The organism is Rhodobacter maritimus (assembly GCF_058747975.1).
On record NZ_CM179095.1, the window covers coordinates 3225445 to 3282250 of the forward strand.

A 56806-nucleotide genomic window follows, 5' to 3' on the forward strand; every position below is an offset into this window, starting at 1 on the left:
TTGCAAAAATTGATGCAAAAACAGATGCTTGGGTTCGACCAATCGTCAAGGAGAACCTGAGCGACCAGGCCTATGCCGAATTACGCGCCGCCCTGATGCGCGGCCATTTGAAACCCGGGGATCAGCTTCCCCTTCGCCCGTTGTCAGAGCGATTCGGCATCAGCGCCACCCCGATGCGTGAGGCCCTGACCCGCCTTGTGGTCGAGCGTGCCCTGGTGCTGGATGCGCGCGGAACTGTTACCGTGCCCCGGCTGACCCGCGACCAGCTTCTTGAGATCCGCTCGATCCGGGTGGATCTGGAAGGGCGCTGCGCCGAAGAGGCCGCGCGCAGCGCGACGGCGGCGCAGATCGCGGAACTTTCCGGGATCCATGACGAAATCATCGCCGCGCAGCGAAACCAGGATTTCCGGGCCGCGGTCGACCTGAACACCCAGTTCCATCTGGAACTGTGCCGGATTTCCGGCCTTCCGATCACATGTGAACTGGTCGAAGGCCTGTGGGTGCGCTGCGGCCCGATCCTGACGCATCTTTACGATTCCGGCGTTCCGGAAGGGTGGGATCCGCATCCGCATGTCCGCATCATCCGGGCGCTCGGCGCACAAGACCCCGCCGAGGCACGGCGCGCCATTCAGTATGACATCGAGAACGGCGGGCAAGGCCTGCTTGATTACGTCTCAAGCTGACCCGCCGCGCCGAAGGCCGGGGACGGCACCACGGGAAAGGACCGCATTCGCAGGCCGCGCGATCACGGCCCTATGCGGGGAAAATGCGCGGCAGCGTGCGGCATGTCGGAGGTTGGTGACCCCGGCAGGATTTGAACCTGCAACCTGCCCCTTAGGAGGGGGCTGCTCTATCCAGTTGAGCCACGGGGCCGTGGCCCCCTTATCGCGGGCAATGCGGGATCGTGCAACTGCAATGAAAAGGAGGAGCGTTTTTGGCCCACGGCTCCTCCTCTCCGTTCCGCTGCGCCGCGTCACGGCGGTGGCGGGCGCAATGGACAGGTTCGGGCGACAATCTTTCATTGCGACAGCGTATTGCTGCCCGTTACCGCTAACATAAATCGGGCACGGCGCTTGCACAAGCGAAACCTTTGGCGCTAATCATTGGGAAAGCTCCACAGAAAGGTGCCCCGCGTGAGCCACTCTCCCGCAGATCCCCGCCGCGCTTTGACCCTGCGGGATGTTTCCGAAGCCTCCGGCGTGTCCGAGATGACGGTCAGCCGCGTGCTGCGCAATCGCGGCGATGTCTCGGACGCCACGCGCGAAAAGGTGCTCGAGGCCGCCCGCACGCTTGGCTATGTTCCCAACAAGATCGCGGGGGCGCTTGCGTCGCAGCGGGTGAACCTTGTGGGGGTGATCATCCCCTCGCTGTCGAACCTCGTCTTTCCCGAGGTTCTGTCGGGCATCTCGAAAGAGCTGGAGGATACCGGGCTGCAACCCGTCATCGGCGTCACCAGCTATTCGCCGGAAAAGGAGGAAAGTGTCCTTTACGAGATGCTGTCCTGGCGGCCCTCGGGGCTGATCATCGCGGGGCTGGACCATACCGCCGCCGCGCGCACCATGCTGGAGAATGCGGGCATCCCGATCGTCGAGATCATGGATGTGGACGGCAAGGGCGTCGACAGCGTCGTCGGCATCTCGCACCGCCGCGCCGGGCTGCACATGGCCGAGGCGATCGTCGCGGCCGGCTATCGCAAGATCGGCTTTCTGGGCACCAAGGTCACGCAGGACTATCGCGCGCAGAAGCGGCTTGACGGGTTCAAGGAGGGACTGGCTGCGGCCGGACTTTCGCTGTCCGACGAGGAATATTATTCCGGCGGCTCGGCGCTTCTGAAGGGGCGCGAGATGACGGAAGCCATCCTCAAACGCTCACCCGATCTCGATTTCCTATATTATTCCAACGACATGATCGGTGCTGGCGGGCTTTTGTGGTGCCTTGAGCACGGCTATGACGTGCCCGACCGGATCGGGCTTGCGGGCTTCAACGGTGTCGATCTGCTGGACGGCCTTCCGCGCCGCCTGGCCACGATGGACGCCTGCCGGCGCGAGATCGGCGCCCGCGCCGCACAGATCATCAGCGGGCGCGGCCAGTCCGGCCAGATCGGCGGCGAGGTGATCGAGCTGGAACCCGTGCTGCAACTGGGCGACACGATCCGCAAGGCGTAGATCAGCCCTTGGCACCCCAGCTGATCGAGGCATGCTGGCGGGTGTAGAACTCGCCCATGAGCCCGATCATCAGCAGCGCCAGCCCGACATAGACGGGATAGCTGACCGACGAGAAATGCGGGTTGTAGTTGATGAAGGTATAGCCGCGCGCCTGGTCGATGACATGGAAAAGCGGGTTCCAGTCGAACAGCACCAGCATGCTTTTGGGCAGCGTATTGGCTAGAAACATCTTGCCCGAGGCGATCATGTTGACCCGGCTGTAAAGCGTCTGGGCGATGCCCACGAAGCCCGGCGCCCAGGGCTTCGCGGCCAGGAAGACCATCCCCAGCGCCACCCCCGTGAACCAGGCCAGAAGGATCATCCCCAAGGCCCCCACCGGGTTGTAGATCTGGATCGGGTTGATCGCGGCGTGATAGATGAACAGCACCACGGCGATGGACAGAAGCTGGATGTAAAGCGCCCCCAGCGCGGCCGACCCGATGGAGATGGCAGTGGTCATCGGGGCGTGCTTCATCATCGCCGAGGTCGGCCCTTCGGAGCCGAAGACCGCGCCCATGGATTTCGTATGGGTCATGAACATGAAGATCCCGCTCATCAGGTAAAGCAGGAAATCGCCGCGCACCGAGCTTCCGCGCAGGCCGAGAACGTCGAACATGACGTAGAAGGTGACCACCAGCATCGCGGTCTGCGTCATGTTGATCAGAAGGCCGATGACGGCGTGGCCATGCGTCTTGCGGATCGAGCGGACGGTGGAATGAAAGATCAGCTCTGCCAGCGTGAAGGCGGAAACGATCGTGCTCTTGCTGCGCTCTGGCCTGAACATGCCGGTATGATTCCGCCGAAAGGGTGCCCGATGGGCGATTGTCGCCCGGAAACCTTGCCGTTCCCTTGATGGGCGATCATAAGGTGGGAATGTCGTTGTTGCAATCTGCCGCCCGCCGACCGGGCAGAGGAGGATAAGATGGATATGGACCGCCTCGTGATCGTGATGCGCCGGCTGGCGCTTCAGGCCGGCGCGCGGATCATGCAGATCTATCAGTCCGACGATTTCGACGTGCGCACCAAGGCCGATGCCAGCCCCGTGACCGAGGCGGACGAGGCGGCGGATGCGCTGATCTCGGAAGGGCTGGCCGAGGCTTTCCCGCAGGTCGACCTGGTGACCGAGGAACAGGCGGCAAGCCACGCGGTCGAAAGCCGGGCCTTCCTGATCGTCGATCCTCTGGACGGCACCAAGGAGTTCGTCCAGAGGCGGGGCGATTTCACCGTCAACATCGCCTATGTCGAGGACGGCGTGCCGCTGCGCGGCGTCGTCTATGCCCCGGCAAGGGGGCGGCTTTTCTATACGCTGGCCGATGGCCGCTCGGTCGAGGAGACCGGCCCCTTCCTGCCTGACGTCATCGGCGAACAGAAACCGATCACCGTCTCGGTGCCCGACAATCGCGGGCTGATGATCGTGGCGTCGAAATCGCATCGAGATGCGGCGACCGATGCCTATATCGCCCAATATGCCGCGCGGGACATGACCTCGGCGGGCTCGTCGCTGAAATTCTGCCTTGTCGCCACGGGCGAGGCCGATCTTTACCCGCGGCTGGGGCGCACGATGGAATGGGACACGGCGGCGGGCGATGCCGTCCTGCGGGGCGCCGGGGGGCAGATGGTGCGCTTTGACGACCATACGCCCTTCACCTATGGCAAACCGGGTTTCGAGAACCCCTTCTTCATCGCCTATGCCCCGGGCGTGCTTCTGGTGAAATAATGTCCGTTCTGATCGTCATTCCCGCCCGCTACGCCTCGACCCGCTATCCCGCGAAACCGCTGGTGGCCCTGACCGGGGCAAGCGGCCAGTCGAAAACCCTGATCCGCCGCAGCTGGGATGCGGCAATCGCGGTAAAGGGGGTCGACCGGGTCGTCGTCGCAACCGATGATGCGCGCATCCGCGACGAGGCCGAAAGTTTCGGCGCCGAGGTCGTGATGACCTCGGAAGCGTGTCAGAACGGCACCGAACGCTGCGCCGAGGCGCTGGAGAATCTGGGCAGCAAGGCCGAGATCGTGGTCAACCTGCAAGGCGATGCCCCGCTGACGCCCGCCTGGTTCATCGAGGATCTGGTGCAGGGCCTGCGCGACAACCCCTGGGCCGAACTTGCCACCCCGGTTCTGCGCTGCGAGGGCGAGACGCTGGCCTCGCTGCGCGAGGATCGCCACCACGGCCGTGTCGGGGGCACCACGGCGGTTTTCGGGGCGGGGAACCGCGCGCTCTATTTCTCCAAGGAAGTCATCCCCTACACCTCGTCCAGCTATCTTGCGCATGAGCCGACGCCGGTCTTCCATCACGTCGGGGTCTATGCCTACCGCCCCGGCACGCTCAGCGCCTATCCCTCCTGGCCCGTGGGCCCGCTGGAGCGGCTGGAAGGGCTGGAGCAGCTGCGGTTCCTGGAAAACGGCCGCGCGGTCCTTTGCGTCGAGGTCGAGGCCCGTGGGCGCCAGTTCTGGGAGCTGAATAACCCCTCCGACGTGGCCCGGATCGAGGGGATGATGGCCGAGATGGGGCTGGACTAGCCTGGCTGCGCCCGCTCGGCGGTGCACCGCCGATAAAATACGCGTCAGGTAGAAATTTTGCCGCAATTTCCCAATATACGGGGCGCGTGCCGGATGCCACAACTTGAGTCGGGGTCGTCTGGCGGCGTATTCTGCCCCGAATTTGCAGTGACCGGGACGCGGCTCCCGGGAATAGAAGGTGAATGATGAAACGCAAGGTCACGAAAGCGATCTTTCCGGTCGCGGGGCTTGGCACCCGCTTCCTGCCTGCCACGAAGTCGATTCCGAAAGAAATCATGACCCTCGTGGACCGTCCGCTTATCCAGTATGCGATCGACGAGGCGCGGGCCGCCGGCATTCAGGAGTTCATCTTCGTCACCTCGCGCGGCAAATCCGCGCTTGAGGATTACTTCGACAATGCGCCCGAGCTCGAAAGTTCGCTGCGCAAAAGCGGCAAGACCGCATTGCTCGAAACGCTGAAGGCCACCGATATGGATTCGGGGGCAATCGCCTATCTGCGGCAGAACCGCCCCCTGGGCCTGGGGCATGCGGTCTGGTGCGCGCGCCGCCTTGTGGGCGATGACCCCTTTGCCGTCATCCTGACCGATGACGTGATCGCGGCGGAAAAGCCCTGCCTGCAACAGATGATCGAGGCCTATGAGGAAACCGGCGGCAACATGGTGGCCACCATGGAAGTCCCGCCCGAGAAGGCCTCGGCCTACGGGATCCTCGACATCAAGGAAGACATGGGCGCGATCGTGTCCGCCAAGGGCATGGTCGAAAAGCCGAAGGCCGAGGACGCCCCCTCGAACCTTGCGGTGATCGGGCGCTATATCCTTTCGCCCAACATCATGGGCCATCTGAACCGCAAGAAAACCGGTGCCGGCGGCGAAATCCAGCTGACCGATGCCATCGCGCAAGAGATCGAAAACGGCGAACCCGTCTATGGCTATCGCTTCCGCGGGCAGCGCTTCGACTGCGGCTCGAAGGCGGGCTTCCTGCAGGCCACCGTGGCGTTCGGCCTTGCCCGCGAAGAGCTGCGCGACGAGTTCCGCGAATATCTGGGCGATATCGCTGCGATGCATAAGGCGGCCGAATAACTCACCGGTGACAGCCCCGTGCCGATCTTGGGCCGGACGCGCGTGTCAAAACGCCGTCCGGCCCTTTTCATGATGAACCCGGCCGCCTCGGCGCCTATGTACGGGCCAACGCAGGGAACTATCCGCGGATCGAAAACAGGGCCCATGACCGAACGCATATCGCCATGGCAGACATACCGGCTGCGACTGAAGCGCCGCAGGCTGCTGTGGCGCGCCATCCGGTCGCGCCACAGCCTGACGCCCTTGGCCATGCGCACCGGCCACATCCGTAAGGATGACATCCTGTGTTTCGCCACCATGCGCAACGAAATGGCGCGCCTGCCGTTCTTTCTGGCCCATCACCGCAGGCTGGGCGTCGCGCAGTTCCTGATCGTCGACAACGAAAGCACCGACGGCACGGCCGATTACCTTGCCGGGCAGGCCGATGTCTCGCTCTGGTCGACGCCGCGCAGCTATCGCGCCGCGCGCTTCGGGATGGACTGGGTGAACTGGCTTTTGCTGCGCCACGGGCATGGCCACTGGTGCCTGACCCTCGATGCGGACGAGCTGCTGATCTATCCCGGCCACGAAACCCGCCGCCTGCCCGAACTGACCCGCTGGCTTGAGGCGCGGGGGGCCGAAACGATGGCCGCGATGATGCTGGACATCTACCCCAAGGGGCCGCTTTCGGGGGCAATCTGCGCGCCGGGGCAGGATCCGCGCGAAGCGCTTGGCTGGTTCGATGCCACGGGCTACGGCTGGCAGCGGCAGCCGCGCCACGGCAACATCTCGATCCGCGGCGGTGTGCGCGAGCGCGTCTTTTTCGCCGATTGCCCCGAACATTCGCCCCATCTGCACAAGACCCCGCTGATCCGCTGGAGCCGCCGCTACGCCTATGCAAGCTCGACCCATCTGGCGCTGCCGCGGCGGCTTAATCGCGGGTTCGACGCCCGGCTGAACCTGCCCACCGGGCTTTTGCTGCATACGAAGTTCCTGGATGTCGTGATCGGAAAATCGCGCGAGGAAAAGCACCGGGCCGAGCATTTCACCCATCCGGGCCGCTACCACGGCTATTACGACGACATCATCGCCGACCCGGATCTGTGGTCGCCGGATTCGCTGCCGGTCGGGGATGCGCAAGACTTTGAAAGGCTTGGCCTGATGACGCGCGGCCACTGGCCCGCGACAGGGTGAAGCCCCTGGGTAAAGTTCTGTTTACGGAACCTCGTGAAAACTATATTTTGCCGGAAATTCGCCAGAAATACGGATCAAAGGCCAGATCTGGTGCGATGCTCTGGCCAGAGCCGAAACCACGCATGCGCAGGACGACCGGGGCAGGAACCACCGAAGAGGTCAGACAGGCTTGAGCTTGATGCAATCATATCGCCTGCGCTTGCGCCGCAAGCGGCTTTTGATCCGCGCCTTTCGCAAGCGGCGCGAATTGCGGGCGATTTCCGATCGCACCGGCCAGATCCGCCCATCGGATATCCTTGTCTTCTGCACCGCCCGGAACGAACGCATCCGCCTGCCCTATTTCCTGCGCTACTACCGCGATCTTGGGGTCCGGCACTTCCTTTTCGTCGATAACGGCTCGGATGACGGGTCCGCCGAATATCTTGCCGCGCAGTCCGACGTTTCGGTCTGGCGCACCACGGCAAGCTACCGGCGGGCGCGCTTCGGGATGGACTGGCTTAACCATCTTTTGCGCAAATACGGCACCGGGCACTGGACGCTGACCGTCGACCCCGACGAATTCCTTGTCTTCCCGTTTTGCGACACGCGCCCGATCAACGCGCTGACCGACTGGCTGGACACCTACGAATTGCGCGCCTTTCCAGCAATGCTTCTGGACATGTATCCCAAGGGGCCGATCGACCGGATACCCTATGCCGAGGGGCAGAACCCCTTCGAGATCGCCTGCTGGTTCGATGCGGGCAACTACACGATTACCAAGAACCAGCAGATGCGGAACCTGTGGATTCAAGGCGGCGTGCGCGCAAGGCTGTTCTTCGCACAGGACCCCGCGGCGGCGCCCTCGCTCAACAAGATCCCGCTGGTGCGGTGGGAACGTTCGTTCGCCTATGCCTCCTCGACGCATATGCTGCTGCCGCGCGGGCTCAACATCACCTATGACGAAATCGGCGGGGAAAAGATCTCGGGCTGCTTGCTGCACGCCAAGTTCCTCAGCACGCTTGGGTCGAAGGTCGCGGAAGAGCTGCACCGCAGCCAGCATTATGCGGGATCGCGCGAATACCACGCCTATGCTGAAAAATTGTCGGATGACGCCGATATGTGGTGCAAGTGGTCCGAGAAATACATCAACTGGAGGCAGTTGGAGATCCTTGGCCTCATGTCGAAAGGAAACTGGGCGTGAGCGTCGGTTTCATCATGATGTGCCACACGGCCCTGCACCGCGCCGAACAGGTCGCACGGTTCTGGGCCACGAATGGCGCGCCGGTTGTGATCCATGTCGACCGGCGGGTCGGGCGCAAGGCGTTCGGCGGGCTTTGCACGGCGCTTGCCGACCTGCCCAATGTCTCCTTCTGCCAGCGGTTCAAATGCGACTGGGGCACCTGGTCGCTTGTGCAGGCCGCGCAGGCGGGCGCCGAGCAGATGCTGGCCCGCCACCCCGGGGTGCGGCATGTGATGCTGGCCTCCGGGTCGTGCCTTCCGTTGCGTCCGGTGCAGGAGCTGGTCGAATATCTCGATGCCCGGCCACAGACCGATTTCATCGAAAGCGTGACCACCGCCGAAGTGGGCTGGACCGTGGGCGGCATCAACATGGAGCGTTTCACCCTGCGCTTCCCGTTTTCCTGGAAGCGCAGGCGGCGCCTGTTCGACAGCTGGACCAACCTGCAACGCCGCCTTGGCGTGCGCCGCCGCATTCCCGCCGGGATCGAGCCGCATCTGGGCAGCCAGTGGTGGTGCCTGACCCGCCAGACCCTGAGCGCGATCCTCCAGGACCCCCGGCGGGCCGAGTTCGACCGTTATTTCCGCAAGGTCTGGATCCCCGACGAAAGCTATTTCCAGACCCTCGCACGCCGCTTCAGCACCGCGATCGAAAGCCGCTCCCTGACGGTGGCGAAATTCGGCTATCAGGGCAAACCTCATGTCTTCTATGACGACCATCTTCAGCTTCTGCGCCGCTCAGATTGCTTCGTGGCGCGCAAGATCTGGCACAATGCCGATCGCCTCTATGACACGTTCCTCACGCCGCGCGAGCCGCAAAGACCGCTGGCCGAACCGAAACCGGTCAAGATCGACCGGCTGTTCGCGCAGGCCGCCGACCGCCGCATGAAGGGCCGCCCCGGGCTTTACATGCAAAGCCGCTACCCCTGGCAAGACCGCGAGAACGGCAAGACCTCGGCGCCCTATTCGGTCTTTCAGGGCTTTTCGGATCTGTTCGAGAATTTCGATGCCTGGTTGTCACGGCATGTCGGCGCGCGCGTCCATGGCCATCTGTTTGCACCCGCACGCGCAGAATTCGCAGCAGGTGAGACCTTGTTCAGCGGGTGCCTGACCGACAGCCCGGCACTGCGCGACTATAATCCGAAATCCTTCCTGACCAGCCTGATCTGGAACGCCCGCGGCGAACGGCAGTGCTTCATGTTCAGCCCGCGCGAGACGCAGGCGCTCAACTGGTTCACCGCCACCGATCCCAATGCGCAGATCTCGGTGATTTCGGGGGCCTGGGCGGTCACGCTGTTTCGCCAGAACCGCAATTTCGGCGACATCCGGCGCGATGCTGCGCAGTTGCAGCAGATCGAGACCGAGCATCTCAAGATCCTGCAGTCCATGTATGTGAAGGCGCGAGTCCGGATCTGGACCATGGCCGATTTCATCGAAAACCCGATGGAGCCATTGCAGAACATCATCGACGAGATTTCGCCGCGCGCCACACGGCGCCTGACCGAGGTGCCGCGCATGGTCGACCTGAGCGGCTTTGGCCAGTTCCTTCAGAACCTCAAGAACCAGGGCATGCAACCCCGCCTCATGGGCGAGTTTCCGGTGGATACCCCTGCTGCACCGCAGACTGCCACGCGTGGCCGTCCCTATATCGTGAAGTGAAGCCATGGCGCAGTTTGACCGTTTCGTCGTGTTCGCCGAAATGCGCACCGGCTCGAACCTTCTCGAATCCGCACTCAACCGGCTGGCCGGCGTGCAGTGCCATGGCGAAGCGTTCAACCCTGCACTGATCGGCTACCCCAAGCGCGAAACGCTTCTGGACATGACCCGCGCCGCGCGGGACGCGGACCCCCTTGCGCTGTGGCAGCGGATCGGGGCGGCGCCGGGCCTGAATGGCTGCCGCTATTTCCACGATCACGATCCGCGCGTCCTGTCCGCGATGCTGGACGATCCGTGCTGCGCCAAGGTGATCCTGACGCGTAATCCGCTGGACAGCTATGTCAGCCTGAAGATCGCGCGCGCCACCGGGCAGTGGAAGCTGGGCGACGGGCGCGACCGGCGCGAGGCGCGCGCAAGTTTCGACGCAGAGGAATTCGACCATCACCTTGCCACCCTTCAGGACTTCCAGCTGCGCCTGCTGCATGCGCTTCAGGCCTCGGGTCAGACGGCCTTCTACCTCGATTACGAGGATGTGCAGGATCTTGAGGTTCTGAATGGTCTGGCCGCGTGGCTGGGGGCCGAGGACCGGCTGAAGGCCCTTCCCGACGATCTGGTCCCGCAAAACCCCGAACCGCTGGAGCGGAAGGTGGCGAATTTCCCCGCGATGGAAACCGCGCTTGCCCGGATCGACCGCTTTAACCTGACCCGCACCCCGAATTTCGAACCCCGCCGCGGCCCCGGCGTTCCCGGCTTCATCGCCGCAAAGGACGCGGGCCTGCTTTACATGCCGATCCGTCCGGGCCCCGATGCCGCGTTGCGCGGCTGGCTGGCGCAGCTTGGCGCCGGCGGGATCGAAGAGGGCTTCACGCAAAAGACCCTGCGCCAGTGGAAGCGCCGCCATCCGGGCCATCGCAGCTTTACCGTGCTGCGCCACCCGCTGCTGCGCGCGCATCTGGCCTTTCGCGCGGTGCTTGAACGTCCCGGCATGGCCGATACCCGCGTCACCCTGCGCGCGGCCTATGGCCTGGCCCTGCCGCCCGAGGGCGAGGCTCTTGCGCCCGATGCCGAAGGCGATATCTTCCTGGCCTTCCTGCAATGGCTGAAGCCCAACCTGAACCTGCAGACGAACCTTCCCGTGCACCCGCTTTGGGCCAGCCAGTCGGCCGCGCTTCTGGGGCTGGCGCAATTCGCGGCCCCCGACCTCATCGCCCGCGAGGATCGGCTGGCTGCGGATCTGGCTGCGCTTGCCGCCATGGCCGCAACCCCGGCGCCGACCTTCGATCCGTCCGCGACCGCGCCCGATGCCTCCGCCCTTTCCGCGATCTGGCGCCCGGACATGGAAAAAGCCGCGCGTGAGGCTTACACGCGCGACTTCATGCAATTCGGTTTTTCAGACTGGAACGATCAGGCCGCCTGAACGTTCTGCGCCTCGGTCAGGACGGCATGCAACGCCGCAGGATCCGAATTTGCGCGCAGCTTGTTACAGGTTTCCGCGTTACGCATCGTGCGCGAGACCAGCGCCAGAGCCTTGAGATGCTCGACCCCCGAATCCTTGGGGGCGAAAAGCGCAAAGACCAGATCCACCGGCTGACGGTCGACCGCGTCGAACTCCAGCGGCTTTTCAAGCCGCAGGAATACGCCCACCACGTCCGAGAGCCCGTGCAGCCGCGCATGCGGCAGCGCCACACCGCGTCCCACGCCGGTCGGCCCAAGGCTTTCGCGTTCCTGCAACGCATCCACGGTCTGGGGCGCATCCAGTCCGTAGACCGAATGCGCGATTTCCGCGAGATCCTGGAAAAGACGCTTCTTGCTCGTGACATTTGCCAGCACCTTGACGGCGCTTGGCCTGAGCATTGTGGAGAGATCCATGTGTCCTGTCACTTCCGCGCCTTTTCAGGGGGCGCTCATTTGCTGTTTCGCGGGTCGATCCAGCCCACATTTCCGTCTTCGCGGCGGTGGACGACATTGACCCCGCCATGTTTCTCGTTGCGGAACACCAGCAGCGGAATTCCCGACAGCTCCATCTGCATCACCGCCTCGCCGACCGAAAGCGTGGGAACCTTGGTTTCCATCTCGGCCACGATGATCGGCGCCAGACTGCCGCCATCCGACTCTGCCTCTGCATCGTCCGCGGCGAGGACATACATGCCCGCAGGGCCGAATTCAACCGGCTCATGGCGATCACGGTGATGATCCTTCAGCCGGCGCTTGTGGCGGCGCAGCTGCTTGTCCATTTTTTCGCGGCAGGATTCGAAGGCGGCATAGATTTCGCCGGCGCGGCCATGGGCCGAGGCGGTCAGGCCAGTGGACAGGTGCACCGTCGCCTCACACAGGAACTCATGCGCGTTACGCGAAAACACCACGGTCGCATCGGTGGGGCGCTGCGAATATTTCTCGACTGTTTCACCCAGTTCCGCTTTCACATGGGTTTGCAGTGCATCGCCCACGTCAAGCTGTTTCCCGCTGATCTGGTAACGCATGGTTTCTCCTTCAGATTTGGGGCAGAAGGCCTGCAAGCTCTTGCAAGGGCCGCTGCCCGGTTAAACCGGGGGATGGCGTGAACCGCGCGGATGCAATGCCGGAGGATCGTCCGGAATCATCGGCTGCGGGCACTCTGTCGAAGGGGCGGTGTTCACGCATTTGTCTTATTTGGGAACGGATTGGCGGGGGTGTCAACGGCCATCCTTCGCCGCGATGCGGAACTTGGCCCGTCAGATGATGCGGAAATTCTGTCCAAGATAGACGCGGCGCACGTTCTCGTCGCGCACGACCTCTTCGGTGGTTCCCGACATCAGCACCTTGCCATCATGCAGGATATAGGCGCGGTCCACGATTTCCAGGGTTTCGCGCACGTTGTGATCGGTGATGAGAACCCCGATCCCGCGATCCTTGAGTTGTGCGACAAGATGCCGGATCTCGCCCACGGCGATCGGGTCGACCCCGGCGAAGGGCTCGTCCAGCAGCAGGTATTTCGGATCGGCGGCCAGGCAGCGCGCGATCTCGACCCGGCGCCGCTCGCCGCCCGACAGCGCAAGCGCGGGGGCCTGGCGCAGATGCCCGATCGAGAAATCGCCCAGCAACTCTTCCAGACGCTCGCGCCGCTTGTGCGGCTCGGGCACGGCAATCTCCAGCACCGCCATGATGTTGCCCTCGACCGTGAGGCCGCGGAAGATCGAGGCCTCTTGCGGAAGATAGCCGATTCCCATCTTGGCGCGGCGATACATCGGAAGGGCGGTCACGTCGCGCCCGTCGATCTGCACCTGCCCGGCATCCGGCCGGATCAGCCCGGCGATATTGTAAAAACAGGTGGTCTTGCCCGAGCCGTTCGGCCCCAGAAGCGCCACGACCTCGCCCCGGCGCAGCTCGACCGAGACATCGCGGATCACCGGGCGGCGGCGATAGCTTTTGCGCAGCCCCACGACAAGAAGCCCGCCATCGGCCGGCGCGAGCGAAAGTTCCGCCCCACCCTTGGCCATCAGTTGCCCCCCGGTTGCAGGATCGTGCGCACCCGGCCATCCATCTGGCCCGTGCCGCTGGACAGATCCACGGTCAGCTTCTGGCCCGACATCACATTCGCGCCCTGCGTCAGAAGCACGTTGCCCGACAGCACGATCGTGCCGCTGGTCACCTCGTAGACCGCTTCCTGCGCCTCGGCCGCCTCGGCCGCGGAGGCCAGCGTCACCCCGCCCGAGGCATGCAGCTTCTGGATTCGCGTCCGGTCGCCCTGCGCATATTCAACCCGGACATTCTGCGCCTGAAGCCGCATGTCGCCCTGCCCGATCACGACATTGCCCGAAAAGGTGGCCGACCCGTCGGCCTGATTGACCGAAAGCGTGTCCGAGGTGATCTCGACCGGGGCCGAGATATCGGCGCGGATGCCGCCAAACGCCACCTGCTGGGCCTGGGCCGCAAGACCGGAAAGAACAAGGGCAAGGACGGAAAGGCAGCTCTGGATACGCATCGGAACCTCAATTCTGCGGGTGATATACCAGCTTCACACCGCCGTTGAAAACAAGCTCGTGCGTCGCACCCGCATCGGTTGAACGCAGGGTCATTTGCCCTGCCTCAAGCTCTCCCATCGGGGCGGTGGCATGCACCGCGCCGGGCGCCGTCAGTTCGGAGCGATCGGTCCGCGCCTCGATCCGCGCGCTTTGCATCCGGTAGCCCGTGGAGGTCGACACCTGCACGCCGCCGAAAAAGCTGACCTGCCCGCTTGCCGGGTCGATCCGCCCTTCGGCTGCGGTCAGATCCGCACTCAGCCCGCCGGTGGTTTCAAGCCGCGCGGAAAGGCTGCTGGCACTGGCCCCCGCCCCGCCATCGGGATCGGGCCGCGCGGTCTTTGCCGTCACGGTCAGCGCGGCGCCATCCTCGGTCATGCCGGCGAATTCGGGCGCGGTCACGCGCGGCTCGCGCGCGAGTTCTTCCACATCGACCTGCGCATAGGGAATCGCGTTGGTGGGATCGACCTTCCGCGACAGCATGAACAGGGTCGACAACAGCACGAGCGCCGCCAGCGGCAGGACGATCTTCGCCCAGGCAACCAGCCGCGAATGTGCGTTGTCATAGGTCATCACGCGACCCCGGCCCGCAGGCAGTCATGGATGTGCAGGATGCCCTGCGGGGCGCCGTCGCCCTCGGGGGTGACGACGAACAGGCAGGTGATCTTGCGTGCGTTCATCGCGGCCACGGCCTTTTCGGCAAGCGCGCCGGGGTCGATGGTGCGGGGGCCCGCGGTCATCACCTCGGCCGCGCGCAGCGACAACAGCCCCTCCATGTGGCGGCGCAGGTCGCCATCGGTGATGATGCCGGTCAGGCGGCCCGCCGCATCGGTAACCCCGGCCACCCCGAATCCCTTCTGCGAGATCGTCAGAAGCACTTCGCCCATGGGCGTGTCTTCGCCCACGAGCGGCATGTCGGCATGCATCAGGTCCGCCACCCGCGCCAGCCGCGCGCCCAGCTTGCCGCCGGGATGGAAGGTGCGGAAATGTTCGGGCGTGAACTGGCGATGCTCCATCAGCGCCACGGCCAGCGCATCGCCCAGGGCCAGCGTCATCGTGGTCGAGGTGGTGGGCACCACGCCGGTGCCGCAGGCCTCGTCGGCGCGGGGCAGCACGATGGCCACGTCGGATTGGCGCAACAGGGTCGAATCGGCCCGGCTTGCCACCCCGATCAGCGGGATGGTGAAGCGCCGCGTATGGGCGATGATATCCGAAAGCTCGGGCGTCTCGCCCGAGTTCGACAGCACCAGCGCCACGTCATTTTCGGTGACCATGCCAAGATCGCCATGGCTTGCCTCGGCGGGGTGGACGAATTGCGCGGGCGTCCCGGTCGAGGCCAGCGTCGCCGCGATCTTGCGCCCGACATGGCCCGATTTGCCCATGCCCGACACGATGACCCGGCCCCGCGCGCGCAGGATCAGGTCCACCGCCGCGCCGAAGCTTGCGTCAAGGCTGTCGGACAGTTGCGCAAGGCCCGCGCGTTCGACCGCGATCACGCGGCGCGCGGTTTCCAGAAAATCAGTGGTGGAAGATGTCATTCGGCTCCTCCCAGCCCAGAAGGTCAAGCCGGGCCCGCGCGGGCAGGAAATCGAAACAGGCCTGCGCCAGCGCGCCGCGACCCTCGCGGAGCAGGCGGCGCTGCAATTCCTCCTTGAGGCGGTGCAGATAAAGCACGTCCGCGGCGGCATATTCCATCTGCGCCTGGCTCAGCTCCGGCGCGCCCCAGTCCGAGGTCTGCTGCTGCTTGGAAATATCAACGCCCACCAGCTCTTGCAGAAGGTATTTCAGCCCGTGCCGGTCGGTGAAGGTGCGCACCATCTTCGAGGCGATCTTGGTGCAGAACACCGGCTGCGTAAGCACGCCGAAGGCCGCGTAAAGCGCCGCGATGTCGAAGCGCGCGAAGTGAAACAGCTTCTCGGTGCCCGGATCGGCCATCAGCGCGCAAAGCCGCGGGGCCTCGGTCTGGCCAAGCGCGATCTTGACCAGATGCGCGTCGCCATCGCCCGAGGACAGCTGCACCAGGCACAGCCTGTCGCGGCGCGGATCAAGCCCCATGGTTTCGGTATCGACGGCCACGACCGGGCCAAGCTCGAGCCCTTCGGGCAGGTCGTTGTGATGCAGGTGGATCGTCACGGGAAATCGTCTTTCGCTGTTGTCCGGGCCATATAAGCGCGATGGGCGCGGATTGCCAATCTGCCGCGACGGCGGGGCCGGAACGCAAAACCCCGCGACCGGGGTCGCGGGGTTTTGAGATATGGTGCCCAGGAGAGGACTCGAACCTCCACGCCTTGCGGCACACGGACCTGAACCGTGCGCGTCTACCAATTCCGCCACCTGGGCAGGTGTCGTGAGGCGCGATGTATAGGGGGGCGCTGATACTGTCAACGGGCCGCGTGAAGAATTTCGCGCCACGGGTCGAAGCCTGACCCTTTGCCCTTGTTTGCAAAGGGGGTTGGCGGTAATCAGAGGTCGATTTTTCGGAAACGGAAGGCGGCGTCCATGTCGAAACTGGTGACGATCTATGGCGGTTCGGGCTTTGTGGGGCGCTATATCGCGCGCCGGATGGCGAAAGAGGGCTGGCGCGTGCGCGTCGCCGTGCGTCGCCCGAACGAGGCGCTTTTCGTCAAGCCCTACGGTGCGGTCGGTCAGGTCGAGCCGGTCCTGTGCAACATCCGTGACGACGCAAGCGTGCGCGCCGCGATGGCCGGGGCGGATGCGGTGGTGAACTGCGTCGGCATCCTCGTGAACGAAGGCCGCAACAGGTTCGACGCGGTTCAGGCCGAAGGCGCAGGCCGCATTGCGCGGATCTCCAGGGAATCGGGCGTGGCCCGGCTGGTGCATCTTTCGGCGATCGGTGCCGATGCGGGTGCGCAAAGCGATTACGCCCGCACCAAGGCCGGGGGTGAGGCCGCCGTGCTGGCCGAACGCCCCGATGCGGTGATCCTGCGGCCTTCCGTCATCTTCGGCAACGAGGACGGGTTCTTCAACCGCTTCGCCGGCATGGCGCGGCTTGGCCCGATCCTGCCGGTGGTGGGCGCCGAGACCCGCTTCCAGCCGGTCTATGTGGACGATGTGGCCCATGCCGCCGTGAAAGGCATCCTGGGCGAGGCCGCGCCCGGCATCTATGAACTGGGTGGCCCCGACATCCATACCCTGCGCGAGTTGATGGCCGAGATGCTGCGCATGATCAACCGCCGCCGGCTGATCCTGAACATGCCGACCTTCGTTGCCCGTATCCTGGGCGGCACGTTCGATCTGTTGCAGTGGATCACCGGTGGGCTGGTCACGAACCGGGTGCTGACCCGCGATCAGGTCAGGAACCTGGCCCATGACAATGTGGTGGCCGAGGGCGCGCGTGGCTTCGATGCGCTTGGCATCCGGCCCACGCCCTTCGCCTCGGTCCTGCCGGGCTATCTGTGGCGCTACCGTCCGGGCGGCCAGTATGACGCGATCAAGGCATCGGCCAAGAACCTGCGTAAACCCGGCTGATGCAGGACACGATCGTCGCCGCGCTCCTCGGGTTTCTTGAGGGGCTGACCGAGTTCATCCCGGTCTCATCGACGGGGCATGTGCTGCTTGCCGGCCATTTCTTGGGATTCGAAAGCACCGGCAAGGCCTTCGAGGTGGTGATCCAGCTTGGCGCGGTGCTGGCCGTTCTTGGCGTTTATGCCGCGCGGCTGATCGGGGTCTTTGCCGCCGCGCCGCACGATCCGGCCGCGCGGCGCTTCATCGCCTCGGTGCTGATCGCCTTTCTTCCGGCGGTGGTGATCGGGGTCATCGCGCATGATTTCATCAAGACCGTGCTGTTCGAGACCCCGGTGCTGATCGCGGTGATGCTGATCCTTGGCGGGGTGATCCTGCTGCTGGTCGACCGGGCCGAGCTGAAGGTCACACAGGACGATGCGATGCGTCTGCCACTGTCCATGGCGCTCAGGATCGGGGTGATCCAGTGTCTTGCGATGATTCCGGGGGTGTCACGCTCGGGCGCGACGATCGTGGGGGCCATGCTTCTGGGCGCCTCCAAGCGCGCGGCGGCAGAGTTTTCGTTCTTCCTTGCGATGCCCACGATGGCCGGCGCATTCGCCTATGATCTTTACAAGAACCGCGACGTGCTGAGCGCGGCCGATCTCAACCTGATCGCGGTCGGGTTTGTCGTGGCCTTCGTCTCTGCGTTGCTGGTGGTGAAGGGCCTTCTGAACTTTGTCTCGCGCCACGGCTATGCGCTTTTTGGCTGGTGGCGAATCATTGTCGGCACGGTCGCCCTGATCGCCTTGGCATCCGGCGCCTGAACATTGAGTAATGTCTGCTTACCTATTTTTTGAAAAATTCTGGCGCCGGAACGTCGATCAATGAATTTTTCTGACATTTAGGTAAGTCTTGCTGACTTTTATTCCCCCTGGAGCCGGTGTAGCACTTCGCTACCCAATTCACCCCAATGGGAGGCGCAGCCATGGCTCAGCAACGCATGCTCAAATTCGTCACGACGGCGAAAGAGATGCCCGAAAAGCGGGACGCCACGGTGCGCGCGCATGACTTCCACGAGATCTACCGCGAATTCGCCGATGCCAAGGCGGCCGAGCAGGCCAGCCGGTGCAGCCAGTGCGGCGTGCCCTATTGCCAGTCGCATTGCCCGCTGCACAACAACATCCCCGACTGGCTGCGGCTGACCGCCGAGGGCCGGTTGCAGGAAGCCTATGAGCTTAGCCAGGCCACCAACACCTTCCCCGAGATCTGCGGCCGCATCTGCCCGCAGGACCGCCTGTGCGAAGGCAACTGCGTGATCGAGCAGTCGGGCCACGGCACGGTCACGATCGGCGCGGTCGAGAAATACATCACCGACACCGCCTGGGACATGGGCTGGGTCAAGCCGATCAAGCCGGCCGCCGAGCGCGCCGAATCCGTGGCCATCATCGGGGCAGGCCCCGGCGGGCTTGCGGCGGCCGATGTGCTGCGCCGCGCGGGCGTGCAGGTCACCGTCTATGACCGATATGACCGTGCGGGCGGGCTGCTGACCTACGGCATCCCCGGCTTCAAGCTGGAAAAGGACGTGGTGATGCAGCGCATCGGCCAGCTGGAACAGGCCGGCGTGCAATTCGTGCTGAACTGCAATGTCGGCACCGACATCTCTTTTGACGCGATCCGCGGCAAGCATGACGCGGTGGTCATCGCCACCGGCGTCTACAAGACGCGCGACCTGGCCGGGCCGGGCGCCGATGCCGCCGGGATCGTGCGCGCGATCGACTATCTGACCGTTTCGAACCGCAAGAGCTTTGGCGACGAGGTTGCCGAATTCGACGACGGCACGCTGAACGCCGAGGGCAAGCGCGTCGTGGTCATCGGCGGCGGCGATACCGCGATGGACTGCGTGCGCACGGCGATCCGCCAGGGCGCCACCAGCGTGAAATGCCTTTACCGGCGCGACCGGGCCAACATGCCCGGCTCGCAGCGCGAGGTGCAGAACGCCGAGGAAGAGGGTGTCGAATTCGTCTGGATGACCGCGCCGGTCGGCTTCACGGGCAATCCCGTCGCGGGCGTGACGGTGCAGCGCATGCGCCTTGGCGCACCGGACGCGACGGGCCGCCAGTCGCCCGAGGTGATCGAGGGGTCGGACTATCTCGAAGATGCCGATCTGGTGATCAAGGCGCTCGGGTTCGAACCCGAAGACCTGCCGAAGCTTTGGGGCGTCGAGGGGCTCGAGGTCACTCGCTGGGGCACCGTGAAGGCCGCGTTCGGCAGCCATGCCACCAGCATCCCGGGCGTCTTCGCCGTGGGCGACATCGTGCGCGGCGCAAGCCTTGTGGTCTGGGCCATCCGCGACGGGCGCGAGGCAGGGGCTGCGGTGATCGACTATCTTGGCCAGGCGGCACAGGTGGCGGCGGAATAATCCGCCCCGGCCGCAACACACGACAAAAGAGGCGCATGTGAAGACGGGTTCGGCAATCCTGGCGGTTTCAGCGGTGCTTGCGGGCGCCGCGCCGGGGCGTGCCGAAACCTTCACCCCCCCGGCAGGGTGCGAGGTTCTGGTGACGGTACAGTTGCGCCAGTGCACCGTGGCCAACCACTACCGCTGCGCGGACGATGCGCCCGGCGCACGCTGGATTTCCTATGCCGACGGGTCGGGCATCTACTTCACCAGCCTGATCGACGCGGAAACCCGCTGGATGGAATCCTACGCGCATGAAACCGGAGAGGTCGACCTGCTGGACGAGGCCGGATCGACCGATCACGCCTCGTTCTCGGCGCTGCTGACCACGGGCCGCGACGATTACGATTTCGTCACGGCGAACAATTTCGGCGAGGTGCGGCGCTATCGCGGCTTTGACCGGCTGACGGGCGAGAGGGTGACGATCGACGGCGTGCCGCTTGAACGCTGCGAGTTCGACCTGAGCGCCTTCGACGGCGCGGGGAATTTCGTCTCGCGCCGGCGCGGCATGCAATATGTCAACCGCGAGATGCGGGTGTTCTTCGGCGATACCGAAACCTTCGACAATGCCCAGGGCGACAGCGTGACGACAGCGCAGCCCCCCGCCTCCTTCGCCTTTCCGGGCGAAGACGGGTTCGCCGCCGCCGAACCGATCTTCGATTGCGACATGCTGATGACCGCGCTTCCCCGGATCGGGGGACGGTCATGACGACGCTTGTCGAAACCCTGCACGAGCCGCCGCTGCGCATCCGCTACATGCCCGGCCGTTCGGAACGGCTTGTAGTCTCCTTCGCCGGAGTGGGCAGCATCCCGCATGAGGAACCGCCTGCCGAGTTCTTCCGTCTGGCCAGCACAAACGGCGAAAATCACGTGCTCTTCATCTCGGATCAAAGCCGTAGCTGGATGAACGCGCCGGGCATTGCCGACCTGACTGCCCAGACGGTGCGGCAAACCGCCGCCGCGATCGGCGCAGCACGGGTCGTGGCCATCGGCAACTCCATGGGAGGCAGTGCCGCGCTGATCCTGGCCGCGCTCATGCCGCTGGACGGCGTTCTGGCCATCGTTCCGCAATACTCGGTCCATCCCCGGATCATGCCCGACGAGCCACGCTGGGAAAGGTTCCGCGAACAGATCACCGACTGGCCCTTTGCGACGGTTCCCGAACCTGCGGGGCTGAACTGTCCGCTGACCGTCCTGCACGGCGCAACCGCGGGCGAGTTGATCCATGCCGACCGGTTCGGCCAGGCGCCCAACATGATGCATTTCATCTTTCCCGGTCTGGGGCATGGGCTGGCACGGAAACCCCGTGGCGCGGGATATCTTGAACCCATCGTCACCAATGCAATTCTCGGGCGCCCCCGCCGCGTCCGCCTTTCTGTCCGCACCGCGGGCGGCATGAACCGGCATCGGTTCGACCGCACGCGGAACACCCACTCTTCGAGGAGGCACTGACATGACCAAATATGATGAAACCTGGGTTGCCGCCGAGGAAGCCAAGCGCAAGTGGATGGCGGAGAACAGCCTTTACCGGGCCGATGACGAACATGCCTCTTGCGGGGTTGGGCTTGTGGTGTCGATCGACGGCAAGGCCAGCCGCAAGGTCGTGGACAACGGCATCGGCGCACTGCGCGCCGTCTGGCACCGTGGCGCGGTGGATGCCGATGGCAAGACCGGCGACGGCGCGGGCATCCACCTTCAGATCCCGGTGCCCTTCTTCTACGACCAGGTGCGCCGCACCGGGCACGAGCCCGACATGCAAAAGCGCATCGCCGTGGGTCAGGTCTTTCTGCCGCGCACCGATTTCGGCGCGCAAGAGCGGTGCCGCACGATCGTGGAAACCGAAGTGCTGCGCATGGGCCATTACATCTATGGCTGGCGCCACGTTCCGGTGAATACCGAAGTGCTGGGCGAAAAGGCCAATGCCACCCGCCCCGAGATCGAGCAGATCCTGATCCGCTGCGAAAAGGACATCGACGAGGAACAGTTCGAGCGCGAGCTTTACATCATCCGCCGCCGGATCGAGAAGGCCGCCATCGCCGCGCAGATCGCAGGGCTCTACCTGTGCTCTCTCTCCTGCCGGTCGATCATCTACAAGGGCATGATGCTGGCCGAACAGGTTGCCGTCTTCTACCCAGACCTGATGGACGAGCGTTTCGAATCGGCCTTCGCCATCTATCACCAGCGCTATTCCACCAACACCTTCCCGCAATGGTGGCTGGCCCAGCCCTTCCGCATGCTTGCCCATAACGGCGAGATCAACACCCTGAAGGGCAACACCAACTGGATGAAAAGCCACGAGATCCGCATGGCCTCGTCGGCCTTCGGCGAGATGGCCGAGGATATCAAGCCGATCATCCCGGTGGGCGCATCGGATTCGGGCGCGCTGGACGCGGTGTTCGAGGTGATGGTGCGCTCGGGCCGTTCGGCGCCGATGACCAAGACGATGCTGGTGCCCGAGGCCTGGTCCAAGGCCACGACCGACATGCCGCAGGCCTGGCAGGACATGTATGCCTATTGCAACGCGGTGATCGAACCCTGGGACGGCCCGGCCGCCCTTGCCATGACCGATGGCCGCTGGGTCTGCGGCGGGCTTGACCGCAACGGCCTGCGCCCGATGCGCTATGTCGTCACCGGCGACGGGCTGCTGATCGCGGGGTCCGAGGTGGGCATGGTTCCGGTGGACGAATCCAACGTGCGCGAAAAGGGCGCGCTTGGACCGGGGCAGATGATCGCCGTGGATATGCGCGAGCACAAACTTTACCACGATACCGAGATCAAGGACCGTCTGGCCCATAGCCAGCCCTTCGGCGAATGGGTCGAGAAGGTGGTGGATCTGAACGCGATCATGCGCGACGTTCCCGAAAAGGCGCAATTCTCGGGCGCCGAACTGCGCAAGCGCCAGATTGCCGCCGGTTACAGCGTCGAAGAGCTGGAACAGATCCTTGCGCCGATGGCCGAGGACGGCAAGGAGGCGATCGCCTCGATGGGCGACGATACGCCGCCCGCGGTGCTGTCCAAGCAGTATCGCCCACTGAGCCATTTCTTCCGCCAGAACTTCAGCCAGGTCACCAACCCGCCGATCGACAGCCTGCGCGAAAGCCGCGTGATGAGCCTTAAGACGCGCTTCGGCAACCTCAAGAACGTGCTGGACGAAGACAGCTCTCAGGCCGAGATCCTGATCCTTGAAAGCCCGTTCATCGCGAATGAGGAATATGCCCGGATGCTGCGCCAGTTCGGCGATGCGGTCACGATCATCGACTGCACCTTCGCCGCCGAGGCCGACCAGGACGCCTTGCGCGACGGGCTCGCGCGCATCCGCGCCGAGGCCGAGGATGCCGTGCGTTCGGGTGCGGCGCATATCGTGCTGACGGATGAACACCAAAGCCCCGAGCGGGTGGCGATGCCGATGATCCTTGCGACCTCGGCGGTGCATAGCTGGCTGACGAAGAAGGGGCTGCGCACCTTCACCTCGGTCAATGTCCGTTCGGCCGAATGTATCGACGCGCATTACTTCGCGGTGCTGATCGGCTGCGGCGCGACGACGGTGAACGCCTATCTCGCACAGGACAGCATCGCGGACCGGATCGAGCGCGGCCTTCTGGAGGGCCAGCTGATCGACGCGATGCGCCGCTACCGCGACGCCATCGACGCGGGGCTGCTGAAGATCATGGCCAAGATGGGGATCTCGGTGATCTCGTCCTATCGCGGCGGGCTGAACTTCGAGGCCGTCGGCCTCTCGCGTGCCATGGTGGCCGAGTATTTCCCCGGCATGCACAGCCGCATTTCGGGGATCGGCCTGCACGGCATCCAGCACAAGCTGGTCGATACGCATGCCCGGGGCTGGAAGGGCGGGCAGGACGTGCTGCCGATCGGCGGCTTCTACAAGGCACGCCGCACGGGCGAAAAGCACGCCTGGGAAGCGCAGACGATGCACATGCTGCAATCGGCCTGCGACCGCGCCTCCTACGATCTGTGGAAGCAGTATTCGGCCGCGATGCGGGCCAATCCGCCGATCCATATCCGTGACCTTCTGGACATCAAGACGCTGGGCAAGCCGGTGCCGATCGAAGAGGTCGAGTCGATCACCTCGATCCGCAAACGCTTTGTCACGCCGGGCATGTCGCTGGGGGCGCTGTCGCCCGAGGCGCACAAGCTGCTGAACGTGGCGATGAACCGCATCGGTGCGAAATCCGACTCGGGCGAGGGCGGCGAGGACCCGGCGCATTTCGTGCCCGAGCCGAATGGCGACAACCCCTCGGCCAAGATCAAGCAGGTGGCTTCGGGGCGTTTCGGCGTGACCGCCGAATACCTCAACCACTGCGAAGAGCTGGAAATCAAGGTCGCCCAGGGTGCCAAACCCGGTGAGGGCGGCCAGCTTCCGGGGATGAAGGTCACCGACCTGATCGCGCGCCTGCGGCACTCGACCAAGGGGGTGACGCTGATCTCGCCCCCGCCGCACCACGACATCTACAGTATCGAAGACCTCGCGCAGCTGATCTACGACCTCAAGCAGATCAACCCGCGCGCCAAGGTGACGGTGAAGCTGGTCGCGTCCTCGGGCGTGGGCACGATCGCGGCCGGTGTGGCCAAGGCCAAGGCCGACGTGATCCTGATCTCGGGGCACAACGGCGGCACCGGGGCCAGCCCCGCGACCTCGATCAAATATGCCGGTCTTCCGTGGGAAATGGGCCTGACCGAGGCGCATCAGGTTCTGGCGATGAACAACCTGCGCGAGCGGGTGACGCTGCGCACCGATGGCGGCCTGCGGACCGGGCGCGACATCGTGATGGCCGCCATGATGGGGGCCGAGGAATACGGGATCGGCACCGCCGCGCTGATTGCGATGGGCTGCATCATGGTGCGTCAGTGCCAGTCGAACACCTGCCCGGTGGGCGTGTGCACCCAAGACCCCGCGCTGCGCGCCAAGTTCACCGGAACGGCCGACAAGGTGGTGAACCTCATCACCTTCTATGCCCAGGAAGTGCGCGAGATCCTCGCCTCGATCGGGGCACGCTCGCTTGACGAGGTGATCGGGCGGGCCGACCTGCTGACCCAGGTCAGCCGCGGTTCGGCGCATCTGGACGATCTGGACCTCAACCCGCTGCTGATCACCGTCGATGGCTGGGACAAGATCGTCTATGACCGCTCCAAGCCGCGCAACTTCGTGCCCGACACGCTGGATGCCGAGATCATCAAGGACGGCCACCGCTTCTTCGAGGATGGCGAGAAGATGCAGCTCTCCTATGCCGTGCGCAACACCCACCGCACGATCGGCACGCGCGCATCCAGCCATATCGTCAAGAATTTCGGGATGCGCAACGCGCTGCAACCCGATCACCTGACGGTCAAGCTGACGGGGTCCTGCGGGCAATCGCTTGGCGCCTTCGCCGCGCCGGGGCTGAAGATCGAGGTGTCGGGCGATGCCAACGACTATGTGGGCAAGGGGCTTTCGGGGGGCACCATCGTCGTGCGCCCGCCGATGATCTCGCCCCTGATGGCGTCGGAGAACACCATCATCGGCAACACGGTGCTTTACGGGGCGACGGATGGCCATCTGTTCGCGGCCGGGCGCGCGGGCGAACGCTTTGCGGTGCGCAACTCGGGCGCGTCGGTGGTAGTCGAAGGCTGCGGCACCAACGGCTGCGAATACATGACCGGCGGCGTTGCGGTGATCCTTGGCCGGATCGGCGCGAATTTCGGCGCGGGCATGACCGGCGGGATGGCCTATCTTTACGACCCCGACGGGGTGGCCGAGGATTACATGAACCTCGAAAGCCTTGTGACCTGCGCGGTGACGCATCCGCACTGGGAAGCCCAGCTCAGGGGGCTGGTCGAGCGCCATGTGCAGGAGACCGGCAGCAAGAAGGGCCATGAGATCCTGCAAAACTGGGAGGCAGAGCGCGCCAACTTCCTGCAGGTCTGCCCCAGGGAAATGCTGGTCCACCTGCCCCACCCGCTGAGCGAAGAGGCCCAGGCCCTTCCCGCCGAATAGGCGCGGGCAGGGAGGGCGGAAAACACGAAGGGCGTGGCCGAAAGCCACGCCCTTTCCTCATTGCGGATGCGCGGCCTTTCCCTAATGCCGCGTGCCCAGCTTGCGCAGCGCGGCCTCTGCCTCGCCCGACAGGATATCGGCAAGCTTCTGGCCAAGATCGCCCCCCGGCACCGGCTTTTCCGGGCGGCTCCGCACGGCGGCGGCGATCGCCACGCCAAGCCCGATGCCAAGCGCCGCGGTGACAAGCGGATGGTCCTGCACGAAGCGCGCGGTCTGCTGGCCCGCGGCTTTCGCGGCGGCCTCGGCATTGAGGCGCGCGGCATAGGCCGCTTCGCGCGCGGCGATGGTCTTGCGGCGCGCCTCGGCGGAAAGATCGGCCAGCCCCCCGGCCAGTTCGGATTTCACGCCTTCGGCGAATTCCGCAAGAACAGAGGCTTTCTCAGTCGTGAAATCGCGCGCATCCTCCAGCCCCTTGGCGGCTTCGGCCTCGATCCGCGAAATCTGCTCGGAAGCGCTGCGGCGCAGCTTGTCGAGGCGTTTCGCCCAGCGGTCGGCCACCGCATCCACCTCGTCCGAAAGATCCTCGGCCGCCTCGTGCAGTTTCCGGCGCGCGGTGTCAGAGGCAGCCGGGTCGCGATTGCCCAGAAGCATCCAGGCCAGGCCCGCCCCCATCAGCGCGAATGCCAATGGGTTCTTCATCACCGTTTGCCCCGCGCGCCGCGCATAGACATCGGCATTGTCGCGCAGATGCGCCACGCCGTATTCCAGCGCGAATGCCGGCCCGACCCGCGCAAGGATCTCGGCCAAGGTCTCGCCCAGGGCCGCGCGATCGTCGGACAGGCGGTCCTCGATATCGTTCACGTCGGATTTCTTGCTCATCTCAAGGTCTCCTTGATGGTCTTCGCATGAGTGGACAGCGCCGAGAGACTGGGGCTGGGCGTGTTCAGTGCCTGCATCGCCGATTTCGCGGCGAATTGCGCTGCAAGGACGGCAGCAACGAACCCCGCCAGCCCGACCAGCAGCACCGCGGGTCCAAGCGGCAGGCCCGCCCGCATCACAAGCACCACAAGCGCCGCACCAAGCGCGTTCAGCGCGACGATGCCAAGGCAAAGCGCGATGGCGCCCAGAAACAGGCCCTTTTGCAGCGCCCCGGCGCGCATCTGCGCCTCGGCCCGTAACAGCGCGCGTTGATCCTCCAGCACGGCCCGGCCCTGCATCCGCGCCCGCATCAGCAGCGCCTCGATCGGCTCGTCCTTGATTGCGGTATCTTCCGATGCCTGCATCTCTCTCTCCGTCCGTCCGCCGCCAGTTGCGAAGACTGGCAGCGTATCACGTTTCAACGCCGGTGACGGCATTAGGTTCCTTGTCGCAGCAGGAACGAAAATACCCGCCCGGCAAATGCGCGGGCGGGCAAAGTGAGGCAGTTTTCACCTTAGAGGCAGGTTCATCAGGCCCCGCGCACGGCAGAGCGCGGGCCTGCGATCAGCCAGATCAGGAAACCGACAAGCGGCAGCAGAATCACAAGCAGCGCCCATAGAACCTTGGAACCCGTGGGCCGCGAAGAGCCGATGATCGACACCAGCGCCCAGATATCGAGTGCCAGCAGCACAAGGCCGCCAAATCCCGTAAGCTCGAACATGTTCATCTCCATTTTCGTGCCATCTCCCGATCAGGCCAGTGCCGGTCAACGCACGGACCTGCCGCCCGGTTCCGTGATTTCGGGCAAATAAATTTCCGCCCCCGACCGGAACCGGCTGCGGTATGCCGGCGTTTTCAACCAGATGCGCCGATGCGCATGTTCGTCACTGAACCCAATGAACCCGAAGGAGAAAACCATGCTTGGATGGGCCCTTACGTTTCTTGTGATCGCACTGATCGCAGCTGCTCTTGGCTTCGGCGGGATCGCCGGCGCTTCCGCAGGGATTGCACAGATCCTGTTCGTGATCTTCCTGATCCTGTTCGTCGTCGCAATGATCGCCCGCGCCGTTCGCGGCAAGCCGCCGGTCTGACCGCAGCGCCATGACGACATGAAAAGGGCCCCGCAGGATGCGCGGGGCCCTTTTTTGATTCCGGAACGCCGTTACCTCGGGCTGCGCTTGGCCAGGATGCGCTGAAGCGTGCGGCGATGCATGTTCAACCGGCGGGCGGTTTCGCTGACGTTGCGGTCGCACAGCTCATAGACGCGCTGGATATGTTCCCAGCGGACGCGATCCGCGCTCATCGGGTTTTCGGGCGGCGGGGGAAGGTTGTCGCCCCGCGCCAGCAGCGCGTTAGTGATGTCATTGGCGTCGGCAGGCTTGGACAGATAGTCGGTGGCGCCGATCTTCACCGCGGCCACCGCCGTCGCAATCGCGCCATAGCCCGTCAGGACCACGATACGGGCATCGGGACGGCGTTCGCGCAGCGCCTCGACGACATCGAGGCCATTGCCATCCTCAAGGCGCAGGTCAACCACGGCATAGGCGGGCGGACGGGCATGCGCGATGGCCTTGCCCGCGGCGACGGTCTCCGCCGTTTCAGGCTTGAAGCCGCGCTTTTCCATCGCCCGCGCAAGGCGCATCAGAAACGGAGCATCGTCATCCACCAGCAACAGGGAGGGATCTGGCCCAAGTTCGATGTTCTCATCATCCGACATGTCTGTTCCCGCCTGTTCCTGATTGCATTCGTTCTAGTGTGACATGCCTATCGGGTCAAACGCTCTGTCCCGGCCGGTCTTAACGCGGCTTTGCGGCATCCACGAAACAGGCCACCCGGTCGGCCATTTCCTCGGGCGTGGTGTCGCGGTTGAAGAACTCGGCAAAGCCGGTCTCGGGAAAGACCAGATAGGTCTGGGTCGAGTGGTCGATCAGCGTGTAGGGGTCCCCCGGATTTTGCACCTTGTAATAGGTGCGATAGGCTTGGCTTGCGGCCTTGACCTGCTCGGCCGTGCCGGAAAGGCCCAGCATGCGCGGATGCATCACATCGGTAAACTCGGTCAGAAGTTCGGGCGTGTCACGCTCGGAATCGATCGAGATGAAGATCGGCGTGACCTCGTAGCCGCGCTCTTCCAAAAGGATCGTGGCTTCTGCGTTGCGCATGCTGTCAAGCGGGCAGACATCGGGGCAATAGGTATAGCCGAAGTAAAGCAGCGAAGGGCCCTTGATTACATCCTTTTCCGTCACGGTTTCCCCGGTTTCCGAGACAAGCGTGAAGGGCCCGCCGATCGCGGCGCTGCCCCCGGCCACGACACCCTTGCGGCATTGGGCGAAGATATCCTTGTCGCCCCCTTGGGTGGCAAACCAGGTTGCGGCCAGACCTGCCGCAACAACGACGGTGGCGGCAATGGCGGCGGTACGGGCGGTGATGGGCATGGGCATATCCTGAGTGTTCGGCGTCGTGCATTGATCGCGCAGCACAGCCCTACTATCAATGCATTTGCGCGAAAATGTGATATCAGGACGCATCATGAACCAGTTCCTTCCCGTCGGCGCACAGCCGCACGAAACGCACCAGGACTGGGTTCGCCTGCGCACATTGATCTATCTGCGTTGGACCGCCATCGTCGGGCAGCTTGCCGCGATCTTCGTGGCCTGGTGCTGTTATGACATCGCGCTTGATCTTGGCCTGTGCCTGATGACGGTGGGGGCAGCCGTCGCGGCCAATCTCGTGTCGATCTTCCTGTTCCCCGAGAACAAGCGGCTGACCGAAACCGAAGCCATGGTGACACTGCTGTTCGATACCGCCCAGCTGGCCTTGCTGCTGGCGCTGACGGGCGGGTTGAACAACCCCTTCGCGCTCTTGATCCTGGTGCCCGTCACGATCGCGGCGACGGCGCTGCAAAAACGCCCGACCATCCTTCTCGGTCTGGCGACGATCGTGATGATCTCGATCGCAGCTTGGGTACATGCCCCGCTGATGACCACTTCGGGCATGCTGATCGCCGTGCCGCCGGTGGTGGAATTCGGCTACTGGCTTGCGATCGTGATCGGGGTCGTGTTCCTGGGCGTCTATGCCCACCGGGTCGCGCAGGAAATCCACGCGATGGGCGATGCGCTTCTGGCCACGCAGATGGCCCTTGCGCGCGAACAGAAGCTGACGGACCTTGGCGGGGTCGTCGCCGCCGCCGCGCATGAGCTGGGCACCCCCCTTGCGACGATCAAGCTTGTCTCGGCCGAGCTTGCGGACGAGCTTGGCGATCAGCCCCTGCTGAAAGAGGACGCGATCCTGATCCGCGATCAGGCGGATCGGTGCCGCGACATCCTGCGCTCGATGGGCCGGGCGGGCAAAGAGGATCTGCATCTGCGCAGCGCCCCCCTTCTGGCCGTTCTGCGCGAAGCGGCCGAGCCGCATCTGGAACGCGGCAAGGAGATTCTGTTCGACCTGGCGCCCGCGACCGGAGCCAGCGAGCGCCAGCCGACGATTTTCCGCTATCCCGAACTGATCCATGCAATCCGCAACCTTGTCCAGAACGCGGTGGATTTCGCGCAATCCACCGTCTGGATCGACGCCATCTGGAGCGATACGGAACTGACCCTGCGGATCTCGGATGACGGGGCGGGCTATCCGTCCGGACTTCTGGGCCGGATCGGCGAGCCGTTCCTGAGCACGCGCCGCGCCGAGGCAGACCGCAACCCCCGCCCGGAATACGAGGGCATGGGCCTTGGGCTGTTCATCGCCAAGACGCTTCTGGAACGCACCGGCGCGCGGCTGCGGTTCTTCAACGGCACCGATCCGTTCCTGAAAGGCTCCGAGGCGCCGGCCCGCTCGGGCGCGGTGGTCGAGGCCATCTGGCCCATCGAACGGATCGAGGCGCCGGACAATCCCGCGCTTGGTGAAAACGTGTTGATATCGGAGTAAGGGAAACAGGCTTAACGGCGCGTTAACCTTTCATTGCGAATGCTCGGACCGGGGCGGCAATGAAAGGGCGGTCAGGATGTATGAGCATTGGGTTCTGGCGCTGGTGATTGTGGCAACCTCGGTCGGCTCGGGCGTGATCGCGCTGATGATCATCGCGGTGCTGCTGGACCGGATCGGGCCGCGCACGCGCAATGCCGTCACGCTGCCCGCGCTGGAAGAGACGATCTTCCTGTTCGAGGATCAGGACTTGCTGGACGCAACCGCCCCCGCGCGCGCGCTTCTGAACGCGGCGCCCGCAGGCCGCACCGACTGGGCGCGGCTGGCGGGTTTTCTGGCGCCGCGCTTTGCGGGCTTTTGCGACGCGATCGGCGCGCTTGCGCAGCAGGGCCGGATAGAGCTGGTGGCACAGGCGGGCGCCATGCGGCTGATCGCCGAGGATGTGAACGGGCTGGCGCGCATCACCCTGATCGACCCGCAGGCCGAAGGGCATGGCGTGCTTGTTGATACGCTGTCGCACCGCGCGCTTGAGGATGAGCTTGATCTGCTGCGCCAGATCGCCGATCTGTCGCCCGCGCTGTCCTGGCGCGAGGATGCGGCGGGGCAGGTGGTCTGGGCCAACCGGGCCTATCTGGCCCGCTCCGGCGCGCTTGACGGTGAAAGCGGCGTCCTGGCATGGCCCCTGCCGCGCCTGTTCGACCAGCCCCCCGCCGCCGGCGCCGCCGGCCCGCGGCGGATGAAGGCCATGACAGAGTGCGGCGGCCCGGCATGGTTCGATTGCCACGGCCTTCCCCATGACGGCGGCTCGGTGCATTTCGCGCTGCCCGCGGATGCCACGGTGCGCGCGGAACGCTCGTTGCGGGAATTCGTGCAGACCCTGACCAAGACCTTCGCGGATCTGCCGATAGGACTGGCGATCTTCGATGGCCAGCGCCAGTTGCAGCTGTCCAATCCCGCGCTGATCGACCTGACGCAGCTTGGCGCGGAATTCCTGTCGGGGCGGCCCACGCTTTATGCCTTTCTCGACCGCCTGCGCGAGGCGCGGATGATGCCCGAGCCCAAGGATTACCGCAGTTGGCGCCAGCAGATGACCGCGCTTGAACAAGCCAGTGCGGCGGGCTTTCATACCGAAACCTGGTCGCTTCCCTCGGGGCAGACCTATCGCGTGACGGGCCGTCCGCATCCCGACGGCGCGATCGCCTTTCTGTTCGAGGACATCTCTTCCGAAGTGTCCCTGACACGGCGGTTCCGCAGCGAACTGGAGCTGGGCCAGGAGGTGCTCGAGGCGCTGGAAGAGGCGGTGGCGGTGTTCCAGCCCTCGGGCGATCTGGTCGTCTCGAACGCGGCCTTCGCGCGGCTGTGGAACTTCGACCCGGGCGAGACGCTGGGGCGCGTGACGGTGATGGATGCGGTGCGCGTCTGGCAGGAACAATGCGAAGCCTCGCCGCTTTGGGCCAATGTGCGCGACTATGCCACCCGGATCGGGCAAAGGCCGCCGCTTGGCGCCAGGGTCAGGCTGCGCAACGGGCGCGCGGTGTCCTGCCGCTTCGTGTCGCTGAACGGCGGCGCGACGCTGGCAGCATTCACGCCCGCGCCGCTGCCGGGCATGGACACGGCCGGGCGCACGGGCAGCCCCGCCCTGCCCGTTGCCGCCGGAGCCTGAGCGGGTTCGGCGCAATCCACCTTGCGGCCCCGGCCGAGGGGGATAAAACTGCCGCCATGCAGTTCGTCCTTCCCCTCTCCGTCACCCTGCCCGACCCCGAGGCCACCACGCGCCTTGGCCAGTGGATCGCGCCGCTTCTCGCGCCCGGCGATACGCTGCTGCTGTCCGGCGCGATCGGCGCGGGCAAGACGCATTTCGCCCGCGCGCTGATCCAGGCGCGGCTGGCGGCCTCGGGCCGGGCCGAGGACGTGCCCTCGCCCACATTCACGCTTGTCCAGGTCTATGACACGGACGGGGCCGAGATCTGGCACGCCGATCTTTACCGCCTGGGCCACCCGGACGAGCTGTGCGAGCTTGGGCTGGATGAGGCGTTCGAGACCGCGATCTGCCTGATTGAATGGCCCGACCGGCTGGCCGGGCTTGCACCCGCCGATGCGCTTTGGTTGAGCTTCGCGCCCTCGGCCGATGGCGAGGGGCGCATCGTCACGCTGGAAGGCGATGCCACGCGCTGGAGCAAACTCGCCCCCGCCTTCCAGGGGGCCCGCGCATGAACGGTCGGGATAACACGATCCGCGCCTTCCTGGCAGCCGCCGGCTGGGGCGCGGCAGGGCGCGCGCCCCTGGCAGGCGATGCCTCGGCCCGCCGCTATGAACGGCTGAGCCTTGCGGGGCAGCGCGCTGTGCTGATGGACAGCCCCCCCGAGGCTGCCGACGATGTGCGCCGTTTCACCGATATGGCCGAATGGCTGGCCGCGCGGGGCTATTCCGCGCCCCGCATCCTGTCGGACAGGGCGGCCGAGGGGCTTTTGCTGCTTGAGGACCTGGGCGATGATCTTCTCGCCCGCCTGATCGCCGCCGATCCCACGCGCGAAGCGCCGCTTTATGCCGCGGTCACGGATTTCCTGCTCGACCTGCATCGCCACGCACCGCCGGCCGGGCTGGCGCCGCTTGACGGCCCCGCGCTTGGCGCCATGACGGGGCTTGCGGCCGAGTGGTATCTGCCCGGCATCGGCGCCCCCGCCTCCGGCGCGGCCGGCGATCTGCCCGCGCTGATCCAGGAGGCCTATACCCGGCTGGACCACGAAAAACCCGTGACCGCGCTGCGGGATTTCCACGCCGAGAACCTCATCTGGCTGCCCGCGCGGTCGGGTGTGGCGCGGCTCGGGCTGCTGGACTTCCAGGATGCGGTGGCCGCCCACCCGGCCTATGACCTCGTGTCCGCACTGCAAGATGCGCGGCGCGATGTCTCGCCCGCGGTCGAACGGGCCGAGCGCGGGCGCTATGCGCAGCAAAAAGGGCTGGAACAGGGTCGATTCGAGGCGATCTACGCCCTTCTGGGGCTGCAACGCTCGGTCCGGATCCTGGGCGTTTTCGCACGGCTATGCATGGCGATGGGCAAGGCGCATTACGTCGACCTTATCCCCCGGACATGGCGCTATATCGAGCGGAACGCGGCCCATCCCGAATTGGCCGGAATCGCCCGCGTTCTGGGCGCGGCCTTCCCCGCGCCCACCGCCGAACGGCTGGAAAGGATCAAACGCCAATGCGCGCAGCACCCGATGCGTTGATGTTGTTTGCGGCCGGTTTCGGCACGCGGATGGGCACGCTGACCGCCGACCGACCGAAGCCCCTGATCCCGGTGGCGGGCCGGGCGCTGATCGACCATGCGCTCGACCTTGCCCAAGGGGCCGGGGTGGCGCGCATCGTGGCCAACACGCATTACCGCGCCGAACAGATCGCGGCGCATCTTGCCGGGCGCGGCATCCTGCTGTCGCATGAGGACGAGATCCTTGAAACCGGCGGCGGACTGCGCAAGGCGCTGCCGCTTCTGGGGCAGGGGCCGGTCTTCACGCTGAACACCGATGCGGTCTGGACCGGGCCGAACCCGGTTGCGCAGCTGCGCGCCGCATGGGACGGGGCCGCAATGGGGGCGCTTCTGGCGCTTGTCCCGCCCGAACGCGCATCGGGCCATGGCGGCAAGGGCGATTTCAGCCTGTCCCCCGATGGCCGCATCCGGCGCGGCGGCGATTACGTCTATACCGGCGCCCAGATCGTGGACCCGGACGGGCTGGAGGCGATCGAGGGGGCGGCATTCTCGCTCAACCGGCACTGGGATCGGCTGATCGAAGCTGGGCGCGCCTTCGGCATGGTTCATGCGGGCGGATGGTGCGATGTGGGCCGGCCCGAAAGCATCGCCCTGGCCGAACGCATGCTTGGGGCCGCCGATGGCTGAGCCGCGCCTTTTCGCCCTGCCCCTCGGAACGGATTTCCCCAAGGCGCTTGTCGCCGGGCTGATCGAACGGATGCGCGATCACCCGCCCGAGGCAATGGCCCGCGTGCGGCTTTATGTGAACTCGGGCCGGATGCAGCGGCGCGTGCGCGAGGAGTTCGACCGCCATGGCGCGCGGCTGTTGCCCCGCATCCGGCTGGTCACCGATCTGGGGCGCGATCCGCTTGCCGGGACAGAGCCCGCGGTCCCGCCCCTGCGGCGGCGGCTGGAACTGGCCCGGCTGGTCGACGGGCTAAGCCACAGCCTGCCCGATTTCGCCCCCGGCCGGGGGCATTTCGATCTGGCCGACAGCCTGGCCACGCTTCTGGCCGAGATGCAGCACGAAGGCGTCACGCCCGAGGCGTTGGAGCGGCTCGACATTGCCGAGACCCATGCCGAACACTGGCGCCGTAGCCTGGCGTTCATCCGCATCGTCACCCGCTATTTCGAGCGTGACGCGCTGCCCGATCCCGATGGCCGCCAGCGCCGCATCGTCGAGCATCTGGTGCGCCAGTGGCAAGACGCCCCGCCCGCCGATCCGGTGATCATCGCCGGATCGACCGGCTCTCGCGGGGCGACATCGCTTCTGATGCAGGCGGTGGCGGGGCTGAAGAACGGCTATGTCGTGCTTCCGGGGTTCGACTTCTCGATGCCCGCGGCGGTATGGAACAGTCTCTGTTCTGGCGCTTTTCCTGCCGAGGATCATCCGCAATACCGCTTTGCCGCGCTGATGCAGGCGCTGGATCTCGGGCCGGGGCAGGTCACGCCATGGCTCGCGGCGCCAGAACCGTCGGCGCGGCGCAATGCGCTGATCTCGCTTGCGCTGCGGCCCGCGCCGGTGACGGACCAATGGATGCAGGAAGGCCGCAGCCTGCGCGATCTGCCCGGCGCGACCCAGGACCTGACCCTGATCGAGGCGCCCGATCCGCGCCAGGAGGCGCTTGCCATCGCGCTGGTGCTGCGCGAGGCCGCCGAAACCGGCACCGAGGCCGCACTGATCACGCCCGACCGGATGCTGGCGCGGCGCGTCACCGCCGCGCTCGACCGTTGGGGCATCCTGCCCGATGACAGCGCGGGCGAGCCCTTGTCGCTGACCGCCGCGGGGCGGTTCCTGCGCCATGTGGCGGGTGCGATGGGGCGCAGGCTGACGCTGGAGCAGTTGCTTGTTTTGCTGAAGCATCCACTCACGGCCACCGGATCGGCGCTGCGCGGCCCGCATCTGCGCTTCACGCGCGAGTTGGAGTTGCACCTGCGCCGCCACGGCCCCGCCTTCCCCGATGCCGCCTCCCTTCAGGCCTGGGCGGCGCGGTCGGATGAACAGGCGCGGCACGACTGGGTGGACTGGCTGGGGGCCTGCATCGACATGGCCATGCCGGCCGAAAAAGCCCCGCTTTCCGCCTGTATAGAGACACATATGGCCCTTGCCGGCAGCCTTGCCGCCGGGCCCGGCGGCAGCGTCGGCGCAAGCGAGCTTTGGGCACGGGAACCCGGCCAGGAGGCCCTGCGCGTCTTTCAGGACCTGATCCGCGAAGCCCCGGCCGGGGGCGATTATTCCCCCGCGCAATACACCGATCTGGTGCAGGGCCTTCTGCGCGCCGGCCAGGTGCGCGCGGCAAGCGCCGGGCGTTCGGGCATCCTCATCCTCGGCACGCTGGAGGCGCGGGTGCTTTCGGCCGATCTTGTGGTGCTGGCGGGGCTGAACGAGGGGGTCTGGCCCGCGATGCCCGCCCCCGATCCGTGGCTGAGCCGCCGGATGCGGCTCGAGTCCGGGCTTTTGCTGCCCGAACGGCAGATCGGCCTTTCGGCGCATGACTTCCAGCGCGGGATCGCCGCGCCGCGCGTCGTGCTTAGCCGCGCGCGGCGCGACGCGGATGCCGAAACCGTGCCTTCCCGCTGGCTGAACCGGCTGACGAACCTGCTGCGCGGCTTGCCCGATGCCGAAGGCCCCGAGGCCCTTGCCGCGATGGAGGCACGCGGCTGCACCTGGCTTGGCATGGCCCGCACGCTCGACCGTCCGACGGAGGTGCTTGCGCCCGCGCGCCGCCCCTCGCCCCGGCCCCCGGCCACGGCACGCCCGCGCGAATTGCCGGTGACCGCGATCAAGACGCTGATCCGCGACCCCTATGCCGTCTATGCCGAGCGGATCCTGCGGCTTCGACCGCTCGATCCGCTGTTGCCCGAACCCGACCCGCGCCTGCGAGGCCAGGTTCTGCACAGGATCATCGAGCGTTTCGTGCGCGAACGCCCCGCCGGGGAAGAGCCGGGCCCCGCAGAGGCCCGCCTGATGCGCATCTCCGAAGAGGTGCTGGGCCAGGAGATCCCCTGGCCCAGTGCACAGCGGCTTTGGCTGGCCCGGATCGGGCGGATCAGCGCGCAATTCATCGCGGATGAGGCCCTGCGCGCCCGCGAAGGCAGCCCCGCCGTGATCGAGCGCAAGGGCGCGCTGGATCTGCGCACGCCCGCCTTCCGGCTGACCGCAACACCCGACCGGATCGACCTTCTGCATGACGGCAGCGTGCATGTTCTTGACTACAAATCCGGCCGCCCCCCCACCGAAAAGCAGGTCGATGCCTTCGACAAGCAGTTGCTGCTTGAGGCGGTGATGGTCGAACGCGGGGCATTTCCTGATCTTGGCCCCTGCGCCGTGTCGCGGCTGAGCTATGTCCATCTGGGCGGCGAGGGGCTGACCGCCGGGATCGCCGTAACCCCCGAACGGATCGCCGAAACGCAAACCGGGCTGACCCGCCTGATCGCCGCCTATCTGCACGAAGAGACCGGCTTTACCGCGCGGCGCGCGCTGGAATCAGTGCGTCAGGCGGGGAATTACGACCACCTCTCCCGCTTTGGCGAGTGGGACATGAGCGACGCCCCCGCACCGGAGGATCTTGGCTGATGCAGCGCGACGCAGCAACCGAACGGCAGGTGCAGGCCGCGGCTCCGGGGCAGTCGACATGGCTTTCGGCCAATGCCGGATCGGGCAAGACGCGGGTTCTGACCGATCGCGTCGCGCGGCTCTTGCTGGGCGGGACCGAGCCGCAGAAGGTTCTGTGCCTGACCTATACCAAGGCCGCCGCGGCCGAGATGCAGAACCGCCTTTTGCGGCGTCTGGGCCAGTGGGCGATGCTGCCGGATGCGGCCCTTGGCCAGCAGTTGCGCGAACTGGGCGAGGTCGAGGATGTCTCGGCCGAGCGGCTGGCCGAGGCGCGGCGCCTGTTCGCCAAGGCGATCGAGACGCCGGGCGGGCTCAAGATCCAGACGATCCATTCCTTCTGCGCGGCCCTCTTGCGCCGGTTTCCGCTGGAAGCGGGCGTGCCGCATGACTTCACCGAAATGGACGACCGCGCAGCAACCCTCCTGCGTAAGGAGGTGGTCGAAGAGATGGCGGCGGGCGCGGCCCGCGATGCGGTGGACGCGCTTGCCCGGCACTATTCCAGCGATGACCTGGACCGGCTTCTGGGCGAAATCTGCCGCAATAGTGACGCTTTTCCCGCAGAACCCGATCGCGCGGGGACGATGGCGCTTTTCGGGCTTTCGGCGGATTTCGACACGCAGGCCCTGTTGCAGGATACGTTCGACGCGCGGGACATGCCGCTGATCCGCGACCTGCTGCCCCTGCTGGAGGCCAGCGGCGGCAACGACCGGAAGGCCGGGGCAAGGCTGGCCCGCGTCGACGCCCCGTCGATGGCCGCATTGCAGATCCTTGAGACCATCCTTCTGACCGGCAAGGATGCCGCCGCGCCCTTCTCTGCCAAGATCGGCAGCTTTCCCAAGAAGGCCCTGCGCGAGGGGGCGGCGGCGGCCCTGATGCCCGATCTCGAAGATCTGATGGCGCGGGTCGAGGCCGCCCGGCCGCGCCGGATCGCGCTGTCGGTCGCCCTGCGCAGCCATGCGCTACGGGTCTTTGCCGCCGCCTTCCTACCGCGCTATCACGCCCGCAAGGCGGCGCGCGGCTGGCTGGATTTCGACGACCTGATCGCCCATGCCGGGCGGCTTCTGTCCGATCCCTCGGTTGCGCAATGGGTTCTGTTCCGGCTGGATGGCGGGATCGACCACATCCTTGTGGACGAGGCGCAGGATACCAGCCCCGGCCAATGGGCCGTGATCGAACGCCTGGCGGACGAGTTCACGGCGGGCGAGGGCGCGCGCGATGTCACCCGCACGATCTTCGTGGTGGGGGATCGCAAGCAGTCCATCTATTCCTTCCAGGGGGCCGACCTGCGCCGGTTAGAGACGATGCGCAGCCATTTCGCGGCCAAGTTCGAGGCGGCAGGCCGCCCGCTTCAGACCCTTGAGCTGGAACATTCCTTCCGCTCTTCGCCCGCGGTGCTGCGGCTGGTCGATCAGACCTTCGCGCGCGACGGGATGGAGGGGCTGGGCGGCGGCACGCATCACATCGCCTTTCACGCGGGCCTTCCGGGCCGCGTGGACCTGTGGCCGCCGGTCGAGAAACCCGCCAAACCCGAAGAGGCACCCTGGGATCGGGCGCTGGACCAGATCGGGCAGGATCATGAATATGTCACGCTGGCCCGCCGCATCGCCCGCCAGATCCGCCGGATGATCGACGCGGGCACCCGCATTCCCGAAGGCGCGGGGGATGCGCGGCCGGTGCATGAGGGCGATTTCCTGATCCTCGTGCAGCGCCGCAACGCGCTTTTCAACGAGATCATCCGCCAGTGCAAGGCCGAGCACCTTGCCATCGCGGGCGCCGACCGCATGGCCCTTGGGGCCGAGCTTGCAGTGCACGATATCGGCTCTGTTCTGGCGTTTTTGTCTCTGCCCGAGGATGATCTTTCGCTGGCTTCGGCGCTGCGCTCACCGCTTTTCGGATGGTCCGAGAAGGATCTGTTCGACCTTGCCCATGGCCGGGCAGGCTATCTCTGGGAGGCGCTGCGCAACAGTGACCGGCACCCGCGGACCGTCGCCATCCTTCAGGACCTGCGCGCGCGCGCGGATTTCCTGCGCCCCTATGACCTGATCGAGCGGCTGCTGACCCGCCATGGCGGGCGCGACCGGCTGGTGGCGCGGCTTGGCACCGAGGCCGAGGACGGCATCGACGAGCTGCTTTCACAGGCGCTTGCCTTCGAGCGCAACGAAGTGCCCAGCCTGACGGGCTTTCTCGTCTGGCTTTCGGCGGGCGATGTAGAGATCAAGCGCCGCCCGGAAGGGGCGGGCCGCGCGATCCGGGTGATGACGGTGCACGGCGCCAAGGGGCTGGAGGCGCCGATCGTCATCCTGCCCGATACCGCGAAACGGCAGGACCGGCAGGGCGACGCGGTCAACCGGCTGAACGGCAGCGATGCGGTCTGGTCCGCTGCCGCCGCCGAAAGCCCGCCCGAACTTGCCGAGGAACAGGCCCTGCAAAAGCAGCAAAGCCGCGAGGAGCGCATGCGCCTGCTGTATGTCGCCATGACGCGGGCCGAAAAATGGCTGATCGTCGCTGCGGCGGGCGATGTGGGCGCCGGCGATGACAGCTGGTATGCGCTGATCGCCGAGGGTCTGGGCCGCGCGGGCACCGAGCCGGGCGCGCAGCTACGCGATATCAAGACCGGCTTCGGCACGATCCGGCGCCTTGACCATGGCGCCTGGCCCGAGGACGCCCCGCCACCCCCGCAGGGTATGGCGGCTGCACCCGAAATTGCCCTGCCCGACTGGTGCCACCGGCCCGCCCCTGAGGTATCGCGCGCGGCGGGCGCGCTTGCGCCCTCGGATCTGGGCGGGGCGAAGGCGCTTCCGGGGGAAGGCGCGCTGATGGACGAGCAAAGCGCGATGCGGCGCGGCAGCCAGTTGCACCTGCTGCTCGAACATCTTCCGCTCTGGCCCGAAGATCGCTGGCCCGGCATCGCCGAAACGCTGCTTGTGAACGGGCCAGACGGGGCCGATTCCGCTGAAACAAAGCCTGTTCTGGCCGAGGCGCGGCGGGTTCTTACCCTGGACGCGATGGCGCCCTTCCTTGCGCCCGGCACCCTGGCCGAGGTGGAACTGACGGCAGAGCTGGAAGCACTTGGCGGGCGGACGATCCATGGCACGATCGACCGGCTTCTGGTTACCCCCGAGCGGGTATGCGCGCTGGATTACAAATCGAACGCCGTGGTGCCCCCCAGCCCCGAAGAGGTGCCCCTTGGCATCCTGCGCCAGATGGCGGCCTATCGCGCGGCGCTTGGCCAGATCTATCCCGGCCGCAGGGTCGAGATCTTCATCCTGTGGACGGCGAACCAAAGCCTGATGGCGCTGCCCTGCGCACAGCTTGATGCGGCATTGCGCACAGCTACCGCATCTTGACGTGTCAGGGGGGCGCGCCTACTTTCGCCCCAACCCATCCTTGCAGGAGAGACCCATGGCCACCGTCGCTGTCACCGATGCCACCTTCGATGCCGAAGTGCGCAATTCCGACATTCCCGTCGTCGTCGATTTCTGGGCCGAATGGTGCGGCCCCTGCCGCCAGATCGGCCCCTCGCTCGAAGAGATTTCCGAGGAAATGGCGGGCAAGATCAAGGTCGTGAAGATCAACGTCGACGAAAACCCCGACAGCCCGGCCGTTCTGGGCGTGCGCGGCATTCCGGCGCTGTTTTTGTTCAAGGACGGCAAGGTCGTGTCGAACAAGGTCGGCGCCGCGCCGAAGGCCGCGCTGCAAAGCTGGATCGATTCGTCGATCTGAGCGCGACGCGACACACGGGAAAAGGGCGCCTTCGGGCGCCTTTTTTCGTGCCCATGCCCGAACCTTTTTTCGTGCCCATGTCCGAAATAGCGGCCGCGCCGTCCGCGGCGAAGGCCGGGGCAAGGGTTGCATGGCCGGGCGGGCACCCTCATATCTGGCGTCAGAACGGAGGGCATCATGGCCGAAGACAAGTTTCCCGGTTGGCACGGCACGACGATCATCGGCGTGCGCAAGGGCGGGCGCGTCGTGGTTGCGGGTGACGGGCAGGTCAGCCTTGGCCAGACCGTCATCAAGGGCAGCGCGCGCAAGGTCCGCCGCCTATCGCCCGGCGGGCATGAGGTCGTGGCGGGATTCGCGGGCTCGACGGCCGATGCCTTCACGCTGCTGGAGCGGCTGGAGAAAAAGCTTGAGGCGGCGCCGGGGCAGCTTGCCCGCGCCTGCGTAGAGTTGGCCAAGGACTGGCGCATGGACAAATACCTGCGCAACCTCGAAGCGATGCTGATCGTGACCGACGGCGCGGACCTTTACGTCATCACCGGCGCGGGCGACGTGCTCGAGCCTGAGCACGACGTGGCCGCGATTGGCTCGGGCGGGAACTATGCCCTGGCCGCCGCACGCGGGCTGATGGAAAGCGACCTCGATGCCGAGGCGGTCGCGCGCCGCGCGATGGCGATCGCGGCGGATATCTGCGTTTACACGAATGGCAATCTGACGGTGGAGAGCATCACGAAATGACCAACCTCACCCCGCGCGAGATCGTTTCCGAACTTGATCGTTTCATCATCGGCCAGAAGGATGCCAAACGCGCCGTTGCCGTGGCGCTGCGCAACCGCTGGCGGCGCAAGCAGCTGGGCGACGATCTGCGCGAAGAGGTCTATCCCAAGAACATCCTGATGATCGGCCCCACCGGCGTCGGCAAGACCGAGATCAGCCGCCGCCTGGCGAAACTCGCCCGTGCGCCCTTCCTCAAGGTCGAGGCCACGAAATTCACCGAGGTGGGCTATGTCGGGCGCGACGTGGAGCAGATCATCCGCGATCTGGCCGATGCCGCGATGATCGAAACCCGCGAACGGATGCGCGAAGAGGTGAAGGCCCGCGCCCATTCGGCGGCCGAGGATCGCGTGATCGCGGCGCTTGCCGGATCGGACGCGCGCGAGGCCACGCGCGAGATGTTCCGCGGCAAGCTCAAGCGCGGAGAGCTGGACAACACCGTGATCGAGCTGGAAGTGGCCGATCAGGCGCCGCAGATGCCGATGATGGGCATGGGCGGGCCGGGGATGGAGATGCAGATCCAGGGCTTGCAGGATCTGTTCAAGGCCTTCGGCGGCGGCCGCCGGACCCGGCGCAAGATGACCGTGGCCGAAAGCTACGATCTGCTGATCTCGGAAGAGGCCGACAAGCTTCTGGACGACGAGGCGGTCAGGGCCGCCGCGCTGGAAGCCGTGCAGGAAAGCGGCATCGTCTTCATCGACGAGATCGACAAGGTTGCCGCCCGCGCCGAGACCCGCGGCGCCGATGTCAGCCGCGAGGGCGTGCAGCGCGATCTTCTGCCGCTGATCGAGGGCACGACCGTCAGCACCAAATACGGCCCGATCAGGACCGACCATATCCTGTTCATCGCCAGCGGGGCGTTCCACATCGCCAAGCCCTCGGACCTCTTGCCCGAGCTTCAGGGCCGCCTGCCGATCCGGGTAGAGCTGAAGGCCCTGACCGAAGAGGATTTCGTGCGCATCCTGTCGGAAACCGACAATGCGCTGACGCGCCAGTATACCGCGCTGATGGCCACCGAGGAGGTCAGCGTCAGTTTCACGCCCGACGGGATCGCGGCGCTTGCCCGCATCGCGGCCGAGGTGAACCAGAGCGTCGAGAATATCGGCGCGCGGCGGCTTTACACGGTGATCGAGCGGGTCTTCGAAGAGCTGTCCTTCACCGCGCCCGACCGCGCGGGCGAGGCGGTGACCGTCGATGCGGGCTTCGTCGAAAGGCACCTGGGGGATCTGTCGCGCTCGGCCGACCTGAGCCGTTACGTCCTCTGACGGGCCCTCTGGCCCCGCTTCGCGGCACAGGCTATCCTGCCCGCGGAGCTTGTCCTGAGAGGTCGCCTTGCGCCGCTACGTTGCTGTCGTTTTCCTGATCGTGACCGCGGCCTGCGCGCCGCGCCCCGAAATCGTGCGGTATGACGGTGGCGCGCTTGCGGCGCGCCCGGTCTTTGTCGGCACCACGCGCGGGGCCGACCCCAAAACCGGCCATGACTTCTCCTTCAGCCGCACCGAGAAGGTGCGCTTCGCACGCTTCGATGTCTCGATCCCGTTCGAACGCGACCCCGGCGAGATCAGCTACCCCCCGAAGACCCGCGCGCCCGATCCGGCGCAGGATTTCCTTGTCACCCGACAAGAGGTCTATGCCGGTCCCGCCGGGTTCGAGGGCGACCTGCGCCGCGCGCTTGCAAAGGGCGGCGGCGAGGCGGTGGTCTTCGTGCATGGCTACAACAACAATTTCGCCGAGGGGCTTTACCGCGTCGCGCAGCTTGGCCACGACCTGAAGGTGCCGGGCGTTCTGGTGCATTATTCCTGGCCCTCGCGCGCCGCGGCGATGGGCTATGCCTATGACCGGGATTCCGCGCTTTTCGCCCGCGACGGGCTGGAGCGACTTTTGACCGAGGTGCGCGCGGCAGGCGCCCGGCGCATCACCATCGTGGCCCATTCCATGGGCAGCGCCCTGACCATGGAGGTGCTGCGCCAGATGGCGATCGGCGGCAAGGACATGGCGGCCAGCCGGATCGACGCGGTGGTGCTGATCTCGCCCGATCTCGATGTCGACGTGTTCCGCATGCAGGCGCATCGCATCGGGCGCCTGCCGCAACCCTTCCTCATCTTCACCTCGGAGCGGGACCGCGCGCTCCAGCTTGCGGCGCGCCTGACGGGGGAGCCCGCGCGCCTTGGCACGCTTGGCGATATCGGCCGGGTGGCGGATCTGAAGGTGACGATGGTCGAGGTCGGCGCCTTCTCGATCGGGGAGGGGCATTTCAATATTGCCCGCTCGCCCGCGCTGATCGCGCTTCTGGGCGATACGGGCGAGGTCGCCGCGGTGCTGGAAGGCGATCAGCGCGGCCGCACCGGCCTTGTGCCGGGCGTGATCCTGACCGTGCAAGAGGCGACCCGCGTGGTCCTTGCGCCGGTGGAAGGGCTGGCGAACTGATCAGCGCCCGCGGCGCAGATAGACGTAGTAGGCGCCCGAGCCGCCATGGCGCAGATGCGCCGGATCGATCTGCATCACCACCGCCCCCATCGGCGGCAGCCGCAGCCATTGCGGCACCTGATGGCGCAGCACGCCCTGACGCTGCGGGATCGGTCCGTCATCCAGACCCTTGCGGCCCTTGCCGGTGATCACCAGCACCAGCCGGCACCCCCGGCCATGGGCGCCAAGGACAAAGCGCGTCAGCTCGGGATGGGCCTGCGCCAGCGTCATGCCGTGCAGGTCGATGCGGGCCTCGGGTTCCAGCTTGCCGCGGGTCATGTTGCGATGCGTCTTGCGGTCCATCACCACCGGCTGGCGCGCAAGCTGCTCGGAGATCGAGGGGGCGAGGTCGTTCAGGAAGGCATAATCGGGCGCGGACTGGCCGATGCGGAAATCCCGCACCTCGGGGCGCGATTTCTTCGCCCCCGGATGATGCGTCGCCTCGTCCTGGGACTCGGTGGCGGCGCGGCGCGGGGCGGCATGCATCGCCGTCGCGCTGGAGGCCACGCGCGACCACAGCTCGCGCTCTTCGGGGCTGAGTTTGCGCGGGCGCCGGGTCATGCCGCGCGGCCCCTGGGCCAAAGCGCCACCATGCGGCCGCGCGCGTTCATCGCCCCCGCGGCCAGCCCGGCGGCGTCCCCGCTGCCGAAGAAGATATCCCCCCGCCCCGCGCCCCGGATCGCAGAGCCGGTATCCTGCGCCACCATCAGGCGTGGCGAAAGGCCGGGGCAGTCGATCCAGACCGGCGTGCCAAGCGGCACGATGCCGGGGTCGACCGCCAGGCTGCGCAGCGCGCTCAGCGCCACACCCTGCGCGCCGATGGGGCCCTGGCCTTCGGGCAGGTCGCATTCGCGGAAGAACACGAAAGAGGGGTTGGTGTTCAGCAATTCCGCCACCGCGCCCGGATTGTCGGCGCACCAGCGGCGGATCACCGCGATGCTCATGCCCTCGGGCGGGGCGACGCCCCGGCGCACAAGCTCGGCCCCGATCGAGCGGTAGGGCCGGCCGTTGCGCCCGGCATATCCCAGGCGCAGGGTGCCGCCCTCTTGCAGCCGGACCCGCAGCGATCCCTGCACCTGCGCCAGAAAGGCCTCGAGCAGCGATTCGAGCCAGACAAGCTCGTGCCCGGCCAGAAGATCCGCGCGCAGGATGGTCGCGCGGTCGTGCCAGGGCGTTTCGGGGTCAAGATCCGGGGGCGGGGCATGAAGCGGCGCGCAGAACCGGGCCGAGCGCGCGCGGGCACCCGGCAGTTCGGGTTCGTAATAGCCGGTGAAATGCGCCTGCCCCGCAGGCGCGACCTCGACAGGATCGAAGCGCGCCTCGAACCAGGCGTGCGGATCGGCGGGCGGGTCGGCCGATGGCGCCCCCGGCATGGAAAACGCCGCCCATGCGGCGGCGTGATCGTCCCGGTCCCAGCCGGGAAGGTCGGACCAGCGCAAGGCCCGCATCCGCGTCACCCGCCCGTGGCGACAAGCTGCCAGTTCGGGTCATTGCTGCCCATCTTGCGCGCGAAGGTCCAGATGTCGCGCTGCTTGCGCGCCGCCTTGGGATCGCCCTCGACGATCTGGCCCGCCGCGTCGCGCGCAACCGAGATCAGCTCTCCGCCGAAGCGCACGGTCAGTTCCGCCTCGCGCGCGGTGGCATCGAAGGTGGCATCCTCCAGCACCAGCTCGCGCAGGCCCAGGAATTCGGCGTGAACGCTCAGCCCCTGTTCCTCGCGGGCCCTGACCACGCCCGAGAAGGCATCGAAGACCTCGGGCGACAGGAAGGGGCGCACGCGCTCCATCTCGCCCTTCTCGAAGGCCATCAGGATCATCTCATAGGCCGCGCGCGCGCCCTGAAGGAAATCCCCGACGCCGAAGGAGGGCTCGGCCGCCTTCATCGCCGCAAGCGCGCGCGCCTGGGGCGAGCCTTCGGGAACGTGATCGGTGATGTCCGGATCAGCTCCGCCCTCGATCACCTCGAAGCTGCGGCGCGCGGAATGGGGTTCGGGCGTATCCAGCGGGACGGGGGGCTTTTCAAAGCCCTCGCGCGTTCCCAGCACGCTTTTCAGACGCAGGATCAGGAAGATCGCTATCCCGGCAAGGACCAGCAGCTGAATCACGGCATTCTCCATCGAATAGATCCTTGGTCACGGCGCGCAGTTTGTATTTCGGTTCTTCCCACTTATGTAGGGCAGGGGCGGGGTCAAGTCCACCGCCCCCCGGATCATCGACAAGGACACGACAATGTGGATCTTTCTTGCCTTTTTGCTGGTGCCGCTGATCGAGATCGCGCTGTTCATTCAGGTCGGCGGTCTGATCGGACTGTGGCCGACGCTGGGGCTCGTGCTGTTGACGGCGGTGGTGGGCACGGCGCTGGTGCGTTCGCAAGGCGCGCAGGCGATGGCCGAACTGCGCCGCGCGATGGCCGAGCTCGGCGATCCCACCGCGCCGCTCGCGCATGGCGCGATGATCCTTCTGGCCGGGGCGCTGTTGCTGACGCCGGGCTTTTTCACCGACACGGTGGGCATCGCGCTTCTGATCCCGCGGGTGCGTGCGGCCGTGCTGCGGCATCTGGCCGCGCGGGTACAGGTCGCGCGGTTCGAGATGGGCCCCGGCCCCGGCCAGCCCCGGCGCGATCCGCACCGCCCCGACATCATCGACGGCGAATTCCACGAACTTGACGAAAACGCCCCGCCCCGGCGCGGCCCCTCGGGCTGGACCCGCCACTGAGCGGGGCATTGAGGCATGCCGTCCGGGGTGCTACACCCTGTGCCGAACGGATCTTTGGAGAAACCGATGAGCGAAGAAACCAACGGGAACGGTGCCGCCCCCGCGCAGCCGCAGGTCAAGATGAACATTTTGGCGCAATTCGTGCGCGATCTGTCCTTCGAGAACGTGGTGGCGCAGAAGGGCCTGCAATCGGGCGAAGTGCAACCCGACATGCAGGTGCAGGTCAGCCTCGATGCGCGCAAGCGCGCGGCCGATCACCAGTATGACGTCATCACCAAGTTCAAGATCACCTCGACGAACAAGGCCACGAATTCTCCGCTTTACCTGCTGGAACTCGATTATGGCGGGATCTTCCATATCGAGGGCGTGCCGGAAGAGCAGCTGCACCCCTTCCTTCTGATCGAATGCCCGCGCCAGTTGTTCCCCTTCGTGCGCCGGATCGTCTCGGACGTGACGCGCGATGGCGGTTTCCCGCCCTTCAACCTCGATACGGTGGATTTCATGGCGCTCTACCGCGCCGAGCTGGCCCGCCGCGCCGAGGCGCAGAAGACCGAGCAGCCGACCCTGTCCTGAGATCCGGCCCCGTGCACGTCCGAAGGGCGCGGCAAGCTGCCTCAGGGACAAGCTGACCAAGTGACATCACGCGCCGCCGCGGGCCAGTCTTGCGGCGGCGCAACGATATGGCACCGCGAATGACCGAACCGATTCCCGCCTGGATAGGCGACACGCTTGTTCCCGTCGACAAGCTTGATGCGCATCGCAAAGGGCTCCGCCACAAGGCGGTGTCCATCTTCGTGCTGGACGGTGAAAAGGTGCTGATCCAGCGCCGGGCGGCGGGCAAGTATCACTCGGCCGGGCTTTGGGCCAATACCTGCTGCACCCATCCGCACTGGAACGAGCGCCCCGAGGATTGCGCCATCCGACGCCTGCGCGAAGAGCTGGGCATCGAGGGGCTTTATCCCGCCCATGCCGACCGCCTGGAATATCGCGCCGATGTCGGCGGCGGGCTGATCGAGCATGAGGTCGTCGATATCTACCTGGCCTATGCCGGGCGGGACATGCCGATCCGCCCGAATCCCGACGAGGTGGCAGAAACCCGCTGGATCGGGCTTTACGATCTGGTTGCCGATGTGAAACGCCACCCCGAGCGTTACTCGAAATGGCTGGCGATCTATCTGTCGGGCCCGATGGATCACATCTTCGGCGCGGTTCTGCACCGCTAGGCCGGCCCCGTTTTCGGCTGCAACAGAGCCTGTTTTGCACAGGATTTCCCGCAGCCACCGACCGTCCGGACACCGTGACGCGGCCCTTGGGGGCCTTCACATTCGCGCGTGTCGGGAAAAGAAGCGGGACAAAACCGCCCGGACCTCTGGTCAAGGCGCGGATTAGCTGCGAATTTGTCCCTGTGTGTTTCGGGGGGGGTGACATGGTCTTGTCACATGGAAAGCGGCTTTTGTCGGCCATCGCGCTTGGTGTGCTGATGGCGCAGGCTGCCCATGCGCTTGACCGGCTGACCTTCGAGACCCCCGGCGCGGACAAGGATCTGCACGACGTGCTGGCCGCGGCTTCGCTGACGCGCGAGGCGGGCAGCGCCGAAACCGTCGACGTGCAGAACCTTTTCGCCGCGGCGCGCGCCGATTACGCCCGCATCCTCGGGGCGCTTTATTCCGAGGGCTACTATTCGGGCACCATCTCGATCCGCATCGACGGGCGCGAGGCAAGCGCGATCCCGCCGCTTGATGCGCCCGCGACGATCCGCGCGGTGGATATCCGGGTGACGCCCGGCCCGCGCTTTTCCTTCGCGCGCGCGCAAATCGCGCCGGTGGCGCCCGAGACCGAGCTTCCCGAAGGCTATGCCGTCGGAGAACCCGCGCTTTCCGGCACGATCGTCGATGCCGCCACGGCGGGGGTCGAGGGTTGGCGCAACCAGGGCCATGCCAAGGCCGAGGTCAGCGCGCAACGCATCACCGCCGATCATCGCGCCAGCACCCTTGCCGCCGATATCGCGCTTGCGCCCGGCCCGCGCGTCACCTTCGGCACGCTGCATGTCAGCGGGAACGAGCGGCTTGGAACCCGGCGGCTGGAAAAGATCGCAGGCTTTCCCACCGGAGAGGTGTTCGACCCCGAAAAGCTCGATCAGGTGCGCGCACGCCTGCGCCGCACCGGGATCTTCAGCTCGGTCACCCTGACCGAGGCGGAAACCGTCTCGCCCGGCCCGTCGCTGGATGCCGAACTGGTCGTGGTCGAGGAAAAACCCCGCCGCATCGGGTTCGGGGCGGAACTGTCCAGCCTCGACGGGCTGGCGCTGTCGGGATACTGGCTGCACCGCAATCTCATGGGGGGCGGGGAGCGGCTGCGCCTTGACGGCGAAATCTCGGGGATCGGCGGGTCGACCGGCGGGGCGGATTACACGCTTGGCGCGCGGATCGACCGGCCGGCCACATTGTCGCCCGACACCTCGGCCTTCATCGAGACCGAGCTTTCGGCGCTTGACGAGGTCGATTACCGCTCGGACAACTTTTCCTTCGGGATCGGCTTCACCCATATCGTCAACCCGCGGCTGACCGCCGAGATCGGGCTGAAATACACCATCTCAAAAGTGCGCGAGAACGGCACGAGGCGCACCTTCGAGCAACTTGCCCTGCCCATCGCGCTGACATGGGACAACCGCGACAACCCGCTTGACGCCACCGAGGGCTATTACGGTGAGGCCGTGGCCACCCCCTTCCTGGGTTTCGGCACCACCGGGTCGGGCGGGCAGATCAAGGGCGATTTCCGGGCCTATCGAGGATTTGGCGAGTCCGACAGGTTCGTGCTTGCGGCGCGCGCGCAGGTGGGGGCCGTCTTCGGAGCGGACCTGATCGAGACACCGCGCGAATACCTGTTCTATTCGGGCGGCGGCGGCACGGTGCGCGGCCAGCCCTACCAGTCGCTTGGCGTCAATGTGCTGCGCGGCGGGGCACAACGCAGCGGCGGCACCCGGTTCCTTGCCCTTTCGGGCGAGATGCGCGCAGATGTGACCGACAAGATCGGCCTCGTGGCGTTCTACGACGCGGGCTATGTGGGCGCGGTGGATTTCTTCGACGATTCAGGCGACTGGCATGCCGGCGCCGGGCTGGGGCTGCGCTACAATACCGGGATCGGGCCGATCCGGCTTGATGTCGCGGGGCCGGTCGGCGGCGATACGGGCGAAGGCGTGCAGATCTATATCGGCATCGGGCAGGCGTTCTGATGCGCGGACTGATCCTTGCCCTTCCGCTTCTGGTCTGCGCAGGCTACGCCGCCGCGCAAGAGGCACCGGCCGCGCCCGCCACCACGGAACAGACAACGCGTGACCGCGATTACCTGACCGGCCTTCTTGAGGACAACCTGTCCGCTGCCGGCCGCGCGATCCGCCTTGACGGATTTGCGGGGGCGCTTTCGTCGCGCGCAACTTTCGACAGCCTGAGCATCGCCGATGACGCGGGCGTGTGGCTGACGATCACCGATGGCGCGATCTCGTGGTCGCGCTCTGCCCTGCTGTCAGGCAGGATCGAGATCGAGGAACTTTCCGCGAAATCCATCGACTGGCCGCGCCTGCCCGTCGCGGCGCCCGGCGACACCGGCGCCGCGCCCGAGGTGAAGCCCTTCGCGCTGCCAGAGCTGCCCGTCTCGGTCAATATCGGCAAGATCGAGGCCGGCCGCGTGACGCTTGGCGAGGCGCTTTTCGGTCAGGCGGCCGAAATCTCGCTTTCGGGGGCGCTGGAACTTGCCGGGGGCGAGGGCAAGGCCACGCTGAGCGCGCAGCGCATCGACGGCCCTGAGGGCACGCTGTCGCTGAACGGCGCCTATGCCAATGCCAGCCGCGAACTGGCCCTGGATCTTCTGGTGTCCGAAGGAGAGGACGGCATCGCCGCGAACCTGATCGGCCTGCCGGGGCGGCCCGCCATCACGCTTGCTGTGGCCGGTACCGGCCCGATCGACGATTTCACCTCGGACATCCACCTGACGACCGATGACACCCCGCGCCTGTCGGGCAAGGTCGAATTGCGGGCCGTGACCGCGCCCGATGCCGCGCCGGACACGCCCGCCGAACGCAGCTTCCGGGCCGAGTTGTCGGGCGATATCGCGCCGCTTCTGCCGCCCGAATATCAGGATTTCTTCGGCGATCAGGTCGCGCTTCTGGCCGAGGGCGCGCGCGAACCCACCGGCCGCATCAGCCTTCCGGTGCTGAGCGTGGACAGCGAGGCGCTGGATCTGTCGGGCTCGGTCACGCTGTTGCCGACGGGCCTGCCGGAACGGCTTGCGCTGGATGTGCAGGTGGGTCTGGGCAACGGGCGCGAGGTGCTGCTGCCCCTGGCGGGCGACAAGACCTGGGTGCGGTCCGCGGATCTGCGGCTGGATTACGACAAGCAGGCAAGCGACGGCTGGAAGCTGGACGGCCGTGTCGTCGGACTGCGCCGCGCCGAGGCGCAGATCCTTGCCCTGCGCCTGTCGGGATCGGGCCGTATCGCACAGCCGGCGGGCCGGCCCGCCACGATCGGCGGCACCGTGGACATGACCGCAAGCGGGATCGAGATGGCCGACCCCGCCCTTGCCGATGCGGTGGGGCCGTTCCTGTCCGGCCGTTCGGTGTTCTTCTGGCAGGATGGCGATGCGCTGCGCCTGCCCCGGCTGCATGCCACCGGGCGCGGATACGGGCTGACCGGCGGGCTGACGGTGCGCGGGCTTGACTCGGACCTGACGATCTCGGGCAAGGCCGATCTGCGCCATTCGGCGCTTGGCTATCTGTCCGCGCTTGCCGGGCGCCCGCTTGGCGGCCGCCTGACCGGCACGGTCGAGGGCGAATATGCCGTGCTGACCGGCGCTTTTGATACCGTGGCAGAGGTTGCCGGCACCGATCTGCGCCTTGATCAGCCGCAGCTTGACGGGCTTCTGGCCGGGGAATCCCGGATCGCGCTTTCGGCACGGCGGGATGAAACCGGGATCACGCTGCGCGGGCTGGATATTGCGGCGCAATCGCTCAGCGGCACGGCGCAGGGCGTGATCCGCAGCGGGGCAAGCGACCTGACGGCCTCGGCACGGCTGGGCAATCTTCGCGTTCTCGATCCGCGTTGGCGCGGGACGCTTGTGGCCGATGCCGGCCTGACCGAGAAGGACGGCGCGCGCCTGATCACGCTGGAGGGGACGGGCAGCGGCCTTGCCATCGGCCAGACCGAGATCGACCGCGTTCTGGCCGGAGAGACCCGGCTGTCGATCCTTGCCGAAGAGCGCGGCGGACGCATCCGGCTGCAAAACCTCACGCTGAAGAACCCGCAGCTTGGCGCCACCGCCGAAGGCGTGATCGACGAGAACAGCCGCAGGATCACGGTCGATGCGCAACTGGCCAATGCGGCCCTTCTGGCGCCGGGCTTTCCCGGCCCGGTCACGCTTGGCGGCACGATCACCGATGACGGGACGGCCTATCAGGTGGATCTGGCGGGCACGGGGCCGGGCAACAGCAACGCGAAACTGGCCGGGCGGGTCGCGCTGGATTTCGCGGATACGGATCTGGGCATTTCCGGCAGCGCCGAGACCGCGCTTGCCAATGCCTTCATCGCCCCCCGCTCGGTCCAGGGGCCGCTCAGCTTCGATCTGCGGATGCGCGGCGCGCCGGGGCTTGGCGCGCTTTCGGGCCGGATCGAGGCCGCGAATGCGCGGCTTGTCGCGCCGACGCTGGGGCTGAAGCTGGACGATCTGGACCTGGGCGTGGCCCTTGCGGGCGGGCAGGCCGCGATCACCGGCACCGGGCAGCTTTCCACCGGCGGGACGTTGCGCCTTTCCGGCCCCGTCAGCCTGAGCGCGCCCTATAGTGGCGATCTGCAAATCACGCTGGAGGCACTGCGGCTGCGCGATCCGGATCTTTACGACACGCAGGTCTCGGGCGGGCTTTCGATCAGCGGCCCACTTGCCGGGGGGGCGCGGGTCACCGGCGATCTGACCCTGTCCGAGACCGAGCTGCGCGTACCCTCGACCGGGCTTGGCGGCGTGGCCGCGATCCCCGACATGACCCATGTGAACGAACCCGCCGCCGTGCGCGACACCCGCCAGCGAGCCGGCCTGATCCAGACCGCCGAAGCCGGGCGGCCGCGCGGCGCCTCTGCCTCTTACCCGCTGGATGTCACGATCTCGGCGCCGCGGCAGATCTTCGTGCGCGGGCGCGGGCTTGACGCGGAACTGGGCGGATCGCTGCGGATCACCGGCACAAGCGAAAACGTGACCCCGATCGGCGAATTCGGCCTGATCCGCGGGCGGCTGGACATCCTGGGCAAGCGCTTTGCCCTGAACGAGGGCAAGATCGCGCTGCAAGGCGCGCTGATCCCCTGGATCCGCTTCGTGGCCACCACCCAGCAGGACGGCTTCACCACCTCGATCACCATCGAGGGCGACGCCACCGAACCCGAGCTGACCTTCACCTCCTCTCCGGAACTGCCCGAGGAAGAGGTTCTGGCGCGGCTTCTGTTCAACAAGGGCCTGACCAACCTGTCGCCCTTGCAGGCAGCCCAGCTTGCCTCGGCGGTGGCGACGCTGGCGGGCAAGGGCGGCGAGGGCATCGTCAGCAAGCTGCGCAGCGGTTTCGGGCTGGACGATCTGGATGTCGGCACAAGCGAGGATGGCGGCACCCAGGTGCGCGCGGGCAAATACCTGTCGGAGAACATCTATACCGATGTGGTGGTGGACAGCGAGGGCAAGTCCGAGATCAACCTCAACCTCGACGTGACGCGCAACCTGACGGCCAAGGGGCGGCTTGGATCGGACGGGAACAGCGGCGTCGGGATCTATTTCGAGCGGGACTACTAAGCCGCCCGATCCGCCACCCTGTAGGCCAGATGCGTCACTTTGCCCGCTTCATGGCAATTTTTGCATTGCCGAACGCAGCAAATCGGCGTGTTTGACTCTTCACTACGGCGGTTTCCGGCGCGACCCTGTTCCTGGGAGCAGGGAGAAAGAACCATGTGGAACATCTGCATCATCGGCGCCGGAAAGATCGGAAGCACCATTGCGACGCTTCTGGCCGCCTCGCCGCATTACAAGGTCACGCTGGCCGATCAGCATGCCGAGGCCTTGCAGAAGGCCGGTGCCGAAGGGCTTGCCACGATGCAGATCGCGGTGGACGACCCCGCCGCGCTGACGCCCCGGCTGACGGGGTTCGACGCGGTGATCTCGGCCGCGCCCTTCTTCCTGACGCCGGTGATCGCCGAAGCGGCGCGCAATGCCGGCGCGCATTATTTCGACCTGACCGAGGATGTCGCGGGCACCGCGCGGGTGCGCGACCTGGCGCAAGAAGCCGGGACGGTGCTGATGCCGCAATGCGGGCTGGCGCCGGGCTTTGTCGGCATGGTGGGCGCGCATCTGGCCGCGCAGTTCGACACGCTCGAGACGCTTTCGCTGCGGGTGGGCGCGCTGCCGCTTTATCCGACCAACGCGCTGAAATACAACCTGACCTGGTCGACCGACGGGCTGATCAACGAATATCTCAACCCCTGCGAGGCCCTGGTGGGCGGGCAGCGGGTCAGCCTTGCGCCGCTGGAAGATCTTGAGGGCTTCGCGCTCGACGGGGTGGATTACGAATGTTTCAACACCTCGGGCGGGCTGGGCACCCTGGGCGAGACCCTTGAGGGCAAGGCCCGGCGCGTCAGCTATCGCACGATCCGTTATCCGGGCCACCGCGACATCCTGCGGCTTTTGCTGACCGGGCTTGGCCTTGAACGCCGCCGCGACCTTCTGAAGGACATCTTCGAACATGCCCTGCCCCGCACCGATCAGGACGTGGTGGTGGTGTTCTGCACGGCCACCGGCATGATCGACGGCGCGCTGCGCGAGGTCTCGTTCCTCAACAAGTCGCTTTCGGCCGAGGTTGCGGGCAAACGCTGGAGCGCGATCCAGATCACCACCGCGGCGGGGGTCTGCGGGGTGCTGGACATGGTGCGCAGCGGCCACCTGCCGGGGCGGGGCTTCATCGGGCAGGAACAGGTCGATCTTGCCGCGTTCCTGAAAACCGAATTCGGCCGCTACTACCTGCCCGGCCAGGTCACGCCCCTGCCGACGCCTTCGCCTCGGCCGCGATCCAGTCACGGAACGCTGCAAGCGGCGGAGTGACCTCGGCCCCCTCGGGCCAGACCAGATAGTAGCTGCCCACCCCCGTCACGACATCGCCGGGGGTGCGGATCAGGCGGCCGTCGCGGATTTCGGGGCCGGCCAGGAACTCGGGCAGAAGGGCAATGCCGACACCATGCACAGCAGCCTGCATCATCGGCGCGAACTGATCGAACAGCATGCCCTGGGTATGCGGCGCCTCAAGCCCGTGATGGGCGAACCACGCCCCCCAGGCATTGGGCCGCGATTCGAGCTGCAAAAGCGGCAGGTCGCGCAGGTCGGACGGTGCGGTCATCCGGTGTTCGGCCGCGAAACCGGGCGCGCAGCAGGCAACGATCCGTTCGTCGAAAAGCGGGATATGCCGCGCGCTGGGCCACATGCGGGTGCCGAAATGAATCGCGGCATCGAAGGTTTCGGTGTCGAAATCGAAGGGCCGCAACCGGGTGCCAAGGTTCAGCGTCACGCCCGGATGCGCGGCCAGAAACCCGCCCAGCCGCGGCGCAAGCCAGCGGGTGCCGAAGGTGGGCAGGATCGCAAGGCTCAGCACGCCGCCGCCGGGATTGGCGCGCAGCCCGAGCGAGGCACGGGCGATCAGCTCCAGCGCCTTGCGCACGTCGCGGGCATAGGCAAGGGCGGGTTCGGTCGGGCGCAGGCGGCGGCGTTCGCGCCGGAACAGGGTCACACCAAGCTGGCCTTCAAGATTCTGGATCAGCCGGCTGACGGCGCCTTGCGTCAAGTCCAGTTCGCGCGCGGCGGCGGCCGTCGATCCGGTGCGGCAGACCGCCTCGAAGGCGGCCAGAAGACTGACCGAGGGGATATAGCGCCGCGGCAGGGCCATATATGTGCTCCGTGCATAGTATATCGCAAGAATAGCGTTGGATTAGCATGTCGAACAGGCGCATAAAGCATCAAACCAGAGATGCGAGGATAAACCCATGGCCCTGAAACCCAAAGACGCCCCCGACCTGTCGCGCTTCGACTGGGAAGACCCGTTCCGCCTTGATCTGCAACTGACCGAGGAAGAGCGGATGCTGCGCGACGCGGCCCGCGCCTATGCGCAGGAAAAGCTGCAGCCCCGCGTCATCGCCGCCTTCCGAGAGGAAAAGACCGACCCGGAGATCTTCCGCGAAATGGGCGAAATGGGCCTTCTGGGCGTGACCGTGCCCGAGGAATATGGCGGGCTTGGCGCCTCTTACGTTGCCTACGGCCTTGTCGCGCGTGAGGTAGAGCGCGTGGACAGCGGCTATCGCTCGATGATGTCAGTGCAAAGCTCTCTCGTGATGTATCCGATCTATGCCTATGGCTCGGAAGAGCAGCGCAGGAAATACCTGCCGAAACTGGCCTCGGGCGAATATATCGGCTGCTTCGGGCTGACCGAACCCGATGCGGGCTCGGACCCGGCGGGGATGAAGACCACCGCGAAGAAAACCGCGAACGGCTATGTGCTGAATGGCACGAAGATGTGGATTTCCAATTCGCCCATCGCGGATGTCTTCGTCGTCTGGGCCAAGTCCGAGGCGCATGGCGGCAAGATCCGCGGCTTTGTCCTTGAAAAGGGCATGGC

At 66.2% G+C, this 56806-nt stretch carries 51 protein-coding genes and 2 tRNA genes (1 of these 53 cut by a window edge); 34 read left to right on the forward strand and 19 right to left on the reverse strand.

Annotated features, from left to right (window positions below; genetic code table 11):
* Positions 1-95 precede the first annotated feature (95 nt).
* Entirely contained in the window at positions 96-683 is a 588-nt protein-coding gene (locus AC4PTO_RS16160; RefSeq protein ID WP_492733660.1) for a GntR family transcriptional regulator, read from the forward strand.
* Between the two features lie 113 nt (positions 684-796).
* Here AC4PTO_RS16160 and AC4PTO_RS16165 read toward each other — a convergent pair.
* Positions 797-873 (reverse strand) — tRNA-Arg (locus tag AC4PTO_RS16165).
* Positions 874-1208: 335 nt separating this feature from the next.
* On the opposite strand from AC4PTO_RS16165, the gene AC4PTO_RS16170 reads away from it, so the two are divergent.
* A complete protein-coding gene (locus tag AC4PTO_RS16170; protein WP_492733662.1) occupies positions 1209-2165 on the forward strand; it encodes a LacI family DNA-binding transcriptional regulator in 957 nt (318 codons plus the stop codon).
* A gap of 1 nt (position 2166) precedes the next feature.
* On the opposite strand, the gene AC4PTO_RS16175 is transcribed toward AC4PTO_RS16170, so the two are convergent.
* Positions 2167-2988, reverse strand: a complete 822-nt coding sequence (locus AC4PTO_RS16175; protein ID WP_492730225.1) for an ABC transporter permease — start codon at positions 2986-2988, stop codon at positions 2167-2169.
* Positions 2989-3126: 138 nt separating this feature from the next.
* Between AC4PTO_RS16175 and cysQ the strand changes: the two genes are divergently transcribed.
* The 7 genes from cysQ to AC4PTO_RS16210 all read left to right on the forward strand — a co-directional run bounded on the left by cysQ (position 3127) and on the right by AC4PTO_RS16210 (position 11261).
* Positions 3127-3921, forward strand: a complete 795-nt coding sequence (gene cysQ / locus AC4PTO_RS16180) for a 3'(2'),5'-bisphosphate nucleotidase CysQ (RefSeq protein ID WP_492730227.1) — start codon at positions 3127-3129, stop codon at positions 3919-3921.
* A complete protein-coding gene (locus tag AC4PTO_RS16185) occupies positions 3921-4721 on the forward strand; it encodes a 3-deoxy-manno-octulosonate cytidylyltransferase (RefSeq protein ID WP_492730229.1) in 801 nt (266 codons plus the stop codon). Before cysQ ends, AC4PTO_RS16185 begins: the two co-directional genes overlap by 1 nt.
* 182 nt (positions 4722-4903) lie before the next feature.
* A complete protein-coding gene (gene galU / locus AC4PTO_RS16190; RefSeq protein ID WP_492730231.1) occupies positions 4904-5800 on the forward strand; it encodes a UTP--glucose-1-phosphate uridylyltransferase GalU in 897 nt (298 codons plus the stop codon).
* Positions 5801-5944: 144 nt separating this feature from the next.
* Complete coding sequence (locus tag AC4PTO_RS16195; RefSeq protein WP_492730233.1) at positions 5945-6973, forward strand: glycosyltransferase family 2 protein; 1029 nt, start codon at positions 5945-5947, stop codon at positions 6971-6973.
* A gap of 178 nt (positions 6974-7151) precedes the next feature.
* Positions 7152-8153: a glycosyltransferase family 2 protein gene (locus AC4PTO_RS16200; protein ID WP_492730235.1), complete on the forward strand. Its 1002-nt coding sequence runs from the start codon at positions 7152-7154 to the stop codon at positions 8151-8153.
* On the forward strand, positions 8150-9847 hold the full coding sequence (locus tag AC4PTO_RS16205; RefSeq protein ID WP_492730237.1) for a DUF5927 domain-containing protein: 1698 nt from the start codon (positions 8150-8152) through the stop codon (positions 9845-9847). Before AC4PTO_RS16200 ends, AC4PTO_RS16205 begins: the two co-directional genes overlap by 4 nt.
* A gap of 4 nt (positions 9848-9851) precedes the next feature.
* A complete protein-coding gene (locus tag AC4PTO_RS16210; RefSeq protein WP_492730239.1) occupies positions 9852-11261 on the forward strand; it encodes a nodulation protein NodH in 1410 nt (469 codons plus the stop codon).
* Here AC4PTO_RS16210 and AC4PTO_RS16215 read toward each other — a convergent pair.
* The 8 genes from AC4PTO_RS16215 to AC4PTO_RS16250 form a co-directional block, all read right to left on the reverse strand.
* The gene (locus AC4PTO_RS16215) at positions 11249-11713 is read right to left on the reverse strand and encodes a PTS sugar transporter subunit IIA (protein WP_492730241.1); all 465 of its coding nucleotides are present in this window, start codon (positions 11711-11713) and stop codon (positions 11249-11251) included. The two genes, AC4PTO_RS16210 and AC4PTO_RS16215, sit on opposite strands and share 13 nt — an antisense overlap.
* A gap of 35 nt (positions 11714-11748) precedes the next feature.
* Complete coding sequence (gene hpf / locus AC4PTO_RS16220) at positions 11749-12324, reverse strand: ribosome hibernation-promoting factor, HPF/YfiA family (protein WP_492730243.1); 576 nt, start codon at positions 12322-12324, stop codon at positions 11749-11751.
* A 231-nt stretch (positions 12325-12555) separates the two neighbouring features.
* Positions 12556-13320 (reverse strand): LPS export ABC transporter ATP-binding protein, encoded by a 765-nt coding sequence (lptB, locus tag AC4PTO_RS16225; RefSeq protein ID WP_492730245.1) that lies wholly within the window; start codon positions 13318-13320, stop codon positions 12556-12558.
* Entirely contained in the window at positions 13320-13805 is a 486-nt protein-coding gene (gene lptA, locus AC4PTO_RS16230) for a lipopolysaccharide transport periplasmic protein LptA (protein ID WP_492730247.1), read from the reverse strand. The genes lptB and lptA overlap by 1 nt, the downstream gene beginning before the upstream one ends.
* 7 nt (positions 13806-13812) lie before the next feature.
* Positions 13813-14415, reverse strand: a complete 603-nt coding sequence (locus AC4PTO_RS16235; protein WP_492730249.1) for a hypothetical protein — start codon at positions 14413-14415, stop codon at positions 13813-13815.
* On the reverse strand, positions 14415-15380 hold the full coding sequence (locus AC4PTO_RS16240; RefSeq protein ID WP_492730251.1) for a KpsF/GutQ family sugar-phosphate isomerase: 966 nt from the start codon (positions 15378-15380) through the stop codon (positions 14415-14417). The genes AC4PTO_RS16235 and AC4PTO_RS16240 overlap by 1 nt, the downstream gene beginning before the upstream one ends.
* Positions 15361-15975 (reverse strand): ribonuclease D, encoded by a 615-nt coding sequence (locus tag AC4PTO_RS16245; RefSeq protein WP_492730253.1) that lies wholly within the window; start codon positions 15973-15975, stop codon positions 15361-15363. Before AC4PTO_RS16245 ends, AC4PTO_RS16240 begins: the two co-directional genes overlap by 20 nt.
* A 122-nt stretch (positions 15976-16097) precedes the next feature.
* Positions 16098-16182 (reverse strand) — tRNA-Leu (locus AC4PTO_RS16250).
* Positions 16183-16341: 159 nt separating this feature from the next.
* On the opposite strand from AC4PTO_RS16250, the gene AC4PTO_RS16255 reads away from it, so the two are divergent.
* From AC4PTO_RS16255 to gltB, 6 genes are all read left to right on the forward strand, one after another.
* Positions 16342-17331, forward strand: a complete 990-nt coding sequence (locus tag AC4PTO_RS16255) for a complex I NDUFA9 subunit family protein (protein WP_492730255.1) — start codon at positions 16342-16344, stop codon at positions 17329-17331.
* Entirely contained in the window at positions 17331-18131 is an 801-nt protein-coding gene (locus tag AC4PTO_RS16260; RefSeq protein ID WP_492730257.1) for an undecaprenyl-diphosphate phosphatase, read from the forward strand. Before AC4PTO_RS16255 ends, AC4PTO_RS16260 begins: the two co-directional genes overlap by 1 nt.
* 161 nt (positions 18132-18292) lie before the next feature.
* On the forward strand, positions 18293-19726 hold the full coding sequence (locus tag AC4PTO_RS16265) for an NAD(P)-dependent oxidoreductase (RefSeq protein WP_492730259.1): 1434 nt from the start codon (positions 18293-18295) through the stop codon (positions 19724-19726).
* 37 nt (positions 19727-19763) lie between these two features.
* On the forward strand, positions 19764-20474 hold the full coding sequence (locus tag AC4PTO_RS16270; RefSeq protein WP_492730261.1) for a hypothetical protein: 711 nt from the start codon (positions 19764-19766) through the stop codon (positions 20472-20474).
* On the forward strand, positions 20471-21217 hold the full coding sequence (locus AC4PTO_RS16275) for an alpha/beta fold hydrolase (RefSeq protein WP_492730264.1): 747 nt from the start codon (positions 20471-20473) through the stop codon (positions 21215-21217). Before AC4PTO_RS16270 ends, AC4PTO_RS16275 begins: the two co-directional genes overlap by 4 nt.
* 1 nt (position 21218) lies before the next feature.
* Entirely contained in the window at positions 21219-25757 is a 4539-nt protein-coding gene (gltB, locus tag AC4PTO_RS16280; RefSeq protein WP_492730266.1) for a glutamate synthase large subunit, read from the forward strand.
* A gap of 81 nt (positions 25758-25838) precedes the next feature.
* On the opposite strand, the gene AC4PTO_RS16285 is transcribed toward gltB, so the two are convergent.
* From AC4PTO_RS16285 to AC4PTO_RS16295, 3 genes are all read right to left on the reverse strand, one after another.
* Positions 25839-26636: a hypothetical protein gene (locus AC4PTO_RS16285; RefSeq protein WP_492730268.1), complete on the reverse strand. Its 798-nt coding sequence runs from the start codon at positions 26634-26636 to the stop codon at positions 25839-25841.
* Positions 26633-27040, reverse strand: coding sequence for a phage holin family protein (locus AC4PTO_RS16290; RefSeq protein ID WP_492730269.1), 408 nt, complete (start codon positions 27038-27040; stop codon positions 26633-26635). Before AC4PTO_RS16290 ends, AC4PTO_RS16285 begins: the two co-directional genes overlap by 4 nt.
* A 164-nt stretch (positions 27041-27204) precedes the next feature.
* On the reverse strand, positions 27205-27408 hold the full coding sequence (locus tag AC4PTO_RS16295) for a PLD nuclease N-terminal domain-containing protein (RefSeq protein ID WP_492730271.1): 204 nt from the start codon (positions 27406-27408) through the stop codon (positions 27205-27207).
* A gap of 184 nt (positions 27409-27592) precedes the next feature.
* On the opposite strand from AC4PTO_RS16295, the gene AC4PTO_RS16300 reads away from it, so the two are divergent.
* Positions 27593-27766 (forward strand): DUF1328 domain-containing protein, encoded by a 174-nt coding sequence (locus tag AC4PTO_RS16300; RefSeq protein ID WP_250043918.1) that lies wholly within the window; start codon positions 27593-27595, stop codon positions 27764-27766.
* Between the two features lie 71 nt (positions 27767-27837).
* Here AC4PTO_RS16300 and AC4PTO_RS16305 read toward each other — a convergent pair whose 3' ends face one another.
* Both AC4PTO_RS16305 and AC4PTO_RS16310 read right to left on the reverse strand, forming a co-directional pair.
* Positions 27838-28392, reverse strand: coding sequence for an ActR/PrrA/RegA family redox response regulator transcription factor (locus AC4PTO_RS16305; RefSeq protein WP_492730273.1), 555 nt, complete (start codon positions 28390-28392; stop codon positions 27838-27840).
* 79 nt (positions 28393-28471) lie between these two features.
* Positions 28472-29107, reverse strand: a complete 636-nt coding sequence (locus tag AC4PTO_RS16310; RefSeq protein ID WP_492730275.1) for an SCO family protein — start codon at positions 29105-29107, stop codon at positions 28472-28474.
* Between the two features lie 94 nt (positions 29108-29201).
* Between AC4PTO_RS16310 and regB the strand changes: the two genes are divergently transcribed.
* The 11 genes from regB to AC4PTO_RS16365 all read left to right on the forward strand — a co-directional run bounded on the left by regB (position 29202) and on the right by AC4PTO_RS16365 (position 44374).
* Positions 29202-30593: a sensor histidine kinase RegB gene (regB, locus tag AC4PTO_RS16315; RefSeq protein WP_492730277.1), complete on the forward strand. Its 1392-nt coding sequence runs from the start codon at positions 29202-29204 to the stop codon at positions 30591-30593.
* 76 nt (positions 30594-30669) lie between these two features.
* The gene (locus tag AC4PTO_RS16320) at positions 30670-32253 is read left to right on the forward strand and encodes a PAS-domain containing protein (RefSeq protein ID WP_492730278.1); all 1584 of its coding nucleotides are present in this window, start codon (positions 30670-30672) and stop codon (positions 32251-32253) included.
* 56 nt (positions 32254-32309) lie between these two features.
* Positions 32310-32804, forward strand: a complete 495-nt coding sequence (gene tsaE / locus AC4PTO_RS16325; RefSeq protein ID WP_492730280.1) for a tRNA (adenosine(37)-N6)-threonylcarbamoyltransferase complex ATPase subunit type 1 TsaE — start codon at positions 32310-32312, stop codon at positions 32802-32804.
* Positions 32801-33820, forward strand: a complete 1020-nt coding sequence (locus AC4PTO_RS16330; protein WP_492730282.1) for an aminoglycoside phosphotransferase family protein — start codon at positions 32801-32803, stop codon at positions 33818-33820. The genes tsaE and AC4PTO_RS16330 overlap by 4 nt, the downstream gene beginning before the upstream one ends.
* Positions 33796-34485 (forward strand): nucleotidyltransferase family protein, encoded by a 690-nt coding sequence (locus AC4PTO_RS16335; RefSeq protein WP_492730284.1) that lies wholly within the window; start codon positions 33796-33798, stop codon positions 34483-34485. Before AC4PTO_RS16330 ends, AC4PTO_RS16335 begins: the two co-directional genes overlap by 25 nt.
* On the forward strand, positions 34478-37414 hold the full coding sequence (gene addB / locus AC4PTO_RS16340; RefSeq protein ID WP_492730286.1) for a double-strand break repair protein AddB: 2937 nt from the start codon (positions 34478-34480) through the stop codon (positions 37412-37414). Before AC4PTO_RS16335 ends, addB begins: the two co-directional genes overlap by 8 nt.
* Entirely contained in the window at positions 37414-40800 is a 3387-nt protein-coding gene (gene addA / locus AC4PTO_RS16345; protein WP_492730288.1) for a double-strand break repair helicase AddA, read from the forward strand. The genes addB and addA overlap by 1 nt, the downstream gene beginning before the upstream one ends.
* Before the next feature lie 55 nt (positions 40801-40855).
* Positions 40856-41176, forward strand: a complete 321-nt coding sequence (gene trxA / locus AC4PTO_RS16350; protein ID WP_492730290.1) for a thioredoxin — start codon at positions 40856-40858, stop codon at positions 41174-41176.
* Between the two features lie 177 nt (positions 41177-41353).
* Positions 41354-41911, forward strand: a complete 558-nt coding sequence (gene hslV / locus AC4PTO_RS16355) for an ATP-dependent protease subunit HslV (RefSeq protein WP_492730291.1) — start codon at positions 41354-41356, stop codon at positions 41909-41911.
* Positions 41908-43212, forward strand: coding sequence for an ATP-dependent protease ATPase subunit HslU (hslU, locus tag AC4PTO_RS16360; RefSeq protein ID WP_492730293.1), 1305 nt, complete (start codon positions 41908-41910; stop codon positions 43210-43212). The genes hslV and hslU overlap by 4 nt, the downstream gene beginning before the upstream one ends.
* A gap of 67 nt (positions 43213-43279) precedes the next feature.
* Positions 43280-44374, forward strand: a complete 1095-nt coding sequence (locus AC4PTO_RS16365) for an alpha/beta hydrolase (protein ID WP_492730295.1) — start codon at positions 43280-43282, stop codon at positions 44372-44374.
* On the opposite strand, the gene AC4PTO_RS16370 is transcribed toward AC4PTO_RS16365, so the two are convergent.
* From AC4PTO_RS16370 to AC4PTO_RS16380, 3 genes are read right to left on the reverse strand one after another with little or no spacing between them, the layout of a single operon-like run.
* Positions 44375-44974: a Smr/MutS family protein gene (locus tag AC4PTO_RS16370; RefSeq protein ID WP_492730296.1), complete on the reverse strand. Its 600-nt coding sequence runs from the start codon at positions 44972-44974 to the stop codon at positions 44375-44377.
* On the reverse strand, positions 44971-45852 hold the full coding sequence (locus AC4PTO_RS16375) for an MltA domain-containing protein (RefSeq protein WP_492730297.1): 882 nt from the start codon (positions 45850-45852) through the stop codon (positions 44971-44973). The genes AC4PTO_RS16370 and AC4PTO_RS16375 overlap by 4 nt, the downstream gene beginning before the upstream one ends.
* Before the next feature lie 14 nt (positions 45853-45866).
* Positions 45867-46529: a Tim44/TimA family putative adaptor protein gene (locus AC4PTO_RS16380; RefSeq protein ID WP_492730298.1), complete on the reverse strand. Its 663-nt coding sequence runs from the start codon at positions 46527-46529 to the stop codon at positions 45867-45869.
* Positions 46530-46641: 112 nt separating this feature from the next.
* Between AC4PTO_RS16380 and AC4PTO_RS16385 the strand changes: the two genes are divergently transcribed.
* From AC4PTO_RS16385 to AC4PTO_RS16410, 6 genes are all read left to right on the forward strand, one after another.
* A complete protein-coding gene (locus AC4PTO_RS16385) occupies positions 46642-47127 on the forward strand; it encodes an FxsA family protein (protein ID WP_492730299.1) in 486 nt (161 codons plus the stop codon).
* A 66-nt stretch (positions 47128-47193) separates the two neighbouring features.
* The gene (gene secB, locus AC4PTO_RS16390) at positions 47194-47700 is read left to right on the forward strand and encodes a protein-export chaperone SecB (protein WP_492730300.1); all 507 of its coding nucleotides are present in this window, start codon (positions 47194-47196) and stop codon (positions 47698-47700) included.
* Between the two features lie 119 nt (positions 47701-47819).
* A complete protein-coding gene (locus AC4PTO_RS16395) occupies positions 47820-48350 on the forward strand; it encodes an isopentenyl-diphosphate Delta-isomerase (protein WP_492730302.1) in 531 nt (176 codons plus the stop codon).
* 203 nt (positions 48351-48553) lie between these two features.
* The gene (locus AC4PTO_RS16400; protein WP_492730303.1) at positions 48554-50359 is read left to right on the forward strand and encodes an autotransporter assembly complex protein TamA; all 1806 of its coding nucleotides are present in this window, start codon (positions 48554-48556) and stop codon (positions 50357-50359) included.
* The gene (locus tag AC4PTO_RS16405) at positions 50359-53946 is read left to right on the forward strand and encodes a translocation/assembly module TamB domain-containing protein (protein WP_492730306.1); all 3588 of its coding nucleotides are present in this window, start codon (positions 50359-50361) and stop codon (positions 53944-53946) included. Before AC4PTO_RS16400 ends, AC4PTO_RS16405 begins: the two co-directional genes overlap by 1 nt.
* Positions 53947-54099: 153 nt before the next feature.
* A complete protein-coding gene (locus AC4PTO_RS16410; RefSeq protein WP_492730308.1) occupies positions 54100-55245 on the forward strand; it encodes a saccharopine dehydrogenase family protein in 1146 nt (381 codons plus the stop codon).
* Here AC4PTO_RS16410 and AC4PTO_RS16415 read toward each other — a convergent pair.
* Entirely contained in the window at positions 55178-56080 is a 903-nt protein-coding gene (locus tag AC4PTO_RS16415; protein WP_492730310.1) for a LysR family transcriptional regulator, read from the reverse strand. The two genes, AC4PTO_RS16410 and AC4PTO_RS16415, sit on opposite strands and share 68 nt — an antisense overlap.
* A gap of 97 nt (positions 56081-56177) precedes the next feature.
* On the opposite strand from AC4PTO_RS16415, the gene AC4PTO_RS16420 reads away from it, so the two are divergent.
* Positions 56178-56806, forward strand: partial view of an acyl-CoA dehydrogenase gene (locus tag AC4PTO_RS16420; protein WP_492730312.1) — the 5' portion only. 580 nt of this gene lie beyond the right edge of the window; 629 of the gene's 1209 nt are visible here — the first part of the coding sequence; its start codon is at positions 56178-56180; its stop codon lies off the right edge, out of view.

Bases quoted from the DNA above. Each gene is read 5' to 3' on its own strand.
- AC4PTO_RS16160 (WP_492733660.1), top strand. From the start codon at position 96: ATGCGCGGCCATTTGAAACCCGGGGATCAGCTTCCCCTTCGCCCGTTG.
- AC4PTO_RS16170 (WP_492733662.1), top strand. From the start codon at position 1,209: ATGACGGTCAGCCGCGTGCTGCGCAATCGCGGCGATGTCTCGGACGCC.
- AC4PTO_RS16175 (WP_492730225.1), bottom strand. From the start codon at position 2,988: ATGTTCAGGCCAGAGCGCAGCAAGAGCACGATCGTTTCCGCCTTCACG.
- cysQ (WP_492730227.1), top strand. From the start codon at position 3,127: ATGGATATGGACCGCCTCGTGATCGTGATGCGCCGGCTGGCGCTTCAG.
- AC4PTO_RS16185 (WP_492730229.1), top strand. From the start codon at position 3,921: ATGTCCGTTCTGATCGTCATTCCCGCCCGCTACGCCTCGACCCGCTAT.
- galU (WP_492730231.1), top strand. From the start codon at position 4,904: ATGATGAAACGCAAGGTCACGAAAGCGATCTTTCCGGTCGCGGGGCTT.
- AC4PTO_RS16195 (WP_492730233.1), top strand. From the start codon at position 5,945: ATGACCGAACGCATATCGCCATGGCAGACATACCGGCTGCGACTGAAG.
- AC4PTO_RS16200 (WP_492730235.1), top strand. From the start codon at position 7,152: ATGCAATCATATCGCCTGCGCTTGCGCCGCAAGCGGCTTTTGATCCGC.
- AC4PTO_RS16210 (WP_492730239.1), top strand. From the start codon at position 9,852: ATGGCGCAGTTTGACCGTTTCGTCGTGTTCGCCGAAATGCGCACCGGC.
- AC4PTO_RS16215 (WP_492730241.1), bottom strand. From the start codon at position 11,713: ATGGATCTCTCCACAATGCTCAGGCCAAGCGCCGTCAAGGTGCTGGCA.
- hpf (WP_492730243.1), bottom strand. From the start codon at position 12,324: ATGCGTTACCAGATCAGCGGGAAACAGCTTGACGTGGGCGATGCACTG.
- lptB (WP_492730245.1), bottom strand. From the start codon at position 13,320: ATGGCCAAGGGTGGGGCGGAACTTTCGCTCGCGCCGGCCGATGGCGGG.
- lptA (WP_492730247.1), bottom strand. From the start codon at position 13,805: ATGCGTATCCAGAGCTGCCTTTCCGTCCTTGCCCTTGTTCTTTCCGGT.
- AC4PTO_RS16235 (WP_492730249.1), bottom strand. From the start codon at position 14,415: ATGACCTATGACAACGCACATTCGCGGCTGGTTGCCTGGGCGAAGATC.
- AC4PTO_RS16240 (WP_492730251.1), bottom strand. From the start codon at position 15,380: ATGACATCTTCCACCACTGATTTTCTGGAAACCGCGCGCCGCGTGATC.
- AC4PTO_RS16255 (WP_492730255.1), top strand. From the start codon at position 16,342: ATGTCGAAACTGGTGACGATCTATGGCGGTTCGGGCTTTGTGGGGCGC.
- AC4PTO_RS16260 (WP_492730257.1), top strand. From the start codon at position 17,331: ATGCAGGACACGATCGTCGCCGCGCTCCTCGGGTTTCTTGAGGGGCTG.
- AC4PTO_RS16265 (WP_492730259.1), top strand. From the start codon at position 18,293: ATGGCTCAGCAACGCATGCTCAAATTCGTCACGACGGCGAAAGAGATG.
- AC4PTO_RS16275 (WP_492730264.1), top strand. From the start codon at position 20,471: ATGACGACGCTTGTCGAAACCCTGCACGAGCCGCCGCTGCGCATCCGC.
- gltB (WP_492730266.1), top strand. From the start codon at position 21,219: ATGACCAAATATGATGAAACCTGGGTTGCCGCCGAGGAAGCCAAGCGC.
- AC4PTO_RS16285 (WP_492730268.1), bottom strand. From the start codon at position 26,636: ATGAGCAAGAAATCCGACGTGAACGATATCGAGGACCGCCTGTCCGAC.
- AC4PTO_RS16290 (WP_492730269.1), bottom strand. From the start codon at position 27,040: ATGCAGGCATCGGAAGATACCGCAATCAAGGACGAGCCGATCGAGGCG.
- AC4PTO_RS16295 (WP_492730271.1), bottom strand. From the start codon at position 27,408: ATGGAGATGAACATGTTCGAGCTTACGGGATTTGGCGGCCTTGTGCTG.
- AC4PTO_RS16300 (WP_250043918.1), top strand. From the start codon at position 27,593: ATGCTTGGATGGGCCCTTACGTTTCTTGTGATCGCACTGATCGCAGCT.
- AC4PTO_RS16305 (WP_492730273.1), bottom strand. From the start codon at position 28,392: ATGTCGGATGATGAGAACATCGAACTTGGGCCAGATCCCTCCCTGTTG.
- AC4PTO_RS16310 (WP_492730275.1), bottom strand. From the start codon at position 29,107: ATGCCCATCACCGCCCGTACCGCCGCCATTGCCGCCACCGTCGTTGTT.
- regB (WP_492730277.1), top strand. From the start codon at position 29,202: ATGAACCAGTTCCTTCCCGTCGGCGCACAGCCGCACGAAACGCACCAG.
- AC4PTO_RS16320 (WP_492730278.1), top strand. From the start codon at position 30,670: ATGTATGAGCATTGGGTTCTGGCGCTGGTGATTGTGGCAACCTCGGTC.
- tsaE (WP_492730280.1), top strand. From the start codon at position 32,310: ATGCAGTTCGTCCTTCCCCTCTCCGTCACCCTGCCCGACCCCGAGGCC.
- AC4PTO_RS16330 (WP_492730282.1), top strand. From the start codon at position 32,801: ATGAACGGTCGGGATAACACGATCCGCGCCTTCCTGGCAGCCGCCGGC.
- AC4PTO_RS16335 (WP_492730284.1), top strand. From the start codon at position 33,796: ATGCGCGCAGCACCCGATGCGTTGATGTTGTTTGCGGCCGGTTTCGGC.
- addB (WP_492730286.1), top strand. From the start codon at position 34,478: ATGGCTGAGCCGCGCCTTTTCGCCCTGCCCCTCGGAACGGATTTCCCC.
- addA (WP_492730288.1), top strand. From the start codon at position 37,414: ATGCAGCGCGACGCAGCAACCGAACGGCAGGTGCAGGCCGCGGCTCCG.
- trxA (WP_492730290.1), top strand. From the start codon at position 40,856: ATGGCCACCGTCGCTGTCACCGATGCCACCTTCGATGCCGAAGTGCGC.
- hslV (WP_492730291.1), top strand. From the start codon at position 41,354: ATGGCCGAAGACAAGTTTCCCGGTTGGCACGGCACGACGATCATCGGC.
- hslU (WP_492730293.1), top strand. From the start codon at position 41,908: ATGACCAACCTCACCCCGCGCGAGATCGTTTCCGAACTTGATCGTTTC.
- AC4PTO_RS16370 (WP_492730296.1), bottom strand. From the start codon at position 44,974: ATGACCCGGCGCCCGCGCAAACTCAGCCCCGAAGAGCGCGAGCTGTGG.
- AC4PTO_RS16380 (WP_492730298.1), bottom strand. From the start codon at position 46,529: ATGGAGAATGCCGTGATTCAGCTGCTGGTCCTTGCCGGGATAGCGATC.
- AC4PTO_RS16385 (WP_492730299.1), top strand. From the start codon at position 46,642: ATGTGGATCTTTCTTGCCTTTTTGCTGGTGCCGCTGATCGAGATCGCG.
- secB (WP_492730300.1), top strand. From the start codon at position 47,194: ATGAGCGAAGAAACCAACGGGAACGGTGCCGCCCCCGCGCAGCCGCAG.
- AC4PTO_RS16395 (WP_492730302.1), top strand. From the start codon at position 47,820: ATGACCGAACCGATTCCCGCCTGGATAGGCGACACGCTTGTTCCCGTC.
- AC4PTO_RS16400 (WP_492730303.1), top strand. From the start codon at position 48,554: ATGGTCTTGTCACATGGAAAGCGGCTTTTGTCGGCCATCGCGCTTGGT.
- AC4PTO_RS16405 (WP_492730306.1), top strand. From the start codon at position 50,359: ATGCGCGGACTGATCCTTGCCCTTCCGCTTCTGGTCTGCGCAGGCTAC.
- AC4PTO_RS16410 (WP_492730308.1), top strand. From the start codon at position 54,100: ATGTGGAACATCTGCATCATCGGCGCCGGAAAGATCGGAAGCACCATT.
- AC4PTO_RS16415 (WP_492730310.1), bottom strand. From the start codon at position 56,080: ATGGCCCTGCCGCGGCGCTATATCCCCTCGGTCAGTCTTCTGGCCGCC.